The organism is Actinomadura rubteroloni, assembly GCF_002911665.1.
Lineage (GTDB): Bacteria > Actinomycetota > Actinomycetes > Streptosporangiales > Streptosporangiaceae > Spirillospora > Spirillospora rubteroloni.
The window spans coordinates 1087431-1145101 of record NZ_MTBP01000001.1 but is presented as its reverse complement, the minus strand read 5'-3'; the positions used below and the strand labels follow the sequence as shown (position 1 = coordinate 1145101).

The following is a 57671-nucleotide window of genomic DNA, read 5'->3' as shown; positions in this document are numbered from 1 at the left end:
ACGTAGTCTCGTACTTCGTCTCCCACACCAATCGGCCTGATGGCGCTATCTTCAGCGGCACGCACGGCAAGATGTCGGCGAGAAAAACGGAAGGCATCGTCTGCGTGTGTATCACCGTACAATCCGACACGTATAGCGATCGATGCCAGTTGATTCGAAGCATTTTTCTGGATAGATTCCAGCAGTTCAAGGCCGCCATCCAGAAGCACCCAAGGCTGCTGGCCGAAGTACCGCGCGCGTTCCAAGTCATCCACCGAGATCCATTCATTTACGAACCCGGGATCGTCCACATGACGACGGATAGAACTCCAGACTCGGCCCTCACTCGGCTCTTTTGGCGTCGTGGGCTCGGCCTGCACACTTCGCACAGTGCGAACAGTTCCGGACCTAGCCGCGCCTGCCCGGGTCCGCCCGATCAAAATTACTGTCGGCGTTCCGTGTCCGGGTACATACGCACCAGACATATCAATGACCTCGACTAGCTCTACTTTCGCTGCGAAGAATTCCTCAACAAGCTTCTTTCCAAACTCTCGCTTCATAAACGAGTTGGCGGTGATCTGGCCGACCATTCCATATCCGGTATCGTCGGGTTCGCCACGTTTCGCTAGTTCGAAAAACCTTTGGGCGAAGGGGACCGATAGTGCATAAGTCCCAGCACATGCGTTGTAAGCTTGTCGATAGTATTCATTCAACTTGCGGTCCTTCACGGTGGGGTACGGCGGGTTCCCTACCACCACGTGATAGCGACCTTCCTTCAGAAGTTCGGGAAAGTCCTGAATATCCTCTGTCGAATAAGAGTGTTCTGCAATCAGGTCACCAGTCTCGGCGCTGATCAACGTTAGCTCCAACTGCCTTCGTTTGATCAGCGAGTCGCCTACCGCGAGCTGAATCGGCCACTCATACTGCGCTGCTTCGGCCAACGACCGAAATTTTGCTGCCGCCATCGCTGCTACGAAGAGGCGAAAGCGCGCGATGGCTACCGCGAACGGGTTGATGTCCACACCGTGCACCGATTCAAGCGCTGCGCGTACCTGGGCGTATGGGTCCTTGCCGCGCGGATTTTCGGCCCACAACTTTACTAGACGGCTAAATGTACCCAGTACGAAATGACCCGATCCGCACGTCGGGTCGATAATTTTGATGTTTTCGTAGCCGAACTCTTCCAGTGCCGGGTTCAGCGTACGGTCGAGAATGAACTCTTCCACGAACTCGGGAGTCTGAAGGAGAGCAAAAGTCTCGCGCGCTGATTCCGAAAGATCCTGATAAAGATCACCCAAAAACCGAGTATCCCAACCGGATTTTTTATCTGTGCTCAGTTGGTCGATGAAGTCGTGAATTAGCGTGCCGTCGTCGCGACGGCGACGCCAGAACTCCACGAGTTTCCGGGCCGCGTCATGAGAAAGCGGTATCTGGTAGAGAGGGTTGTGTTCGCGGTCGAACAATAGCCGGCCGGGTTGGCCTTGGCCCAGCTCGGCGAACGCCAGTTTCAACCAACCCCGATAAGTGGGGTTCTCGGCCGTCTCAACATAACTTTCGTATCGCGCTTGGGCGATGTCGTGGCGGGCCTGGTCAGGTGCCGTCAGGTATGGCTCGGGAATCAGCTCGTTATCTTCGCAGAACCGGACAAATACCGTGCCGAGGACCCATGCCACCGCGACTTGCGTGATCCGTTCGCCCAGCCAGGAAGAGAAGGTCGCGGCGGTTCGGCCTAGCCGGAACGCTTCCGTGTGCTCGGTTTTCAGTCGCTCTTTTGTCTCCGACAGCGCATCCACTTGACCGTGTAGGTCGCCCTCTGCTGCCCTAACCTGCTTTTTTAGATCGCCGAGAAGCGATTTGCGGTCGATCACGCAGACCTCTCCTCTTCCGGGGCTACTTCCTCTGATCTGTGACGATTTCGAGCCCAGTGGTCATTGAGTTCAACCCACTCGGAGAGCGCTGGCTGGTAGGGGACTGCGCGGCGGCCTAGGCGGGGTTCGCGGGCCGGGTCGCTTTGCGGGCAAACGAGCCATAGGCCGCGTTTTCCTGATCGTGCCGCGTCTGCTATACGGGACAGCGTGTCCATTGCGTTGTAATGGGCGAAGACTGTGGCGTCGGTCAGGATGATCGGACCATTTCCTGATGCCAGGAGGTTGCAGAGGTGCGGCTCTACTCTGCCCAGAGCGGTTGTCGCGTACTCGGCGAACTTGTGTGCGGACTTCTCGTTCGGCTCGGCGTTGTCGGCCCGCAAAATCGTTTCCCAGGTCGGTCTTTTTCCTGGGGCGGTGAGGCTGTGCAGGGCGTCCAAGAAGAGTCGCGTGGCAGATACTTCGGTACCACCGAACCGGCCGCCTGGGGTGTTGTTCTGGGCTGAGGCGTCGCCGGGGCTGCCTGTTAGTTCTTCGAGTGCTTCTGAGAACAGCATCATCCGGACGGTCAGGACGCGGAATCCATCGCGTGAGGCTGCGGCGACGAGCTGGTCTTCGGCTCGTGCTGCCGCAGCCAGTGCGGGATCGCTGTGGTAGCGCGTTATCCGTGTGGCGGACGTGGGACCGCGTCGGACACCGCTCGCCCAACTGGTCGAGCGTTCACCGAAGTCCGCTGGGACGTAGCGCGTCTGTCCCGTCTCCGCGTGCGTCCCTAGCTTGAGGTTGAAGCCCGCTTCGTGCAGTTCCTTCGTCAGGGACGTACCTGTCGGCAGGGAGCGGCCGCCGGCTATTTCAGGGAAGCGTGCCAGGACTCTTTCGTGGATCTGTTCGACCGTAAGGCCCGGCTGCTGATCAATGAGCCTTCCCGGTACCACCGGGACCAGGCCGGCCTGGGTGAGGCGTAGTGCTCGTACCAGGGGCAGGTCGCGCGGGTAGATCTCCAGGCGGGGGCTTGCGGCGGCGTTTGATGACGCGGCGGCTGCTATTTGCACCAGCCGCGCGTCCTCCCAGGCGATGGTGCCCGCAGGACGCGTGATGGCGTTGAGTTCGGCGAGGACCGTTGTCGCTGTCGGGATGCTTTCTTGTTTCGCCAGGCGGTCGGCGACCTTGCCCAGGCGCTGCGCGTAGTCGAGCAGGCCGGGTGCTGATGGGGTGTCCGGGTCGTCGCCGTCGCGTACTTCGAGGGCCAGCAGGCCCGCCGCCACGGCCGGGTCGGTCGCGCGGCGGTTGGCGACGTGGCGGAACTCCGCTGCGTCCGGGTTGACTTGTTCTACTTCGATCACTGCGCGGACGGCGGCCAGAGCCATCGCGCGCCGGTTCGTTCCGACCTGCCAGGTGCCTCGGACGCGGACCAGGACGTCGGCGATCTCGGCTACCGATGCGATCCGGTCGTGCTCTTCGAGCAGTTCGATGATCTGGGCGCGCAGGTCTCGTACCTCGGATGCCTTTTTCCATCGGGCGCGCTGGGCCTTGAGCATCTGCGGGACGCGGCCGGTGCTCAGACCGATCTGTTCGGCCACCTCCCGCTGGTTCGGCCATGCCGGGATGTCGGCCGGCTCGCCGTGCTCGTCGGGGATGCGCAGCAGGAGCCGCACCATCTCGCGTTCCTTGCGGTTCACGCCGTTCGTTCGCAGTTCCGGGACGAAAAGTGCGACGAGCGGATCCAGGCTCAGCGAGCGCAGCGCGGCGTCCGCGGTGTCGGTTCCGGCTACGCGCTTGTCGGCCGAGCCGGTTTCGGCGCGTTCGCGGCGGGCGTCGGCCCGGCCTTCGCTGGAGATCGGGGACGGGACGCTCCGGCCCAGGCGATCGCCCCATTCCCGTTGGCGTCGCTGAATCTCGGTCCGGGTCTTCGGACCCATTCCGCGTGCGTTGACGAGAGTGCGCTGGGAGTAGTCCAGCAGGTCGCCGACGGTCGTCAGCCCGAGGCCGAACAGGATGGACTGGGCGACCTCCGACAGGCCCGACGAGGCCAAGTTGGTGTCGCGGGTCGCCACCTCGGCGAGCCGGTCGCGCAACTGCTCGACCGTCTCGGTGCCCTCCTCGTCCGTGCCCGCCGGGGTGGACGGTGTGGTCGTCCGGGCGTCCAGGAACACGCGGCGCCACATGTCCCGCATCGGCTTGAGGTCGCTGAAGCGTTCGCCGAGATCCCGGTGCAGCGCCTTCTGGAAGAACGCCGTCAGGCCGTCCCGGATCGCCGGGTCGAACGCCTCGGTCGCGATGGTCGGGAACGGCCACTCGACCGGGTCCGTCTGCGGCGCGGTGACCCGGCCACCGCCCCATTCCGGCATTTCTCGTGACGCCATGTAATGCAAGGTCACAGCCAGTGAATAACGCTCGGCATGTCCGTCGTAGGACGAGCGGGTAATGGAGCCGAGGAACGGGTCAAGGAACCCCTCGGTGCCTGATTCGATGTGGTTGGCGGGCAGGCCGGCGTGGGAGAAGTCGATGAGCAGGAGTTCTTTTGAGCGGTTCCGCCGCACTCGGATGGCGATGTTGTCCGGCTTGAGGTCGCGGTGCCAGATGCCTTCGCTCTCCAGGGAGTCCACGGCGGCGAAGAGATAGTCGCCATAGGATTCGAGTTGGTCGACCGGCAGCCGGCCGTGCGCCTGGATCTGGCGGCCCACTGTTTCGTAGCGGAACCGGGACGGTTTGCTGCCGGTCCCGGAGTCGTCGTCGAGGCCGCGCTCGTCGCCGACGTACTCGATCACCAGGACCGTCCGGCCCCCGACCACCAGCGGCTCGGGCTCGATCAGGCGGATGATCCCGGTGGCGGAGTCCAGCCGTCCCATCACCTCGGCTTCGCGGCGCAGCGTGTCGGCGGCCTGCTCCGTCACCGCCGCCTTGAGCACCACGTACGGTCGCGAGCCGCGCCGCGCGGGGTCGTGCGCGAGGTCCCGGACGAGCAGCGCGAGCCCCGTGGCACCGCGGCCCAGCTTGCGGCGGACCTCCCAGCGGCCGGCGAGGACGTCGCCCGTCACCGCGTCCAGCGGGTCCTTGTCCGGCTCGTCGTTGCGCACCGGGTCGTCGGACGGACGTGTCAGCGCCTCCTCGACCACGTCGAGCAGGCCCAGGAACTCATCGACCGTCGACGGTCGTTCGTCGGGGTTCTTGTGTGTGGCCTGGTGGATGAAGTCGTCCAGATCGGTGCCCAGGTCGTCCAGCACGGCGCTCGGCCGCAGCCCGCCCGACGCCTCCAGCCGCCCGATCACGTCGGACTGGCTCGCGCCGGGCGCCTGCCCGGTCACCAGCAGGTAGGCGAGCGCGCCGAGCCCGTAGACGTCGATCATCACCGGGTCGGGGCGCAGGGCCGTCAGCTCGGGCGCCAGGTACGGCTCGGCGTCGTCCGCGACGGGGAACGACGACAGGGACGACGGGACGAGCCGCGAGATCCTGCCGCCCCGGGCCAGCGCGATCTGCCACTCGGAGATCTGCAGCCGTGGCCGGAGCCACGCCGCGTCGCCCGTCGGGTCGGTGCCGTCGCCGACACGTGGAACGACGTGGACGGATCCGGCCGCGAGCGCTCGGTGCCACACGCGCTGGGAATGGGCGGACCGGACGGTCTCGGCGAGCTGCCGCACCAGGGTCAGCCGGTCCAGCAGGTCGAGCCGGTCGCCGTACCGGGCGAGGTAGGCGTCCAATCGGAGCGTTCCCGGCGTGTAGTCGAACGCGAGCGCAGGCCCGGCCCGGTGTCCGGACACGTAGAGGTCGCGGAACTGGACGACGCCCGGGTGCCGGAACCGGCGCAGGACGGCCGCCTCCCGGCGCGCGACCGCCTCGACGGACTCGACCGGCTCGTCCGAGCGCAGGTAGATGCGGATGCGCGCCGGGTCTTCCAGATCGCCGTGCCGGGCGGAATAGTCGACCCAGCCCGGTCCGGTGTCCAGCGGTTTACCGTGCATGCGATAGGGGCCGACGTTGAAACTGGCGAGGCTTTTCTTGATCCCGACACGGCCCAGCGCTTCTTTGATCTTTTTGGCGTCCGGCCCGTTGATCTGACGCCGCGCGTCGCGACGCCGTTCGTTCAGCGCCTCGACCAGCGCCTCCGCGCCGAGGTGGACCCCGTTGCGGTCGTTCTCCGGAAGCTCGATCCGCAGCGACTTCTCGGTGAAGCACACCGCGGGCGAAACCCACGCCTTCTCGCCTTTGCTGCGGATCAGCCCGGCCAGTTCTTTGGACTTCTGGTCCACCAGATGGAACGGGTTGCCGTGGTTCTGGCGCGACCCGGACGGCCTGAACTGCACCCAGGTCCCGCCGTCGAATCCCAGGCGGCCGTGCCAGTTCTTCAGCTCGACCATCACCAGCCCGGTGGGCGTGATGACCAGCAGGTCCACCTCGCGGACCCGGCCCTGGCGGGAGGTGAAGGAGAAGTTGGACCACGCGTACCAGGGGTCGGCGTCGGGCAGCAGCGCGCGGATCGCTTCGAGGCCGCGGCGTTCGTGATCGAACTCCGACTCGGTGACCGTCGTCCACCGACCCTCGCGCATACAGCCGCCCCATCTTTGTCCTATTGGACAGAAACATGACACCGTCTGCTTTGACGATCGGCAGCCTAGCAATGCACTACATAAGCGGATATGAACGGCCGGGAGCGGACAATCTTTTTTGATCAGCTTGCGCGATTGGTCAGGCTATGCCAACTCCCATCCGTGGCGAGGCGGGGATGGCCAAAAGGCACGAGAGTGTGACTGGCGGTCGGCGAGACGGGTGGGGTGAGATGGTTCTCATGGGATCAGTGGAGCGTTATCCGTTCTGGGCCGGGGCGGGCGAAATCGCGCCGGAATTCGTCCGGCGGCTGAGGGCGGCGCCGCTGGACGCCGTCGAGTTGCCGAGCGGTGATCGGGCGTGGCTCGCCGTGCGGTACGACGACGTCGCCGAGGTGCTCGCGAGCCGGGCCTTCACGCGGAACCTCACCTATCCGGGGGCGCCGCGCGTCGCGGCGGACTTCGACGTCTCCGATCTGCCCGGCGCCATCCTCAATCTGGATCCGCCGGAGCACACGCGGGTGCGCAGGCTCGTTGCCGGCGCGTTCACGCCCCGGCTGGTCGAACGGCAGCGGCCCCGAATCCGGGCTGTCTGCGGGGAGCTGCTGGACGGGCTGGCGAATCCCGCCGACCTCATCGACGCCTTCGCCTTTCCCATGCCGATGGTGGTCATCTGCGAGATGCTCGGCGTCCCCCGCACCGATCTGGACCGGTTCCGCGACTGGTCCAGCGCGTACGTGTCGCTTTCGGCGCACCCGCTGGAGGAGCGCGTCGCGGCGCTCGAACAGCTCCAGGAGTACGCGCGCGAGATGATCCGGCGGCGGCGGGCCGCGCCCGGCGACGGGCTGCTCGACGCGCTGATCCGCGCCCGCGACGAGGAGGACCGGCTCAGCGAGGACGAACTCGTCCTGATGACGTTCAGCCTCATCGTCGCCGGGCACGAGGCGACCACGGCGGCGCTGTCCAGGGGCGTGTTCCGGCTGCTCGTGACCGGCCGGTACGCGGACCTCGCCGACGATCCGGGCCGCGTCCCGGCCGCCGTCGAGGAGATCCTGCGCCACGATCCGCCCGCCGACGCCGCGTTCCTGCGCGTCGCGACCGAGGACGTGCGCCTGCCGTCCGGACGGGTCCGCGCCGGGGAAGCCGTCCTCGCCGTCACGTCCGCCGCGAATCGGGACCCGGCGAAGTTCGACCGGCCGGACGTGTTCGACATCGCCCGGCCCACCGCCGACCACCTCGCCTTCGGGCGCGGCCCGCACTACTGCCTCGGCGCGAGCCTGGCGCGCGCCGAACTCCAGATCGCGCTGGCCGAACTGGTGACGCGGTTCCCCCGGCTGCGGCTCGCCGTCCCGCCCGGCTCGATCGAGTGGCGCACCGGGTCGCTCATGCTCGGTCCGACGACGCTCCCGGTGGAGCACTGAGCGTGATCCCCCGGCCCGGGGATCACCAGACCGGGAACGTTCCAAATCGCGACCGCGCCCCATTTCGTGGAACGACGGCACGTGTTCGCACGTCACATTCCTTGTCCCGGCCGCCGTGCCCGGGACCCGTTTCATCCGGACGGACGGGCTCCCAAGCCGCGGTCGATGGGAGGCTCGCCCTGACCAGCACAGATGCGTGCCCCGCCCAGGGCATTTTAAGAATTCTTTCTATTAGCATGGGCGGAGTAGGCACTCAGTGGGGGCTGGGACGCCAGGACGGGGAAGAACGCTGTGGGACACGCCAGGGGAGCAGTCGGTTTCTGGCACCCCGCGCTGTTCTACCGCGGTGACGCACAGTTCCTCGACGGTTGCCTTCCGTTCGTCCGCGACGGCGTCCTCGCGGGCGACCCGGTGGCCGTCGCGGTCCCGGCGGCGCGGCTGGCGCTGCTGGAGAAGGCGCTGCGCGCGGACGTCGGCCCCGACGCCGACCACGTCCGCTTCCTCGACATGGGCCGCGCCGGGCGCAACCCCGCGTGGATCATCCCCGGCGTCCTGCGCGACTTCGCCGACCGCCACCCGCACGAGCGCGTCCGGATCATCGGCGAGCCGATCTGGCAGGGCCGCTCCGAGCTGGAGTACCCGGCCTGCGCCCAGCACGAAGCACTGATCAACATGGCGTTCACCGGCCGGAACGTCGCGATCCTCTGCCCCTACGACGCCGACGATCTGGACGACCGGGCGCTCGCCGACGCGGCCCGCACCCACCCCGTCCTCCTCGACCGCGACGCCGAGTGGGACAGCGACGAGTACGCGCCCGAGGCCGTGGTGGACGGCTACAACCGTCCGCTCCCGCCCGCCCCCGCCGACGCGGCGACGCTCCCGTTCGACTGGGACGTGTTCGAGCGCTGCCGCGCCTTCGCCCTGGAGCGGTCGGCGGCGGCCGGGCTGAGCGACGAGCGCGGACGCGACGCCGAGCTGGCCGTGAGCGAGCTGGTCGCGAACTCGATCGTCCACGGCGGCGGCACCGGCGTCCTCGCGGCGTGGCGGGAGGGGGACCTCGCGGCGTTCGAGGTCCGTGACAGCGGGCACATCGCCGATCCGCTGGCCGGACGGCGCCCGGCGGACCCGCTGACGCCGGGCGGACGCGGGATCCTGCTGGTCAACCGCATGGCGGACCTGGTGCGCGTCCACACGACCGCCGCCGGGACGACCGTCCGGATCTTCTTCGCGCGCTGACCGTCAGAGCAGGTCGGGCCAGCGCGCGGCGACCTCCCCGACGAGCCGCCGCAGGTCCTGGTCGCGGGCGCGGTCGGCGACGAGCACGACGTCCCCGGCGTCCACGACGAGCAGGTCGCGCACGCCGAGCAGCGCGTAGCGGCGGTCGCCGGACAGGACGCGGCAGCCGTCGGCGTCGACCGCCACGACGCCGCCGGACGCGCCGGGGAAGTCCGTCCACGAGCCGATGTCGTTCCAGCGGAGGCGCGCCGGGACGAGCAGCACCCGCCCGTCGGCGGCGGCGGGCTCCACGACCGCGGGTTCGACGGCGACGCGCGGCAGGTCGTCCCAGGTCGTGGCGCCGGACAGCACCGGGACGAGGGACGGCGCGTGGTCGCGGACGAGCCCGGCGAACGTCGCCGCCCGGAACGCCATGATCGCCGTGTTCCAGTAGAAGCCGCCCGCCGCGAGGTAGGACGCGGCCGTCGCGGCGTCCGGTTTCTCATGGAACGCCGCGACCGGGCGTGCGCCGTCGCCCGTGCCGGCCGGGGCGTGCGCGTAGCCGTAGGCGGTCGCCGGACGGTCCGGGACGACCCCGACGCAGACCAGCGCGCCCCCGGCCGCCGCGCGGACGGCCTCCCCGAGCACGTCCCGCCACGTCTGCGCGCCGGACGCGACGAGCTGGTCGGCGGGCATGGACACGACGATCGCGCCGGGATCGTCCACCGACGCGACGCCGAACGCGACGGCCGCCGCCGTGTCCCGCGCGAGCGGTTCCACGAGCACGCGCGTCACGCCGAACGGCGCGGCGACCGCGCGGACGTCGGCGGCGTGCGCGCGTCCCGTCACGATCCGGACGTGCTCGGGATCGGCGAGCTGCACCGCCCTGGCCAGCGCGTTCGCCAGCGGCGGCTGCCCGGTGCCGGGGTCGAGGAGGAACTTCGGGCGGTGCGCGCGGCTGAGCGGCCACAGCCGGGTCCCGGCGCCGCCCGCGAGGACGACGACGTGGACGGTCACGCCGCGTCCCGGACCAGCGCCAGCGCGGGCAGCGGCCCGGCGAGCAGCCCGGCCAGCCGCCGCCGGGTCGCGGCGACGTCGAGCGCGGCGTGCTCCCACTCGTCCACGACGCCGATCGACAGCGCCCCGGCGAGCCGCCGCAGGTCGACGGGCGGGACCGGCTGGCCGCCGGTCTGCGCCTGCGTCCCGTTGGCGAGGACGGTCACGAGCACCGGCAGGCGCCGCAGGGCCGTGTCCAGCAGCGATTCCATGCCGCTGTGCAGCAGGGCGTAGTCGCCGATGACGCCGATGGCGGGGCGTCCGGTGCGGGCCGCGCCGCCCGCGACCGCGACGGCGGACCCGAGGCCGAGCGCGACCTCGGCGGCGGAGTAGGGCGGGTAACAGAGGCGGATGGACGAGCCGACGTCGGCGGCGACGAAGACGTCCAGCCCGGCGAGCGCCGCGTAGAGGGTGGCGTAGCGGCGCGGCGGCGGCTGGTCGTCCGGTTTGTGCGCGATGTCGGTCCAGGTGCCGGGCGGGTCGGCCCAGGCGCGGCGGAGCAGGTCCGGTGACAGCGAGCCCTCGGGCGGGAGGTGGCCGGTGAGCCTGCCGCGCACCCGCGTCCGGTCGGCGGCGGCCTCGCGGATCAGGTGCTCGGCGAACGGCAGCGGCTCCTCCACGACGAGCACGCGGGCGTGCCGGTCGGCGAACGCGACGGCCGGGACGGGCAGCGGCCAGCCCGCGCGGACGCGGAGCAGGCATCCGGCGCCGGTGACGTGCCGCTGGGCCGCGCCGACGGCGATCACCGCGTCGTCGCAGGTCTCCGCGCAGGTGGCGGTCGTGTGGCCGTCCAGTTCGGCCTGGACGGCGGGCTGGACGACCAGGCGCCGGTGCTGGTGGCGGCCCAGTTTCGTCAGCCGGTGGGCGACCGTCCGGTCCACCCGGCCGCCCGCGTCCGCCGGACCCGGCCGCGCCCGCAGACGGCCGTCGCCGCAGTCGGCGTGCAGCGCGGACGTCACCCGGACGATGACCGGCACGCCCGTCCGCTCCGAAAGCAAAAACGCGTCGCGCACCGCCGCGCGCGCGTCGCCGGCCCCCGCCGGGTCGAGGACGGGTAGCCCGGCAAGACGGCCGAGCGCGCGCGAGTCGTTGAGCGTGGTGGACGCGGCGGCGTCGAGATCGTCCCCGGACACCACGACCAGTCCGGCCCCGATGCCGTGGACGGCGGCGTTGGCGAGCGGGTCCAGGGCCGCCGCGAGCCCGTTGTGCTTCATCACCGCGCAGGACCGGACGCCCGCCGCCGACAGCCCGACCGCCGACTCGACGGCGCTCTTCTCCCCGACCGCCCACTCGAAGTCCGGCAGGTCGCTCAGCGTCTCGGCGAGGTGGGTGACCGGCCGCCCCGCGACCGCGAGGACGCGTCCGGTCGCGCCGGCGACGGCCGCCGCGACGTCGAGGCAGGTGGCGGGGGTCGTCGGGGGTTCCATCGCGCCTCCGCGTCACGCGCCGGGACGAGCGTTGTCCCGAATAAAACATTTCCTGACGCGAAAGGGAACCCCTCCTGACTGGTTTCATCAAGACCGGAGGCGGCCCCGCACAGGACGTGCGGGGCCGCGCTCGCGTTCAGTCGCGGTCGCCCGCGCAGGCGCCGGCGTTCTGGTTGCCGACGAGGTTGATCGGGATCGCCAGCAGGGCGGCGTCGCTGCAGTCGCCGCCGTGCCCGTGCCCGGCGACCTCGGCCCGCGCCGGAACCGCCGCGAGCACCGCGCTCATCGCGAGGGCCGTCACGCCCGCCGCCAGCGCGGACGTCCACCGATTCACCATGGGGAACTCCTCTCCTTCGGACTGACGTTCGCGAGATGCCCGGACACACGGACGGCAATCGCGTCGTCACGCGGAGTTCCACACCGGGCAAGTGACCGGTGGCCGGCCCGCGACGCGCCTTTCCGTCAGGCGGCAATCCGGCGGGACGACAGATTCGGCTTTCCCCCCAGGGGTACGTTCCGGCCGGGGAGGATCTTGGATGAACGCACCGCCGCGCACGGTCGCGCTCGTGACCGGCGCCGACCGCGGCAGGGGACGGGAGATCGCCCGGCGGCTCGCCGAGCGGGGCCAGCACGTCCTGCTCGGCTCGTCCGGCGCGGAACCGGCCACGGCCGCGGCGCTGGAGCTGAGCGCCGAGGGGCTGGACGTCCGTCCGCTGCTGCTGGACACCGCCGATCCGGCCGACGTCGCCGCCGCAGCCGACGCGGTGGCGTCCGGGTACGGGCGGCTGGACGTGCTCGTCAACAGCGCGGGCGTCACCGGCGACCGGGCGTTCGACGAGCTGGACGAGGACGAGCTGCGCCGGGCGCTGGAGGTCAACGTGCTCGGAACGTTCCGGGTGACGCGGGCGCTGCTCCCGCTGCTGCTGCGGTCCCCGGCGGGCCGGGTCGTCAACGCGTCCGCCGGGCCGGGCGCGGCCCGCACGCCCGCCGGTGACGTGTCGCGGGCCGCGCTGGACGTCCTGACGCTGGAGTACGCCAAGGCGCTGCGCGGCACGCACGTCAAGGTGAACGCGGTCGCGCCGGACCTGCCGGACGTCGCGGCGGTCGCCGTCCGGCTCGCCACGCTGGACGCCGACGGCCCGACCGGGGAGATCCACGGATGAGCGGGCCGCTCGCCGATTTCCTGTTCGAGATCGGCCTGCTCAAGCGCTACAAGCGGACGGGCTGGCTGGTCGCGGGCGTCGCCGGTCCCGAGAGCATCGCCGACCATTCCATGCGGACGGCCGTCATCGCCGCCGTCCTCGCCGTCCTGGAGGGCGCGAATCCGGACCGCGCCGCGCTGCTCGCCCTTTTCCACGACACGCAGGAGACACGGCTCACGGATCTGCCGTATCTGTCGCGTCCGTACGTGACGAAGGCGGACAACGAGGAGGTCACCGCGGACCAGGCGCGCGCCCTCCCCGAAGTTCTGGCCGCCTTTCTCGGCGGGGTCGTCGGCGAGTACGAGGGAAAGGCGAGCCCGGAGGCCGTGTGCGCCCGGGACGCCGACAAACTCGAATGCCTGCTCCAGGCCGTCGAATACCGGAGCCAGGGCAATCAGAACGTGCAGCCGTGGATCGACACCTCGCTCGCGCAGCTCACCACCGACACGGCGAAGCGCATCGCGGAAAGCGCGCTGGACACCGGCTGCCTGGACTGGCTGGCCCGTGCGCTCGGCCGGGAACCCTGATCAGAACGCGCCGATGCCCCCGTCCACGGCGATGTAGGCGCCGTGCACGTAATCGGCGTCGTCCGAGACCAGGAACGCGACCGCCGCGGCGATGTCGCCCGGCGTGCCGATGCGCCGGGACGGGACGGTCTTCGCGAAGTCCTCTCCGGTGACGGCGAGCATGTCGCGGGTGCCCTCGGTGGCGATCGCACCGGGGCTGACGGTGTTCACGCGGATTCCCGAGGGCGCGTACTCGGCCGTCCAGGATTGCGTGAGGTTGTTCAGCGCGGCCTTGCTGGACGCGTAGGCGACGACGTCCTTCGCCGCCTGGCGCGAGACGACCGTGCTGATGTTGACGATCGCGCCGCCGCCGCGCTCGGCCATTTTCGGCGCGAGTTCGGCGACCAGGAAGAACGGCGCCTTCACGTTGACGGCGTAGATGGAGTCGAAGACCTCCTCGGTGGTGTCGGCGACCGGCAGGAACGGGAAGATGCCCGCGTTGTTGACCAGGATGTCGACCTGCCCGGTGATCGCGAGCGCGGCCCGGGCGAGGGAGCCCGGGCCGCCGGGGGCGGCGAGGTCGGCGGGCGCGAAGTCGGCCGCGCCGCCGGCGGCGCGCAGCGCCTCGACCGTCCGCGCGCCGCGGTCGGCGTCGCGGCCGGAGACGATGACGTGCGCGCCGCGCTCGGCGAGGACCTCGGCGACGGCACGGCCGATACCGCTCGTGGAACCGGTCACGAGGGCGGTCTTGCCGGTGAGAGAGGACACGGAACTCCCCGGGGGAAAGTGGGATGGACTGTGTCGGAAATATCAGTGCGAAGCGTGAAAGGCCACGGCTGGTCCCGACACAGTCCTGTTCCGGTCAGGCCGCGGTGAAGCCGCCGTCCGCGGTGAGGTTGGCGCCGTGGACGAACCCGGCCTCGTCCGCGGCGAGGAACGCGACGGCCGCGGCGACCTCGCGCGGCTCGCCGAGCCTGCCCGCCGGGACGCGCGCCTCGAACGCGTCCCGGTTGGCGGTGAGGAGGTCGCGCGCGCCCTCGGTGACGATCGGGCCGGGGCTCACGGTGTTGACGCGGACGCCCGACGCCGCGAACTCGGCCGTCCACGACCGCGAGAGGTTGTCGAGCGCGGCCTTGCTGAGGGCGTAGACGACGGCGTCCTTGGAGCCCCGGGTCGCGACGACGGAGCTGATGTTGACGATCGCGCCGCCGCCCCGCGCGGCCATCGCGGGCGCGAGTTCGGCGACGAGCAGGAACGGCGCCTTCACGTTGACGGCGTAGACGGTGTCGAGGATCTCCTCGGTGGTGTCGGCGGTCGGCGCGAACGGGAAGATGCCCGCGTTGTTGACCAGGACGTCGATCCGGCCGGTGATCGCCGACGCCTCCCGGGCGAGCGCGCGGGCGCCGTCGGCCGAGGTCAGGTCGGCCTGGACGAAGTCGGCCTTGCCGCCCGCCGCGCGGATGGCCTCGACCGCCTGCGCGCCGCGTCCGGCGTCCCGGCCGGAGACGATGACGTGCGCGCCGCGCTCGGCGAGGAGGTCGGCGACGGCGCGGCCGATGCCGCTGGTGGAGCCGGTCACGAGAGCGGTCTTGCCGGTGAGCGAAGAGGACACGAGTGACTCCCCAGTAGTTGGAATGACCTTTCCAGGAGTACCAGGGGCAAGATTGGAATGTCAATTCCAATCCGGGTAGGATGAGCGCATGAGCGCCGCCGAGCCACGCCTGACCGCACCCGGGCGCCGCACGCGCGAGCGCATCGTCGAGACGGCCGCCGAGCTGATGTTCCGCAAGGGCGTCGCGGGGACGAGCATCCCCGACATCCAGCAGGCCGCCGGGGTCAGCGCGTCGCAGATCTACCACTACTTCAAGGACAAGCAGGGGCTCGTCCGCGCGGTGATCGAGTACCGGACCGAGCAGGCGCTCGTCCACCAGCGCCCGCTGCTGGAGGCGCTGGACAGCTTCGAGGGGCTGCGCGCGTGGTCCGACTCCGTCGTCGCGATCCAGGACGGGCGCGGCTGCGCCGGCGGCTGCGAGGTCGGGTCGCTCGCCAGCGAGCTGGCCGAGTCCTGCCCGGAGACGCGCACCGCGCTGGCCGCCTCGTTCGAGCGCTGGGAGGAGCCGATCCGCGTCGGCCTGGTCCGGTTGCGGGGACGCGGCAAGCTGCGGGCCGACGCCGACCCGCACGATCTCGCGACCGTCCTGCTCGCGGCGCTCCAGGGCGGGCTGCTGCTCACGCAGGTGCGGCGCACGTCCCACCCGCTGCGGACCGCGCTGGACGGCGCGCTCGCCTACATCGCGACGTTCGCGACGTAGGTCAGCGTTCGGCGGGCGTCCCGGCGGCCATCTCGATGCGGCGCGTCGTCCGCACGGCGTCGAGCATCCGGCGGTCGTGCGTCACCAGCAGCAGCGTGCCGGTGTAGGAGTCGAGCGCGGACTCCAACTGCTCGATCGCGGGCAGGTCGAGGTGGTTGGTCGGCTCGTCCAGGACGAGCAGGTTCACGCCGCGTCCCTGGAGCAGCGCGAGGGCCGCGCGCGTCCGCTCGCCGGGCGACAGGCTCGCGGCCGGACGCGTCACGTGGTCGGCGCGCAGGCCGAACTTGGCGAGCAGCGTCCGGACGTCGGCGGGCGAGGTCTCCGGGACGGCGGCGCGGAACGCGTCCAGCAGGCCCTCGCCGCCGTGGAACAGCGCGCGGGCCTGGTCGATCTCGCCGACGACGACGCCGGGGCCGAGCGCCGCCGACCCCGCGTCCAGCGGGACGCGGCCGAGCAGCGCGCCGAGCAGCGTCGACTTCCCCGACCCGTTCGCGCCGGTGATCGCCACGCGGTCCGCCCAGTCGATCTGGAGCGTCGCCGGGCCGAACGTGAACGCGCCGCGCTTCACCACGGCGTCCCGCAGCGTCGCGACGACCGCGCCCGAGCGGGGCGCGGCGGCGATCTGCATCCGCAGCTCCCACTCCTTGCGCGGTTCCTCGACCGTCTCCATCCGCTCGATCATCCGCTCGGACTGCCGGACCTTCGCGGCCTGCTTCTCCGACGCCTCGGCGCGGAACTTCTTGCCGATCTTGTCGTTGTCGGTGCTCTTGCGGCGCGCGTTGCGGACGCCCTTGTCCATCCACGCCCGCTGCGTGCGCGCCCGGTCCTCCAGCGCGGCGCGGCGGTCGGCGTACTCCTCGTAGTTCTCGCGGGCGTGCCGCCGCGCGACCGCGCGTTCCTCCAGGTAGGACGCGTAACCGCCGCCGAACAGCGTGATCTGCTGCTGCGCCAGGTCCAGTTCGAGGATCTTGGTGGCCGTTCGGGTGAGGAACTCGCGGTCGTGGCTGACGACGACCACGCCCGCGCGCAGGCTCTGGACGAACTCCTCCAGCCGCGCGAGGCCGTCGAGGTCGAGGTCGTTGGTGGGCTCGTCCAGCAGGAACACGTCGTGCCGCGACAGCAGCAGCGACGCCAGCCCCGCCCGCGCCGCCTGCCCGCCCGACAGCGCGGTCATCGGGGTGGCGAGGTCGACGGCCAGCCCGAGCGAGGCGGCGACGCTCTCGGCGCGCTCGTCCAGGTCCGCGCCGCCGAGGTCGAGCCAGCGCTCCAGGCTCTCGGCGTAGGCGTCACCGGCGCCGGGCGCGTCGTCCACCAGGCCCTGGGTGGCGGCGTCCATCGCCTCCTGAGCCGCGGCGACGCCCGTCCGGCGGGCCAGGAACGCCCGGACGGTCTCGCCGTCGCGCCGCTGCGCCTCCTGCGGCAGGTGCCCCACGACGGCCGACGGCGGCGACAGGCGCACCTCGCCGTCCTCCGGCGGCGTGAGCCCCGCGAGGATCCGCAGCAACGTGGACTTGCCGGCGCCGTTGGCCCCGACGAGCCCGATCACGTCCCCCGGCGCCACCACCAGGTCGAGACCGCTGAACAGTGCGCGGTCGCCATGACCCGCGGCGAGATTCTTGACTACGAGCGTCCCGGACATCAGCCCGATCGTAGGCGGTCGCGGGCGTGCGGCGCGGTCAGAGCCACCCGTTGCGGCGGAAACCCCGGTAGAGCGTCAGGCAGATGGTCGCGATGACGCCGACGATCATCGGATAGCCGTACCGCCAGTGCAGCTCCGGCATGTGGTCGAAGTTCATGCCGTACATCCCGGCGATGGCCGTCGGGACCATGAAGATCGCGCCCCACGCCGAGATCTTCCGCATGTCCTGGTTGTCGGCGACCGTCACCTGCGTCATGTGCGCCTGGAGGATCGGGTTCAGCAGCTCGTCGTAGGACTCCACCAGCTCCCGGACGCGGGTCAGGTGGTCCTCGACGTCGCGCAGGTACTCCTTGATGTCGTCGGGGACGAACCGCCGCCCGGTCAGGTTGCGCAGCGGCCCCGCGAGCGGCCCGACGGCGCGCTTGAGCTGGATGACCTCGCGCTTCAGCCGGTAGATGCGGCGGGCCTCGTCGGTGCGCTCGGGCGAGAACACCGTCTCCTCGACCTCGTCGATGTCCTCCTGGAGGGCCTCGGCGACGTTCACGTACCCGTCCACCACGCGGTCGGCGACGGCGTGCAGCACGGCGGCGGGGCCGAGCGCGAGGCGCTCCGGCCGCTCCTCCAGCCGCGCCCGGACGGTCGCCAGCTCCCCGTGCGCGCCGTGCCGGACGGTCACCACGAAGTCCGCGCCGCAGAACACCATCAGCTCGCCGGTCTCCACGACCTCCGCCTCCTCGGGCGGACGCCGGACGTAACCGACGGTCTTCATCACGAAGAAGTGCGTGTCGTCGTAGCGTTCCAGTTTCGGCCGCTGGTGGGCGTTGATGGCGTCCTCGACGGCGAGCGGGTGCAGGCCGAACACCTCGGCCAGCTCGGTCAGCTCGGCGGCGGACGGCTCGTGCAGCCCGACCCAGACGAACCCGGCGCTCTCCTCGTCACCGGCGTCGAGGCGGCCGTCGCGGATGAGCCGGACGGCGTCGGCGACCGAGTCCGTGCAGACGCGGTGCCCGTCGATGTAGGCGGCCCAGTCGATCACCGCGGTGTCGCGGACGGCGGCGCGGGTCAGCCGCTCGGGCCTGCTGCGCGGCTTGAACAGCGCCATCGTCGGACGCCCGGGACGTACACGCGTCATGGCCATGAGGTGCTCCTAACCGCCCGGTCGCACGCGCCTGCGCGCGCCCGGCCCGGTCAGTGCGGGGAGCGCGCGTGAGGGAGTGCGTCCGGACGCCGTGGGACGGCGGTCGGTCGGACAGTCCCGCTCGGACTGTGAGGGTTCTCCGGCGAACTGCACGTATCACCAGGACTCATCCCGACCACCTCCTTCACCACCGTCGAGCGTCTCAAGACTTTTGAAGACTACCAGCCGACATATGAGACGCAGTTGACAACGCGGAAGTTGCCTCCGACCTCATCCGGGCGTCCCGTGTCGTACACCGGCCCGTCCGGGACGGCGACCGCGCGCACGCGTGAAACCCGGCGGCGTGGGGCCGCGCGGGCAGTCGGTAAGCTCCCCGATCGTGCGAGTACTCGTCCTTGGACCGGGTGGCCGCGAGCACGCGCTCGCCCGCGCCCTGCGCCGCGACCCCGCCGTCACCGACCTGCACTGCGGGCCCGGCAACCCGGGGACGGCCGCCGTCGCGACCAACCACCAGATCGACCCGACCGACCCGGCCGCCGTGGTCGAGCTGGCCGGACGGCTCGGCGTCGACCTCGTCGTCGTCGGCCCCGAGGCGGTGCTCGTCGCGGGCGTCGGGGACGCGCTGCGCGCCGCCGGGATCGCCTGCTTCGGCCCGGACGCCGAGGCCGCGCGGATCGAGGGCTCCAAGGCGTTCGCCAAGGACGTGATGCGCGCCGCCGGGGTGCCGACCGCCGACGCGCAGGTCTGCGACTCGATGGTCGACGTCGAGGCCGCGCTCGACGCCTACGGCCCGCCCTACGTGGTGAAGGACGACGGGCTCGCGGCGGGCAAGGGCGTCGTCGTGACGTCCGACCGCGCCGCCGCGCTCGCGCACGCCGCCGCCTGCGACCGCGTCGTCGTCGAGGCGTATCTGGACGGGCCCGAGGTGTCGCTGTTCGCGCTGTGCGACGGCGTCAGCGCCGTCCCGCTGCTGCCCGCGCAGGACTTCAAGCGAGCGCTGGACGGCGACGAAGGGCCGAACACCGGCGGCATGGGCGCCTACACGCCGCTGCCGTGGGCGCCCGCGGGCCTGGTGGACGAGGTGATGGCGACGGTCGTCCGGCCCACGCTGGACGAGTTGCGCTCCCGGGGCACGCCGTACGTCGGGGTGCTCTACGCGGGGCTCGCGCTGACGTCGGCCGGGGTGCGGGTCGTGGAGTTCAACGCGCGGTTCGGGGACCCGGAGACGCAGGTCGTCCTGGACCGGCTCGCGACCCCGCTCGGCGGGCTGCTCCAGGCGTGCGCGCTCGGCGTCCTCGACCCGTCGGCGGCGCTGGAGTGGACGCCGGGCGCCGCCGTGACGGTCGTCGTCGCGGCGGAGGACTACCCGGCCGCGCCGGTGAAGGGCGACGTCATCGCGGGCGTCGCCGAGGCGGACGCCGTGGCGGGCGCGTACGTGCTGCACGCGGGCACCGCGCTGGACGGCGAAGGCCTGCTGGTCGCCAACGGCGGACGCGTCCTCAACGTGGTCGGCACGGGCGCGGACGTGGCGGAAGCTCGGGCGGCGGCCTACGCGGCGCTCGCAAAGCTGAAGATGCGCGGCGGCCACTACCGCACCGACATCGCCGCCCAGGCCGACGGCGCCGCGCTCGCCTGACGGCCCACGCGCCGACGGCGGGACCGCCGCGCTCGGTTGCCGCCGCGCAGGGCTTGCGCACCGGGATTTCCGTCGCGCTCGATTGCCGCGGCGCGGGGTTTGCGCCGCGCGGGGTTCGCGGCGGGCTCGTTGGCGGGGTTCGCGGAATTGGGCGTTCCGATGGGAGCGCTTGCGGACGGCTTGGCCGGGTGCCTGCCCGCCCCTTGTTACCGTCGGTCGAGGCGGTGCGGGAGGAGGTAATGCATGGCGGTCGATCTCGGGCGTGAGCTGGCCCTTCCTTTCGAGCAGCTCATCGGCGCACCACTGCAGAGCGTGGTCAAGGCCGGGGCGATGGCGGGCAGTTCGACCGCCGACTTCATCCAGAGCGTGGGCCTGCAATCCGGCGAGGACGGCCGGAGCACCGCTCGTACGGTCGACTTCTCTTTCAAGAGGCCGTCGAGTGACGGCGCGGGGGCCGTCGGCCAGGACGTGGAACTCAGCGTTCCGCTCCTCACGATGGTGCCCATTCCGTATCTCCAGTTGAAGCGGACGCAGCTCGACTTCGAGGTGAAGATCGAGTCCACGACCGTCGAGCAGCAGGACACCGACGCGGCGGCGGATGCGGGGGCGAGCGGCGGTTTCTGGGGCGTCTCGGCGTCGTTCAAGGCGACGTACGAGTCCAAGAGCGCCCAGGACGACACGACGAACCGGTCGGCGACGCTCGGGGTCCACGTCGAGGCCGTCCAGGACGACATGCCCGCCGGTCTTCAGCGGGTGCTCAACCTGCTCGAATCGGCCATCACCGACTCGCCGCAGCCGCAGAAGTAGGAAGCGCCATGGCCGACCTGACACTGGACGACCTCATCGTCGGGTTGGCCCGCTCCGCCGAACGGGCGGAACGCCGTCTCCACGACGCGTGGCGGCCGGGAGAGGGTTCCCGGCTCCACGTTCACCACGTGGAATTCGAGGTCGTGTATTCGCGGGCGGAGTCGGGCGCCGTCTCGGTCGGCGCCCGACCCGCGCGCGGAGCACGACGGCTGCGTTTCCTGCTCGGCGACGAGCCGGCCCCAGGGAGAGGCACCGCATGAGCGAATCCGGGGACGCCGGCGCGCTGGCGTCCTTGCGCGTCGAACAGTTGCTCGCCGCCGCCTACCAGGGCGTCGTCCGCGCGCAGGCGGGCGCTTTCCAGGAGGCGGCCCGCGTCATCGACGGCCTCGGATTCTCCACCGACGAGCACGGACGCAAAGTCGCCCGGACGCTCGAATTCGACGTCCGCCGTCTCGAATTCGATCCGGAACTCCAGGAGACGGCGGTGAAGAACGTCCACGTCTCCGTTCCCGTGCTCTCGATGCTCACCCTGCCCAACCTGGTCGTGGACGAGGCCGACATCGAGATGGCGCTCCAGATCACCGGCCACGACGGCGACGCCGTCCTCCGCGCCCGGGTCGCCCCGCACCAGCAGGACGCGAACCTGAGGATCCGGACGCGCCTGAAGCAGCAGCCGTCCACCGGCGCCGCCCGGATCGGCCAGATCCTCGACACGGCCGTCGCGGACGCCCGCGAAGGATGACCCGCGTTGCTCCACCTGCCCGAATCGGGCAAGATCTCCGGATTACATGATTACCCCGCTGGTCGGAGCACCGCATGGCCCCCGCGCACACCCCCGCCCCTCCCCTCGACGATGAAGGCGAGGTCTACCGGGTCACCACCCTGGAACTGTTCTTCGACCTCGTCTTCGTCTTCGCGCTCACCCAGCTCACCGGCGTCTTCACCCACCATCTGAACCCGGCCGGCCTGGCGCAGGTCGTGATCATGTTCGGCGTCCTGTGGTGGATGTACGCCGGGTACGCGTGGCTGACCAACACGCTCGCCCCCACGACGCCCGGACGGCGGCTGCTCGTGCTCGTCGGCATGGGCGGGTTCTTCATGGTCGCGCTCGCCACCCCCACCGGTTTCGGACGCGGCGGGATCTTCTGGGGCATCGGCTATCTCGTCCTGGTCGGCGCACACGCCGCGCTCTACAGCCGTGAGAACCCGCAGATCTTCCGGGTGCTGCCCGCGAACGTCCTGGCCGGCGCGCTGATCGTCGCGGCGGGCGTGCTGGCGGACGGCCCGGCGGTGTGGGTGCTGTGGACGCTCGCGCTGGTCGTCCCGATCGTGCAGCCCTACCTCGTCCCGGCGGGCGGACGGTTCCGGCTCCGGCCCGCGCACATCGTGGAGCGCCACGGCCTGCTCGTCATGATCACGCTCGGCGAGTCGATCGCGGCGATGGGCGCGGGCGCGGCGGCGCTGGAGCTGGACGCGGGGCTCGTCCTCGCGGTCCTGCTCGGCCTCGCGCTCGCCGCCGCCCTCTGGTGGACGTACTTCGACGGCGACGACGAGCGCGCCGAGGAGAAGCTGACCGAGGCGGGCGAGGTCCGCCGCGTCCAGCTCACCATGTTCGGCTACTTCTACGCCCACATCCCGCTGCTTGTGGGCGTCCTGGTGCTGGCGGCCGGGCTGAAGAAGGCCGTCGGGCACGCGGCCGACCACCTGCACACCGGCCCCGCGCTGGCCCTCGGCGGCGGCCTCGCGCTCTACCTCGCGGGCGACGCGCTGTTCCGGCGGATCATCGGCATCGGGCCGTCCAAGATCAGGATCGGCGCGGCGGTCGCGAGCCTCGCCGCCGTCCCGGCCGGGCTCTGGGCGGCGGGCGCGGAGCTGGCCCTGCTCACGGCGGTGCTCGTCGTCGCGCTGCTCGCCGAACACCGCGCCGGACGCGAGCACGCGGAACCACCTGCGACAATCGAGCCGTGATCGAACGGTACACACTTCCGGAGATGGGCCGCGTCTGGAGCGACGCGCACAAGTACGAGCTGTGGTGCCGGGTGGAGACCCTGGTGGTCGAGGCCCACGCCGCCGCGGGGACGATCCCCGCCGACGTCGTGGAGCCGGTCCGCAACGCGCCGCCGCCCACCCCGGAGGCGGTGCACGCGATCGAGGCCGTCACCCAGCACGACGTGATCGCGTTCCTGTCGGCGTGGGCGGACAACACCGAGCCGCGCGAGGCCGCCCGGTTCGTCCACTTCGGCATGACGTCGTCGGACCTGCTGGACACCGCGCTGGCCCTCCAGCTCGTCGAGGCGACCGACATCCTGCTGGACAAGGCCGACCGGCTCGTCGTGACGCTGCGCGACCACGCGCTGGAGCACCGCGCGACGTTCCGCGTGGGCCGGACGCACGGCATCCACGGCGAACCGGACGTCTGGGGCCACCGCGTCGCCGACTTCGCCTTCGCGATGGCGAGGTCCCGCGACCGGCTGCGGCGGGCGCGCGAGGCCGTCGGCGTGATGGCGATCTCCGGCGCCGTCGGGACGTACTCCAACATCGACCCGGCCATCGAGCGGCACGTCGCCGACCGGCTGGACCTGACGCCCGCCGACGTGTCCACACAGGTCGTGCTGCGCGACGGCATCGCCGAGTGGACGTCCGCGCTGGCGATCATGGCGACGGTCTGCGAGGCCATCGCGCTGGAGGTCCGGCACGGGCAGCGCACCGAGGTCCGCGAGCTGTGGGAGCCGTTCGGCAAGGGCCAGAAGGGCTCGTCGGCGATGCCGCACAAGAAGAACCCGATCATCTCCGAGCGGCTGGCGGGGATGGCGCGGATCGTGCGGGCGCAGATCGTCCCGGTCATGGAGGGCATCCCGCTGTGGCATGAGCGCGACATTTCGCACTCGTCCACGGAGCGGATCGCGCTGCCGGACGCCTCCATCGCGCTCGACTACATGCTGAACCTGACGAACCGCCTCATGTCCGGCCTGGTGGTAGACAAGGCGCGGATGCAGGAGAACCTGGAGTCGACCGGCGGGCTGATCTACACGTCCACCGTCCTGCTGGAGCTGGTCGAGGCCGGGATGTCCCGCGACGACGAGGCGTACCCGCTCGTCCAGCGCGCCGCGATGCGCACCTGGGAGACGGGCGTCCCGTTCCGCGCGACGCTGCGCGAGGAGGCCGCCGCGGCGGGTCTCGCGCTGGACGAGGCGCGCCTGGACGAGGTGTCGCGTCCCGAGCGGTTCGTGGCGCGCCTGGCCCCGATGTTCGACCGTTTGGCAGCCTTGACGTAATCCCGCCGGAACAGGAGACGGCCGTGACCGCGACCCTCACCGGGCTCACCGTGTACCCGCTGAAGAGCGGCGGGGGCACGCCGCTGACGACCGCCGGGCTGGTGTCCCGGGGGCTCCGGCACGACCGCGAGTTCATGCTGGTCGACGCCGACGGCCGTTTCCTGTCCCAGCGCACGAGCCCGGAGATGGCGCTGCTGCGGCCCGCCTTCGACGGCGAGGCGCTGACGGTCGCCGCGCCGGGCGCCGCCGAGCCGCTCGTCCACAAGGCGACGGTGGACGGCCCGGTGCGCGACGTGACCGTCCACGGCAAGGACTGCGCGGGCGTCGACCAGGGCGACGAGGCCGCGTTGTGGTTCGGGTCCGTGCTCGGGCTGGACTGCCGGCTCGTCCGGTTCACCGGGCACCGCCCGACGTCGCGGGGCGGCGGCGAGCTGATGTTCGCCGACGGCTACCCGCTGCTGGTGATCTCCGAGGAGTCCCTGGACGACCTGAACGCGCGGCTGGACGCGCCGCTGCCGATGGACCGGTTCCGCCCGAATCTCGTGCTGCGCGGCCTCGGCGCGTACGGCGAGGACCGGGTGCGGCGGCTGCGGGTGGGCGGGGCGGTGATCGAGATGGTCAAGCCGTCCGCCCGCTGCGTGATCACCACGATCGACCAGCGCACGGCCGAGCGGGGGCGCGAGCCGCTGCGCACGCTCGCGACCTACCGGATGCTGGACCGGGGCCTGCTGTTCGGGCACAACGCCGTTCCCCGGTCGTTCGGGACGCTGACGGTCGGCGACCCGGTCGAGGTGCTGGACGCGTGACCCCGGGTGCGGGTCCGTTTTCATGATCAACTTAGACTGCGGGAAGCGCGTTCGCGTTCCGTTCCGTCCGGATCGGGACAGAACGGAACGATTGAGGTACACGGACCATCTGAAAACACCAGAGAGTGGGTAAACCGGGCGCGCTCGGGGCGCTTCGCCACCGATCCGGTGGTTTACTGGGGCTGCGTTCACACCGCAGGGGGCGTCCCTGGCACGCCCGCGATCCCGAGCCCGCGATTTCCGCGCCGGGCGGGCGGATCCGATTTCCCGCTCCGGCATGCATCCGTTTCCCGCAGCTAAGGAGTCACATGCGCATCAGTGGACTGGAGACCCGCGCCGCACGCCGGGCCGGGAGGCCCGCCACGGGGGAGGCGCGACGTCGTCGCGAGCGCGCGGGGAGCGCCGCGTGAACGCCGGGCAGGAGGTCCGCTACCGGGTCCGCGGCGGACGGCGGCTGGACGGGACCGTCTTCATCCAGGGCGCGAAGAACGCCGTGCTGCCGATGATCGGCGCGTCGCTGATGGCGTCCGAGGGGCGCACCGTGCTGCGCAACGTCCCGATCATCGAGGACGTGCGCCGCGCCGTCGAGCTGGCACAGGCCCTCGGCGCGAAGGCCGAGCTGCACGAGGCCGAGCGGACGCTGGTCATCGACGCCTCGACGCTGTCGAGCCCGGTGCTGCCCGCCGAGATCGCCGCGCGGTTCCGCGGCTCGTTCCTGTTCGTCCCGGCGCTGCTGCACCGGCTGGGCGAGGCCGTCATCGAGGGCGTCGGCGGATGCAACCTCGGCAGCCGTAACCTGGACTTCCACTACAACGGCTTCAAGCGCATGGGCGCGACCGTCACCGAGCAGATGGCGGGCGACGACGGCGTCATCCACATCAAGGCCGGCGACCTGCGCGGCGGCACCCTCTACTGCGACACTCCCTCGCACACCGGCACCGAGAACCTGATCATGGCGGCGGCCCTCGCGCATGGCACCACGCTGATCAAGAACGCGGCGCTGGAGCCCGAGGTCCTGGACAACATCGCCTTCCTCCAGGCGATGGGCGCGAAGATCAGCGGCGGCGGGACGGGCTTCATCACCGTCGAGGGCGTCGACGGCCTGCGCGCGGTCGAGCACACCGTCATGCCGGACCGGATCGACGCCGGCGTCTTCGTGATGGCCGCCGCGATCACCGGGGGCGAGCTGAACCTCGTCGGCGCGGCGCTGGAGCACCTCGGCGTCGCCGGCGACAAGCTGGAGCAGATGGGCGTCGAGTTCCACCAGCAGGGCGCGGTGCTGCACGTCCGGCGCGACCGTCCGCTGCGCCCGATCAACGTGATCACCGACGAGTACCCGGGATTCGCGACGGATCTCCAGTCGCCGATCATGGCCGTGTCCTGCTTCGCGGACGGCCCGTCCTACATTTACGAGCGCATTTTCGACGGCCGCTTCAAACTCGCGGACGAACTTCGCAAGATGGGCGCCGACATCGAGGTCAACGGCAACCGCGCGAAGGTCCTCGGGGCGACCCCGCTGCGCGGCGCCGAGGTCGAGGCGCACGACCTGCGGTGCGGCAGCGCGCTCGTCCTCGCCGGGCTCGCGGCCGAGGGCGAGACGACGATCACCTCCGCGTACTACCTGGACCGCGGCCACGCCCACACGGCCGAGCGGCTTTCGCAGGTCGGAGCCGACATCGAACGCGAAGTCGGCTAACAAAACCGGTCAAGGCACTGCTAACCGCCCGGCGAGGTCGATACCATCCCTCGCCGGGCGGATCCGTCGTTCTTCCCACTGAGCGGGACCGGGATGGACGGTCGCCCGCCGCCGTCCCGAACGAATCGGCCTTCCCCCCGCCGCGTGCGCACACTATGACGGCCCGGTCAGGCGCCTCGCACGTTTTCGGGTCTTGTCTTTTAACTTCGGACACCCGAAGATGCAGGATCAAGGCTGGCCGAATGGTGACAAATTACTTCCCAGGGGGTCGCGTAGGTTACTTTTTCGCCGCACTCTTGATTCGATTTCGCGTCCGGGCGCCACGAGATGGCACCCTGACCCGATCCGTCCACTGAGGAACGAATCGCACGGGAACTGCGGTGCTGGGTCACAAGGCAGGGGCGAAAAGCCATGAGTCAACCGTTGGGCGGAGCGTGCGCGAACGCAGGGCCGGAGCCGGACCGGGACCCCCCGGCCGGCCGGGAAGCGAGCGGTCACCGATGACCACGGCGCGAGCGGGCGGGATCACCCCCGACCTCACGATCGGCGTCGTCGGCCCGCATGACCTGGTCGAACGCGTCATGCTCATGGGGCACGGCCCGACCCCGGTGCCGTCGCGGCTGGTCGCCGCCGCCTACCGGGACGAGCAGGAGGCCGCCGACAAGGTCGTCCGGCTCGGCACCGGCGTGGACGTCTGCCTGTTCGCCAGCCCCGTCCCCTACGACTTCGCGCGCAAGGCCGGGGTGCTGACCATGCCCGCGACCTACGTCCCGCTCAACGGCGCCGCGCTCCAGGGCGCCCTGCTGCGCGCCTCGCTGGACGAGCGCTTCGACCCCACCCGGGTCAGCATCGACGTCCTCGGCCGCGCCGAGGTCGAGGAGGCGTACTCGGAGATCAGCCTCGGCACCGACCAGGTCCACCTGCGCGAGGAGGCCGCCGGCCCGGGGACGCTCGCCGCGTTCCACGAGCGGCTGTGGCGGCGCGGGGCCACGACGGTCGCGATGACGTGCGTCCACGCGACGGCCGAGCGCATGGAGCTGGCCGGGGTGCCGACGATCCGCGTCCGCCCGACCGGCGCCGCGATCCGCAGCTCGCTCCAGACGGCCGCGCTGCTCGGCGCGCACCACCGGCTGGAGGAGTCGCAGCTCGTGACCGTCCTCGTGGACGTCCCGACGCTGCGCGAGACGCCCCGCCGCGTCACCCCGCGCTACTGGCGGGACGAGCTGAAGCTCGCGCTGCACCGCGTCCTGCTCCAGGAGGCGCACCGGATGAACGCCTCGGTGTGGCCGCTGGACGACCACAGCTACCTCGTCATCGCGACGCGCGGGTCGGTGACCGCCGGGACCGAGGGGTTCCGGACGCCGCCGTTCGTGGAACGCGTCCGCGAGGAGCTGGGCCTCGCCATCGAGGTCGGCATCGGCATGGGCCGGACGGCGCACGAGGCCGAGTCGCACGCCCGCGCGGCGCTGGCCCGGTCGCAGAGTTCGCAGCGGGCGCAGGGCTTCACGCTGGACCGCGACGGGCGCGCGCTCGTCCCGGCGCCCCGCACGCCGCCCCGCACGCCGCCGCAGGCCAAGCCGAAGGGGCTGGAGATCCTCGCCCGGCTCGCCGACAAGCTCGGCGACCAGGAGCAGCCGCTGATCGTGGACGCCGAGAACGCGGGCCGGATGCTCGGCGTGACGCCGCGCACCGCCCGCCGCCTGCTGCGCACGCTCGTGGAGGAGGGCCTGGCCTGGCCGCTGCCGCCGAACCGGACGCCGCAGCCGGGCCGTCCGCGCCAGCTCTACCGGCTCATCGTGGAGAAGCTCGGGCCGCGCGCGTGAACCGTCGCCCGCGTCAGACCCGGTGCGGGTAGGCGCGGGCGACGGCGAGGAACGCGTCGTTCTCCTCGGGCGAGCCGATCGAGACCCGGACACCGTCCGGGGGGAACGGGCGGACGCTCACGCCGTGCTCGTCGCACGCGTCGGAGAACTCCTGCGCGCGGTCGCCGAGGGCGAGCCAGAGGAAGTTGGCCTGGGTGGGCGGGATCGTCCAGCCGTCCTTGCGCAGCTCGTCCACGACGCGGGTGCGCTCGGCGACCGTGCCCTCGACGCGGTCCAGCAGCTCGCCCGTCGCGCCGAGCGAGGCGATGGCGGCGGCCTGCGCGATCGAGTTGACGCTGAACGGCAGGTAGGTCTTGCGGATCGCGGTGGCCACCTCGGGGTGCGCGACGAGGAACCCGATGCGCAGGCCCGCCAGCCCGTAGGCCTTGGAGAACGTCCGGAGCACCACGACGTTCGGCCTGCCCTCGGCGAGGTCCAGGGCGTCGGCGACGCTCTCGTCGCGGATGTACTCGCGGTAGGCCTCGTCCAGGACGACGAGGCAGTCGGCCGGCACCCGGTCCAGGAAGGCGTTCAGCTCGTCGCGCCCGACGACCGTGCCGGTGGGGTTGTTCGGACTGCAAACGAAAATCAGGCGCGTGCGCGGCGTGATCGCCTCGGCCATCGCTTCAAGATCATGGACCTCGTCCTTCAACGGGACCTGCACGCTGGTCGCCCCCGAAAGCGCCACCAGCAGCGGATAAGCCTCAAAGCTCCGCCACGCGTACAAGATCTCCGCGCCCGGCTCGGCGACCGCCTCCAGCAGCATCTGCGCGACGCCCACCGACCCGCACCCGACCGCGACGCGCTCCGCCGCGACGCCGTACCGCTCCGCGATGGCGTCGATCAGCGCGGTGGCGCTGTTGTCGGGGTACCGGTTGACGTCCCGCGCCGCCTCCATGATCGCCTTCTGGACGGACGGCAGCGGCTCGTGCGGCGACTCGTTGGACGAGAGCTTGAACGACCGTCCGTCCGGCGACAGCGCGACCCGGCCCGGCTTGTAGGCCGCGAACCGGTCGAGGACGGAACGGAAACGGGGCGTGATGGCCTCGGACACCGTGGGCTCCCGTGGGGTGGTCGATGGATGGGCGCGCCGACCAGCTTAAGACCGCCCCTTACCGCGCACCACGCCTATACCGGGCGGGTCACGCGGCGTGTTCGTCCCGGCTGAGCAGCCAGCACACGGCGACGATCCGTACGAACTCGAAGTCCCGCGTGCTCTCCGGCCACCACCCGCGATTGAACGCGTCCTCGGCGAACCGGCAGAGATACGCCATCAACTCGTCGTGCCCGGCCACCCCGAGCGTGGCCCGGATCTCGGCCACATGCTGGTCCACGGCGGCGGCGAGCCCCGGCACGGTGGACATCTCCGCGACACCGGCGTCACCGATGTCCCGGACGAGCACCGCCAGCTCACCAGACATATCCCCATCCATGACCCCCAAAGCTAGCAACGCCCGTCCACTGCCAGCACCCGTCACCGATCCACCCCTAGCCGGGGAAACCGCAGGTCAGCGCTTTTTTCCGCCAGACTTCACCCAAAAAAGATCTTCCAAACGTCCGCGCCCGCACCCCACCGCCGACCTCCCCCGTCCGGCCACTGTGGCGACCGCCGCCGCATCACCGACCCTGATCACACCGGTGATGCCGAGAGGCCCCGGAGCGAAGACAAGAGGAAACGCTCCCTGGGTCGCGACCGTCAGCGTCGCGTTACCGATACGACAGGGAAGAACGTACGGCCCGAGGGATCAGAGCCACCCGACCTGAACAGCGGCGATCTGTAGGTAATCCGGCGACTGCAATGCGCATCGACACGGGGAGCGCCATCCAGCGCAGGCGGCAAAGAACTCGCGGCCCGCGCAGCATCACCGCTGGCCGAGCGTGAGGCAGCACGAGTCGACCCGGGGTGTGAGGGGGTCAACGACCGAGCGGTGGGACGCGTATCTCTCGCCCGGTCTTCGGGTACGGAGGGGCGACAGAAGGCGAAATCACGTGACTCTAGATCGTCTGCTTCCGTCAATCGCGTTCAATCTGGACCGTCTGACGACCCATCATCAGAATCGATCCTGCGCCCCAGGAAGTATCTCTCGGTACGGAAGCCTCCGCGAGCCGGTCTGGTCAAACCGGCGACCACCCAAGCGGTAGCCAGGGCGCCTCCACCAAGTCCCAGCGAGAGCAGGACGAGAGGTCGGCTGGAAGCCCGTGCGCCGTCACAGTCAGGGGCGGCTTGAAAGGGCGTGATGTCGTACGAGCTCGCGTCTGAGTTCCCGAAGAAGACCGTGCCGCACGAGTAACCGTCGCGGTGAATCGGCCTGCACCCGAGGAACACTCCGATTACAAGCAGCGCACCTCCGACGATGCTCAGTCTCGCCACGACCGTCCGCGTTCTCTCCATGGCCCGCACCTTGGCATGCGCAGAGCGGGCGCGTCACGGGTTTGCCCTAACCGGACGGACGAGCAGGCATTCCGCACGGTGGCAACGGAGTTCCCGGCGGCCCGCACGTCCGGCGGCCACCGCGCGACCACATCGCCGCTTCGGATCGCCGCCCCACGGCGTGCCCCGTCGGCACGCCGCGCCGCATCAGCGGAACTCGTGGACCACCTGGATCTCGCCGACGATGTGGGCGTTGAAGTCGTCCAGCTCTTCGGCCGGAACCCACAGCTCGAGGATCGTCTTTCCGCCGGCCTGCCGGACGGGATACCGACTCAAGAACTCCGACTCGACCTCGAAACGAGTGACGAACCCGGCGCCGTCGTGCTTCACGTTCCAGTCCCGCGCGATCCTGACCGCGTAGTCCTCATTGAGAACCGGGTAGAGAATCGGCTGCTCAGGCAGCCGCGGCGGCCAAGCACGCCAGTTCAGCTCTCGAACCAGCTCCAGCTCCCTCGGCCCGGTAGGGCGCCACAAGGTCGTCGTCGCTCGCCGACTGGTCATCTAGCATCGCTTTCTAAACGTGGTCCGCCGATACGGCAGGCCGGGAACCGGACGATACCGGCGCGCGAACTCGTCGGCCACGCAGTTTCCGCACCCTGGCCGACAGCTGCGAGACAGCCCATGATTGCGTAACAGATGAAGGCGCCCGAAACTAATCAAGGCCCAACACACGTGACCGCCTCCGGCCCGCATCACAAGACAGGCCACCCGAGGATGAGGCGTGCTCTTTCCCCGCTGTGAGGTGCAGGTTGTCGTACAGGCCGAACGCCGCGTCCCTTCAAGTCGCCGCGATGGTGGTCAGCTCTGCCGTGGCGGTCATCGTGCTCTCCGGGGGCAGTCGGTCCGCTGCCCTGGAGGGGATCGCCTTCTACCTGGGCGGCGGAGGAATGATGGTGATGTTCTACCGGTGGCGGCGACAAGGTGATCGGTGTGCGACAGCATTGACCGTAACCGCCTTCGGCACGTGGGCACTCGCGGTCGCCGTCGCCTCTGCCACCGGCTTCGAGTCCGGAACTCTCGCCTTCTGGATCGCCGGCGCGGCTCTTCTCATCGGTGCCGGCGGCGGAGCGGTGACGCTGGTGCGCATGTACCGGGAGCGGCGCAGGGACAGTGAGGCTCCATCTGCCGAGCAGGGATAACCGCTACCTCGGAATGCTGCGCACCTGTTCAGCCACGCGTTCGCCGTCGGGGCGACCGACGGCCCGGTGTTGCGGGACCGGACGGAAAGACCACATGGTTGGCGCATCGGGTGCACGCGCCCTTGAAGACCGGGCGCCACCTGAACCCCGGCAACCGCAAGGCTCCCCGCTGGGCTACCCGGAGCCGGAGTGCCCGCGCCGGAGGCACTTGCTAGCCTGACAGCGCGCTTACTTCTCACGCCCCAGGAAAGAGCGTCAGTCTTCCCGATGTGAAGGATGCTAGCGCCATCCGACTTAATCTCGGGCTGACTACGCCTCACGCGAAGAGGTGTAGTTGTCATGCCCGTAGGCGTACTGATTTCCCTGCTCAAAACAGCGTCGGCGATGGCTGTGGCCATCGTTGCCTTCTGCGTCGTCTGGCTGGTGCTCGGTGTCGTGGCCCTGATGAAGGCGCGGTCCGAGGACATCCCTGCGACCGTCCGCGCACTGGCACGCTGGGGCCGCAGGTGAGCGCGGATCTTTGGCGGCGGCGCGTGACCTCACACGGCGGTGGGCCGAGCGTCGGCGGCGCGCACTAGCGTCAGCGCCCGCTCGGCCGAGCCGGGCGGGTGCAGGCCTTTGAGATCACGCGACCTGCTGTCATGGTCGCCCGACCACATGATGTGGGGCCCTCAGGTGCGGTGAGTCGGCAGGCTACGCTCGATCTCGGCGCGCAGTACGTCGAATTCGCCGCGCTGTCCGCGTGTGAAGAACAGGCCGTTGCGGTCGAACCCGGCGTCCGCGTCCCCTTGCAGGATCAGCCGGAAGAACCCGTTCGTGAACAGGCCGGGTGGTCTGATCGCCACGCCAATGATCTTGGAGATGTGGACGCGCGTAGCAGCCTTACGTGTCGCTTCTTGATTGGGATCGCCGTGAAGGATTTCGACCCACTCACCGTCGAGAATGACGCTGCCGCGACGACCGCTCACTTGCACGTTGCCGCCCTCCGGAATACTTGCCATGCACATGGCCGGGGACCGGATGACCATGGTCGCAGAAGGTTGCGCGAGCCGGAAGAAGACGAACGAGAGCAAGCCAGGCGACGAATCCGTCGAGCACGCAACGGGCACGGCGGCCTCTGACGAGCCTGTGAAACACGAAGCCCCAGCGTCCGGGATCTAGTCCCTGACCTGGGGCTTTGACGTTGTGGAGCGGGCGACGGGAATCGAACCCGCGTCGTCAGCTTGGGAAGCTGAAGTTCTACCATTGAACCACACCCGCGTGCGAGGGCTCTGCCTCGGCTGCTCGGTCAGCTTACCGGAAAGTCGGGGGTTGCGCAGACGGGTTGGCGGCGTCGTGTGGGGGGTCGGGGTGCCGTCGTGTGCGGGAGGTGGTGGCGGAGACGGTAGTTTTTGCACGTGCTGCTCTCCGATCGCGACATCAGGGCCGAGATCGACGCTGGACGGGTCAAGATCGATCCGTTCGCGCCCGAGATGGTCCAGCCGTCCAGTGTGGACGTCCGGCTCGACCGGTACTTCCGTGTGTTCGAGAACCACCGGTATCCGCATATCGATCCGGCGATCGAGCAGGCTGATCTCACCCGGCTGGTGGATGTGGAGTCGGATGAGGCGTTCGTGCTGCATCCGGGTGAGTTCGTTCTCGCGTCCACGTACGAGGTGTTCGCGTTGCCGGACGATCTCGCCGCGCGGCTGGAGGGGAAGAGTTCGCTCGGACGGCTCGGGCTGCTCACGCACTCGACGGCCGGGTGGATCGATCCAGGGTTCAACGGGCATGTCACGTTGGAGCTGTCGAACGTCGCCACGCTGCCGATCAAGCTCTGGCCGGGCATGAAGATCGGGCAGATGTGCCTGTTCCGGACGAGCTCCCCCGCCGAGTACCCGTACGGGTCGCCCAAGTACGGGTCGCGGTATCAGAACCAGCGTGGGCCGACGCCGTCGCGGTCGTATCTGAACTTCCACCGCACGGAGGTTTGACGGCCGCTTCTCCGGGGCGAGTAGTTTCGAGCGATGCGTTGTTCAGCCCCCCGCCTTACTACCGTTTTGAGCCGGGACGTTCCTCGCGTTCCGGTCGGCCGGTGGTTCGCTGAAGGCGCGTCCTGGTCCGTCGCTCATGGCGGCGTGTTCTTCGACGGGTTCGCGACCGTCGTGACCGACCTGGTGGACGGGCTCGGCGGCGTTCTCGCGTTCTTTCCTCCGCTCGTCCTGACCGCGCTGCTCGCCGCGCTGGCGTACGCGGCGCGCGGCTGGCGGCTCGCTCTGTTCACGTTCGCCGGGTTCGCGCTGATCGACGGCATGCGGCTGTGGCGGCCCGCGATGGACTCGTTGTCGCTGGTCGCCGTCTCGGCGGTCGTCGCGCTGGCGGTCGCGGTGCCGATCGGGCTCGTCGTCGCGCGGTACGCGGCGGCGAAGCGGGTCGTGCGGCCCGTCCTGGACGGTGTGCCCTCGGTGCCGGTGTTCGTCTACCTCGTTCCGGCCGCGTTCCTGTTCAGCATCGGGACGACGCCCGGCGTCGTCGCCACGGCCGTGTTCGCGCTTCCGGCCGCCGTGCGGCTCGTCGAGTCCGGGCTGCGCGACCGGCCGGACCCCGAGGAAGCGAACCGGATCGTTGTTCCGGCTCTGGGGATGGTCGTCACGGCCGGGCTGGTCGGCGCGGGCGGGCTCGGCGGCGTCGTCCTGACGGGCCTGGACCGCGTCAGCGCCGCCACCGGGTTCGAGGGCGCCGTCGCCATCGTCGTTCTCGCCGTCTTCCTCGACCGCGTCACGCGCGTCCCCGCGCGGCCGGTGGAGGCGCGGCCGGTGGGGAATGATGACCTGCATGGCGAACGAGCAGCCTGACCTGCGCACGGAGACCGCGCAGAACGCCCGGGTCTGGAACTACTGGCTCGGCGGCAAGGACAACTTCACCGCGGACCGGCTGGTCGGCGACCGCGTCTACCGCATGTATCCGAGCATCGTCCAGGTCGCCCGCGCCGACCGGGCGTTCCTCGGCCGCGCGGTGCGGTTCCTCGCCGGCGAGCGCGGCGTCCGGCAGTTCCTCGACCTCGGGACGGGCCTGCCGACCGCCGACAACACCCACGAGGTCGCGCAGCGCGTCGCGCCCGCCGCCCGCGTCCTGTACGTGGACAACGACCCGCTCGTCCTGCGGCAGGCGCGGACGCTCCTGACCAGCACGCCCGAGGGCGCGACCGACTACATGGAGGCCGACGTCCGCGACACCGAGGCCGTCCTCGCCCGGGCCCGCCGCACGCTGGAGCTGAACGAGCCCGTGGCGATCATGATGCTCGGCATCCTCAACTTCGTCCTGGACGACGGCGAGGCGCAGGCCGTGGTGGACGATCTCGTCGCGGCCGTCCCGTCCGGTTCCTACGTCGCGATCACGCACCCGACGCTGGAACTCGGCGGCGACGCCAACACCGAGGCGATGGAGTTCTTCAACAGCAACGCCGAACCGCCGCTCCGCGCCCGGACGGGCGTGCAGGTCGCCGCCTTCCTGCACGGCCTGGAGCTGGAGGAACCCGGTCTGGTGTCCTGCTCGCGCTGGCGCGCCCCGAAGCGCCGGGACGGCGTCGAGCCCCCGCTCGTCGCCCAGTACGGCGTCGTCGCCCGCAAGCCCTGATCAGCGGCCCGTCGCGGTCTTCGCGAGGAGGCGCAGCGCGGTCTCGGACGGCGAGCCCGGTTCGACGGTGTGCGCGATGAACGCCTGGTCCGGGTCGTCGGGCAGGCGCAGCGTCTCGAAGCCCAGTTCCAGTTCGCCCACGACGGGATGCCGGTAGACGTACCGTCCGTGCGTTTTGTCCTTGAGGCGGTGCTCGGCCCAGAGCGTCCGGAAGTCGGGGCTGAGCGCGGACAGTTCCTCGACCAGCGCGGTCGTCGCCGGGTCCCCCGGACGGCGGGACGCGTCCAGCCGCAGGAACGCCACCACGTCCCCGGCCTTGCCGCGCCAGTCGACGTAGAGGTCGCGCAGCCGCGGGTCCAGGAAGATCAGCCGGGCGAGGTTGCGCTCGCGGGGCGGCAGCGCGCCGAAGTCGGCGAGCAGCGCGCAGGCCAGCGGATTCCACGCGAGGACGTCGAGGTCGCGCCCGAGGACGTAGCCGGGCACGTCCCCCGCCTGGTCCAGCAGGCGCCGCAGCCCCGGCCGCACCTCCTGCGGCGACGGGGCCGTGCCGGACGACGGCCGCGCGAGCCGGTGCAGGTGGTCGCGCTCGGCCGGGTCCAGGCGCAGCGCGCGGGCCACGGCGTCGAGGACGGCGTCGGAGAAGTGCAGCGTCCGGCCCTGCTCCAGCCGGACGTAGTGGTCCACGCTCACCCCGGCCAGCATCGCGAGTTCCTCGCGCCGCAGGCCCGGGACGCGGCGGCGCCCGCCGTGCCCGGGGAGACCGAGGTCGTCCGGACGGAGCCGCGCGCGGCGGGACCGGAGGAACGCGCCGAGTTCCGTCCGTCTGTCCAGTGCCATGCGGCCAGTATCGCCGAGGTGGTCGCGCGGTGCCCAGGCACGGGCCGCCACTGGGCCGGGTGGTCCCGCGCGGAGCACGCTGAGGGGGTCCGTTCCGGCAAGGGAGATTCCGTGGTCAGCACTGCACAACTGGGAACGACCGGCATGACCGTCAGCCGTCTCGGCTTCGGCTCGTGGGCGGTCGCGGGGACGGGCTGGGGGTTCGGGTGGGGCGCCACCGACGACGCCGAGTCCGTCGCGACGATCCGGCACGCGGTCGAGTCGGGGGTGAACTGGATCGACACGGCCGCCGTCTACGGGCTCGGCCACTCCGAGGAGATCGTCGGGAAGGCCGTCGCGGGCCTGCCCGAGGCCGACCGGCCGCTCCTGTTCACGAAGGTCGGGCTCGTCTGGGACGCCGCCGACCCGCTGGCCCCGCCGCTTCGCTGCATGAAGCCGGCGAGCGTCCGCCGGGAGCTGGAGGACTCGCTGCGGCGGCTCGGCGTGGAGCGCATCGACCTCTACCAGGTCCACTGGCCGGACACCGGGACGCCGCTCGGGACGGTCGGCTCCGCGTCCGGCGACATCGGCCCGGACGCGACGCCGCTGGAGGAGTACTGGCAAGTCATGGCCGATCTGAAGGCCGAGGGCAAGGTCCGCGCGATCGGCCTGTCGAACCACTCCGTCGAGCAGTTGGACGCGGCGGAGCGCATCGCGCACGTGGACGCGATCCAGCCGCCGTTCTCGGCCGTCCGCCGGTCCGCCGCCGACGAGGTCGCGTGGGCGCGGGCGCACGGCACCGGGGTGATCGCCTACTCGCCGCTGGTGTCCGGGCTGCTCACCGGGACGTTCTCCGCGGACCGGGTCGCCGCGCTGCCCGCCGACGACTGGCGCGCGACACACCCGGACTTCACGTCCGGCCTGGCCGCGAACCTGCGGGTGGCGGACGCGCTGCGTCCCGTCGCGGCCCGGCACGGCGCGTCCGTCACGGAGGTCGCCCTCGCGTGGGTGCTGGCGTGGCCCGGGATCACCGGCGCGATCGTCGGCGCACGCCGTCCCGCGCAGGTGGACGGCTGGATCGGCGCGTCCGCGCTGACCCTGGCCCCCGCCGACCTGGACGAGATCGCCGCAGTCGCCGCCCACGCCGGCTCCGGCCCCGTGCGCCCCTGAAATAAAGACGGCCCCGGTTCCGCGTGCGGAACCGGGGCCGTCAGGCAGGTCACTCGGCCGCGGCCGGCTCCTTCTCGCCCTTGATCGAGCGGATGAGGAGCTGGGACACGTCCACGACCTCCAGCGACTCCTTCGCCAGACCCTCGTTCTTCTTCTCGTTGATGGCGTCGCCGAGCATCACGAGGCAGAACGGGCAGGCGGTCGAGACGGTGTCGGGGTTGGTCTCCAGCGCCTCGTCCACGCGCTCGGTGTTGATGCGCTTGCCGATGCGCTCTTCCATCCACATCCGCGCGCCGCCCGCGCCGCAGCAGAAGCCGCGGTCCTTGTGGCGGTGCATCTCCTGCGTCTTGACGCCCGGGACGGTCGCCATGATGTCGCGCGGCTGCTTGTAGACCTTGTTGTGCCGGCCGAGGAAGCAGGGGTCGTGGTAGGTGATGTTCTCCTCGATCGGCGTGACCGGGGTGAGCTTGCCCTCCTCGACCAGGTGCGCGAGCAACTGGGTGTGGTGGACGACCTCGTAGTTCCCGCCGATCTGCGGGTACTCGTTGGCGAGCGTGTTGAAGCAGTGCGGGCAGGTCGCGACGATCTTCTTGGCGCCCGCCTCGTTCAGCGTCTCGACGTTCTGCTGGCCGAGCATCTGGAAGACGAACTCCATGCCGAGGCGGCGGGCCGGGTCACCGGTGCACGCCTCCATCGGGCCGAGCACGGCGAACTTGACGCCCGCGATGTGCAGCAGCTCCGCGACGGCCTTGGTGGTCTTCTTCGCGCGGTCCTCCAGGGCGCCGGCGCAGCCGACCCAGAAGAGGTACTCGGTGTCCTCGGGGAGCTTCTCGTCGACGACCTCGACCTCGAAGTCCAGCTCCTCGATCCATTCGAGGCGCTTCATCTCGGACATGCCCCACGGGTTGCCCTTGTTCTCCAGGTTCTTCAGCATGACGCCGGCCTCGCTGGGGAACGAGGACTCGATCATCACCTGGAAGCGGCGCATGTCGAGGATGTGGTCGATGTGTTCGATGTCGACCGGGCACTGCTCGACGCAGGCGCCGCAGTTGGTGCAGGACCACAGGACGTCCGGGTGGATGACGCCGTCCTCGCCGACGAGCTCTTTGTCCACCTGCATGGCGGTCTTCTGCTCGTCGGTGAACTTCTCGCGCTCCTCCTCGGAGGCGAGCAGGTACGGGGCCTTGGCGAAGGCGTGGTCGCGGAGTTCGAGGATGACCATCTTCGGCGACAGCGGCTTGCCGGTGTTCCACGCGGGGCACTGGGACTGGCAGCGACCGCACTCGGTGCAGGTCGCCATGTCGAGGTAGCCCTTCCAGGTGAAGTCCTCGATCTTGCCGCGGCCGAAGGTGTCCTCGTCGGGGTCGGCCTCCTCGAAGTCGAGGGGCTTGCCCTTGCTCATCATCGGCTGCGCCGGGCCGAGGCCGTCGGGACGGCGCTTGAACATGACGTTCAGCGGCGCGATGAAGATGTGCAGGTGCTTGGAGTTGACGACGATGACGAGGAAGACCAGCGCGACGCCGATGTGCAGGAGCAGGCCGATCGACTCCAGGACTTCCAGCGTGTCGTGGCTCGTGCCCTTGAAGGGCTGCCCGACGAGCCAGGAGAAGTACGCGCCCTTGCCGTAGTCGAGGTTGCCGTTGGCCCACTCGACGCCGCGGAAGAAGAACATCGTCCAGACGACGTTGAAGATCATGAAGAGGATGACCCACGCGCCGCCGGTGTGCGAGCCCTTGAACCGGGACTTGCGGTCCAGCTTCTTCGGCGAGTTCTTGATCCGGATGATCGCGAAGACGACCAGGCCGAGGGTGCAGGCGAGCGCGATCGTGTCCTGGACGAACCCGATCGGCGCCCAGGTCTGCAGCCCGGGGATCTTGGCGTCCAGCCCGAACAGCAGCGCGACGGCCGCTTCGAGGTAGACGGTCGCCAGCAGGATGAACGCCCACATGACCGCGAAGTGCGCCATTCCGGCGATGGTCCACTTGAGCAGCTTGCGCTGGCCCATGACCTCGACGACCTGGCCCTCGATGTCGGCCTTCGGGTCGCGCTTGACCTGGAGGACGCGCTCGGGGTCGGGCTGACCGCTCTTGAACAGCTTCCAGAGGAACAGGACCCGGCGCCCGGCGAGCGCCAGCGTGACCGCCGCACCGACGATCCCGATTATCAATGTGACCCAGAACACTGTTCCGTCCTCCTGCGGTACGGGCGTTGGCTGTCAGCGTAGGGCTCGCGGACAGACTGGACTTCATCCGGGTCCCTGGATACTACTCGCCAGTAGCTTATGTGTCGCCCCAGGCTCCGGCCCGACACGGAACGCGACCTACGTGAGCCCGCTTTATATAGCGACGCGTTCCATGCCCGCAATCACCCCCTCACCTGCGGATACGAACCGGAACCGGCCCTTGTCAGACAGTGACAACACGGGGCCGCCACCTGCATGACTTCACGTTCTGCTTCCATGTCGTCACTCTCGCAGACGCCACCGACATTTTCGGGGATGATCTTCCGCACGCGGGTAGACCGGTCTCGTCCGTCCATCCGTCCGGAGGGAGCCCCCATGACCCTCGACACCGCCGCCGCCCGCGCCGCGACGCTGCTCGCCGAAGTGCCCGACGCCCTGCTCACCGCCCCGACGCCCTGCGCGGGCCTGTCCGTCGCCGGGCTCATCGAGCACTTCGACACGCTGGCGTTGCGGCTGACGGCGACGGCCGGGAAACGACCGCGCCCCGACCCGTCCGGGACGGGCCTGCGGTCCGACTGGCGCGGCGGCGTCCCCGCCCGGCTGAAGATCCTCGCCGAGGCGTGGGCGGACCCGGCGGCGTGGGAGGGCGTCACGTCCCTCGCCGGACGCGAGGTCCCCGCCGCGTTCGCCGGGACGCACACGCTGAACGAGCTGGTCCTGCACGGCTGGGACCTCGCGCGGGCCGTCCGGCTCCCCTACACCGCCGACGCCGCCGACGTCACCGCCTGCATCGGCCTGCTGGAGTCCCTGCCGGACGAGTTCCGCGCGCTCGGCGTGTTCGGCGCTCCCGTGCCCGTCCCGCCGGACGCCCCCGGTTTGGACCGGCTCGTCGCGCTGTCGGGCCGCGACCCGTCCTGGACGCCGCCCGCCTAGGGATGCGCGGCTCCGCCTCGGGTACCGTCCGCCGAAGGGACGGCGAGGGAGGCGGCCATGACCGACTGGGCGGAGCGGGTGCGGGTGGTCCGCGTGATCGGTACCGGCGCGATGGGACGCGGCATCGCGCAGTGGGCGGCGGCGGGCGGCGTGACGGTCGAACTGGCCGACGCGCGTCCCGAGGCGGTCGCGACGGCCGTCGAGCAGGTGGGCGCGATGTTCGCGCGCCTCGCCGCGAAGGGCCGGATGACCGCCGACGAAGCGGACGCCGCGCGTGCCCGGCTGCGTCCCGTGGGCGATCCGCTGACGCCGCTGGCGGGCTGCGACCTCGTGGTGGAGGCCGTCCGGGAGGACCTGGCCGTCAAGCGCGAGCTGTTCGCCGAGTTGGAGAAGTACGCGCCCGAAGAGACGGTCTTCGCCACGAACACCAGTTCCCTGTCCGTGACGGCGATCGGTGCAGCGCTGGTGGATCCGTCCCGGCTGGCCGGCCTCCACTTCTTCAACCCGGTGCCGCTGATGAAGGTCGTCGAGGTGGTTCCGGGGGCGCGCACCGCCGGCTGGATCCCGGACGGGTTCGCCGCGCTCGTCCGGCGCCTCGGCCACACGCCGGTGATCGCGCCCGACACCCCGGGCTTCCTCGTCAACCACGCGGGCCGGGGGCTCGCCACCGAGGCGCTCCAGATCCTCGCCGAGGCCGTGGCGGAACCGGTGGACGTCGACCGGATCGCCCGGGACGTCCTCGGCCTCAGGATGGGGCCGTTCGAGCTGATTGACCTGACCGGGCTGGACGTGTCGCACCCCGTCCTGGAGACGATCTGGACGGGCTTCCACGGTGAGCCGAGGCTGCGTCCGTCCCGGATCACACGGCAGCGCTACGAAGCGGGCCTGCTCGGACGCAAGACCGGCGAAGGCTTCTACCGCTACCCGGGCGGCACGAAGGAAGAACCGCCCGAAACCACCCCGGACGCCGCGCCGCGCCCGGTCTGGATCCACGACACGACGCCCGGAACGCGCGAAAAGCTCGCAGCCCTGCTCGGCACGGCGAACGTCACCGTCGAGACAGGCGAAACGCCGTCCGCCGAGGCCGTCGTGCTCGTCGCCCCCGAGGACCGCGCCGCGCTGGACGTCGCGCTGGAAGCCGACCTTCCCGCCGAACGCACCCTGGGCGTGGACCCGTTCGGCGGCTTCTTCACCCGGCTCACCCTGGCCGTCCACCCCGGCGTGGACCCGGCGGCGGGCCGCGCGGCCTGGGCGGCACTGGCCGCGACCGGACGGCCCGTCACCGTCGTCCGCGACGCCCCCGCCCCCATAGCGGCAAGGCTGCTCGCGTCCATCGTCAACGTGGCGGCCGAGATCGCCGGCCAGCGCCTGGCGACCCCGGCCGACATCGACGCTGCCGTCCGCCTCGGACTCGGCTACCCGCGCGGCCCCCTGGAGTGGGGCGACACGGAGGGCGCGGCGCGGATCCACGCCGTCCTCACCGGCCTGCTGACCCGCACCGGCGACCCGCGCTACCGCCCGAGCCGCTGGCTGACCGAACGCGCCGCCCTGAACCTGCCCCTCACCGACCCCGGCACCACCCCGTCCGACCTGGCCTGACCGTTCTCCCGAAGCACGCCGATCCACGGGTCGGCGTGCTTCGTCATGTCCGGGTCGTCCGGGAGGCGGAGGGGCGCTCGTTCGGAGGGCGGAAGTTCGGGCAGAGGGGAACCGGAATAGACGGCTCAAGCGTCCTGTTAATGAAGACGTCAGCAAAGTTGAGTCGCTCAGGCTCAACTCATTTGACAGCAGAGCGCCCGGCGCGGCATTCTGGACAGCAGCAGACGAAGGCGGGCCGCCGCAGCGCGGGGGACGCGAGCGGGGCGGCAAGGCCCGCGACTCAGTGACACGGAGGACGAAGACATGGCACGTGCGGTCGGCATCGACCTCGGGACGACCAACTCGGTCGTCGCGGTCCTGGAGGGCGGCGAGCCCACCGTCATCGCCAACTCCGAGGGCGACCGGACGACCCCGTCCGTCGTCGCCTTCGGCAAGAAGGAGGGCGAGGCCATCGTCGGCGCCCCGGCCAAGCGCCAGGCGGTGACGAACGTGGACCGGACCATCCGGTCGGTCAAGCGCGAGATCGGCACGGACTGGAAGCAGTCCATCGACGGCAAGGACTTCACGCCGCAGCAGATCAGCGCGTTCGTGCTGCAGAAGCTCAAGCGCGACGCCGAGTCCTACCTGGGCGAGCCGGTGACCGACGCGGTCATCACGGTGCCCGCGTACTTCTCCGACCACCAGCGCCAGGCCACCAAGGAGGCCGGGACGATCGCGGGGCTGAACGTCCTGCGCATCATCAACGAGCCGACCTCGGCGGCGCTGGCGTACCACCTGGAGAAGGAGAACGAGGCGACGATCCTCGTCTTCGACCTCGGCGGCGGCACGTTCGACGTGTCCCTGCTGGAGGTCGGCGACGGCGTGGTCGAGGTGAAGGCCACCAGCGGCGACAACCACCTCGGCGGCGACGACTGGGACGACAAGGTCGTCGAGTGGCTCGCGGGCCGGTTCAAGAAAGAGACCGGCGTCGACCTCGCCAAGGACAAGATGGCGCTCCAGCGGCTGCGCGACGCGGCCGAGCGGGCGAAGATCGAGCTGTCCAGCTCCTCGGAGACCCAGGTCAACCTGCCCTACATCACGGCGTCCGCCGAGGGCCCGCTGCACCTGGACGAGAAGCTGACGCGCGCCGAGTTCCAGCGCCTCACCGCGGACCTGCTGGAGCGGACGAAGGCTCCGCTGAACCAGGTCCTCAAGGACGGCGGCGTCACGATGTCGCAGATCGACCAGGTCGTCCTGGTCGGCGGTTCGACCCGTATGCCCGCCGTGTCCGAGCTGGTGAAGGAGCTGACCGGCAAGGAGCCCAACAAGGGCGTCAACCCCGACGAGGTCGTCGCCATCGGCGCGGCGCTCCAGGCGGGCGTCCTGAAGGGCGAGGTGAAGGACGTCCTGCTCCTGGACGTCACCCCGCTCAGCCTCGGCATCGAGACCAAGGGCGGCGTCTTCACCAAGATCATCGAGCGGAACACCACGATCCCGACCAAGCGGTCGGAGGTGTTCAGCACCGCCGACGACAACCAGCCGTCCGTGGAGATCCAGGTCTACCAGGGCGAGCGTCCGATGGCGGCGCAGAACAAGAAGCTCGGCACGTTCCAGCTCACCGGCCTGCCGCCGGCGCCGCGCGGCGTCCCGCAGATCGAGGTCACCTTCGACATCGACGCCAACGGCATCGTGAACGTCAGCGCGAAGGACCAGGGCACCGGCCGGGAGCAGTCGATGACGATCACCGGCGGCTCGGCGCTGCCGAAGGACGACATCGACAAGATGGTCCGCGAGGCCGAGCAGTACGCCGAGGAGGACCGCCGCCGCAAGGAGGAGGCCGAGGCCCGCAACCAGGCCGACACCCTCGCCTACTCGACGGAGAAGTTCCTCAAGGACAACGAGGACAAGGTCGCGGGCGACCTCAAGACCGAGGTCGAGGCCGCGGTCGCCGAGGTCCGCCAGGCCCTGGACGGCACCGACGTCGACGCCATCAAGGCCGCGACCGACAAGCTCGGCCAGGTCAGCCAGAAGATGGGCGCGGCGCTGTACGCGCAGAACCCCGAGGGCGCTGCGGCGGCGGACGAGGGCCCGACGGCCGAGGCGCAGGACGACGAGGTCGTCGACGCCGAGATCGTGGACGACGACAAGCCCAAGGGCGGTGCGTCGTGACCGCTCCCGACACGGGTGAGGAGCACGACGGCCCGGTGATCCGCGACCGGCGGCGCATCGACCCCGAGACCGGCAAGGTCCGCGCGGCCGCCCCGGCTCCGGAGCCGGCGGAGAAGGAGCCGGAGAACACCGAGGCCGCCGAGCTGAAGGCCCAGCTCGACGAGCGGACCGCCGACCTCCAGCGGCTCCAGGCGGAGTACGCGAACTACCGCAAGCGGGTCGAGCGCGACAAGACCGCGCTCCGCCAGGTCGCGGTGGGGAACGTCCTCGCCGAGCTGCTCCCGATCCTGGACGACGTGGGCCGCGCCCGGCAGCACAACGAGCTGACCGGCGGGTTCAAGTCGGTGGGCGAGGGCCTGGAGGCCACGGTCGCCAAGCTCGGCCTGGAGAAGTTCGGGGAGGTCGGCGAGCCGTTCGACCCGAACGTCCACGAGGCGCTGCTGCACTCGTACTCGGCGGACGCGACCGAGACGAGCGTGCAGACCGTCCTCGAACCCGGATACCGCATCGGCGACCGGATCCTGCGCCCCGCGCGGGTCGCGGTCGTCGAGCCGGAGGCCGAGCCCGCCGGGGCGGCCTCCGAGGACGACGACGAGTGATCCGGCTCCGGACGGTCCCGGCGACGGGACCGTCCGGCCCGGCGGGCGTGCAGTGGCGAGAGCAGAGAGCGGGGCGGCGTGAGCACCAGGGACTATTTGGAGAAGGACTACTACAAGGTCCTCGGTGTCGCGAAGACGGCCTCCCAGGAAGAGATCAAGAAGTCGTACCGCAAGCTGGCCCGGCAGTTCCACCCGGACGCCAACCGCGGTGACGCCGACGCCGAGGAGCGCTTCAAGGAGGTCTCCGAGGCCTACGACGTCCTGTCGGACGAGAAGCGCCGTAAGGAGTACGACGCGGTGCGCGCGATGCCGCGCGGCGGCCAGCAGGGCGGCTTCGGGTTCGACTTCGGGGACCTCTTCGGCCAGCAGGGCGGCGGCGGGGCCGGCGGCGCGGGCGCCGGGGACCGGTTCGGCGACCTGTTCGGCGGGCTGTTCAACCGGGGCGGCGGCGGCACGCGGGCGGGCGCCCGCCGGGCGCGGCGCGGCGCGGACGTGGAGACCGACGTTGCGCTGACGTTCGACCGGGCGATCAACGGCGTGACCGTCCCGATCAAGCTGACGAGCGAGAAGGCGTGCCCGACGTGCCGGGGCACGGGCGCCAAGGCGGGGACCGTCCCGCGCGTGTGCCCGAACTGCGAGGGCACCGGGCAGGAGACCCGCAACCTCGGCAGCTTCGGCGTGCAGGAGCCGTGCCACCTGTGCCACGGGCGCGGGCTCGTCGTGGACGACCCGTGCGTCACCTGCCACGGCAGCGGCCGGGCGACCGGCACGCGGACGATCCAGGCGCGGATCCCGGCGGGCGTCGCCGACGGCCAGCGGATCCGGTTGAAGGGCAAGGGCGCCCCGGGCGAGAACGGCGGCCCGGCGGGCGATCTGTACGTGAACGTGAAGGTGGCGCCGCACGCGGTGTTCGGCCGCGCGGGCGACAACCTGACGCTGACCGTCCCGGTGACGTACCCGGAGGCGGCGCTCGGCGCGGAGATCCGCGTCCCGACGTTCCAGGGGCAGCCGGTGACGCTGCGGCTGCCGGAGGGCACGCCGAACGGCCGGACGCTCCGGGTGAAGGGGCGCGGCGCCCCCCGCCGCGACGGCACCAAGGGCGATCTGCTGGTCACGGTGGACGTCCACGTGCCGCAGAAGGTGGACGAGACGACGCGCGAGGCGCTGGAGCGGCTGCGCGCGGCGGGCGAGGGCGAGGAGCTGCGCGGCGAGCTGGCCGCGCGGGCCAAGGAGTGAGGTGACGCGGTGACCAGGGACCCGTTCGGAGACGACACGCCGGTCTACGTGATCTCCGTGGCGGCGGAGCTGTCCGGGCTGCATCCGCAGACGCTCCGCACCTACGACCGGATGGGCCTGGTCTCGCCCGGCCGGACGACCGGGCGGGGCCGCCGGTACTCGATGCGCGACATCGTGATGTTGCGCGAGATCCAGCGGCTGTCCCAGGAGGAGGGCATCAACCTCGCCGGGATCAAGCACATCCTCGAATTGCAGCGGGAGAACGTCCGGCTCCGGGACGAGCTGGAGCGGGCGCACGCGTCGCTGAACCAGCTCGCGGGCGAGCTGGAGTCGACGCGGGCGGTGGCGGCGCGGCTGGCGCAGCAGGCGCGGCAGGGCGGGGCCGGGACGTCGTCGGGCGGCGGCGATCTGGTGCCGATCCACCGGACGCGGGTCGTCCTGTGGCATGAGCGCGGGCGCGAGTAGGACGGGGAAGGGACATGGACAACAAGCTGACGTTGAAGAGCCGTGAGGCGATGTCGGTGGCGATCCGGCGCGCGGCCGCCGAGGGGCACCCCGAGATCCTGCCCGCGCATCTGCTGGCGGGGCTGCTGGTCCAGCCGGAGGGGACGACCGTCCCGCTGCTGGAGGCGGTCGGGGCGGACCCGGCGGCCGTGCGGCGGCGGGCCGAGGAACTGCTGGCGCGGCAGCCGAAGGCCAGCGGGTCGACGGTGCCCGAGCCGCGCGTCTCGGGCCAGCTCCAGCGGGTGCTGGCCACCGCGCAGCACCGCGCGGAGGAGTTGCAGGACGAGTACGTCTCGACCGAGCACCTGCTGGTCGGGCTCGCCGCCGACGGCGGGCCCGTCGCGGACCTGCTGAAGGACGCCGGGGCGACGCCGCAGGCGCTGCTGGAGGCGTTCGGCAAGGTGCGCGGTCACCAGCGGGTGACGAGTGAGAACCCCGAGGACACCTATCAGTCACTGGAGAAGTACGGCGTCGACCTGACGGCGCAGGCCCGCGAGGGCGGCCTGGACCCGGTCATCGGACGGGACTCGGAGATCCGCCGGGTCGTCCAGGTGCTGTCGCGGCGGACGAAGAACAACCCGGTGCTCATCGGCGAGCCCGGCGTCGGGAAGACCGCCGTGGTCGAGGGGCTGGCGCAGCGGATCATCGCCGGGGACGTCCCGGAGTCCCTGCGTAACAAGCGCTTGGTCTCCCTGGACCTCGGCGCGATGGTCGCCGGGGCGAAGTACCGGGGCGAGTTCGAGGAGCGGCTGAAGGCCGTCCTCAACGAGATCAAGCAGAGCGATGGGCAGATCGTCACGTTCATCGACGAGCTGCACACAGTCGTCGGTGCGGGCGCGGCCGAGGGCTCGATGGACGCCGGCAACATGCTCAAGCCGATGCTGGCGCGCGGCGAGCTGCGGCTGATCGGCGCGACGACGCTGGACGAGTACCGCGAGCGCATCGAGAAGGACCCGGCGCTGGAGCGGCGCTTCCAGCAGGTGTTCGTCGGCGAGCCGACCGTCGAGGACACGATCGCGATCCTGCGCGGGCTGAAGGGCCGGTACGAGGCGCACCACAAGGTGCAGATCAACGACTCGGCGCTGGTGGCGGCGGCGACGCTGTCCGACCGCTACATCACCGCGCGGTTCCTGCCGGACAAGGCGATCGACCTGGTGGACGAGGCCGCGTCCCGGCTCCGGATGGAGATCGACTCGCGGCCCGTCGAGATCGACGAGCTGCAACGGCAGGTGGACCGGCTCCGGATGGAGGAGCTGGCGCTCGCCAAGGAGACCGACGAGGCGTCCAAGCAGCGGCTGGAGCGGCTGCGCCGCGACCTCGCCGACCGGCAGGAGTCGCTGAACGCGCTCGTCGCCCGGTGGGACCGGGAGAAGGCCGGGCTGAACCGCGTCGGCGAGATCAAGGAGCGCATCGACCAGTTGCGCGGCGAGGCCGAGCGGGCGCAGCGCGACGGGGACCTGGAGACCTCGGCGCGGCTGACCTACGGCGAGATCCCGGCGCTGGAGAAGCAGCTCTCGGAGGCGGCGGCGCAGGCCGACGACCGGGACGCGATGGTCAAGGAGGAGGTCGGCCCGGACGACGTCGCCGACGTCGTCGGCTCGTGGACCGGCATCCCCGCCGGCCGGCTGCTGGAGGGCGAGACCGCCAAGCTGCTGCGCATGGAGGACGAGCTGGGCCGCCGGCTGATCGGGCAGTCCGCCGCCGTCCAGGCCGTGTCGGACGCGGTGCGCCGGGCCCGCGCCGGGATCGCCGACCCCGACCGTCCGACCGGGTCGTTCCTGTTCCTCGGGCCGACGGGCGTCGGGAAGACCGAGCTGGCCAAGGCGCTCGCGGAGTTCCTGTTCGACGACGAGCGGGCGACGACGCGGATCGACATGTCCGAGTACTCCGAGAAGCACTCGGTGGCGCGGCTCGTCGGGGCGCCGCCCGGCTACGTCGGGTACGAGGAGGGCGGGCAGCTCACCGAGGCGGTGCGGCGGCGTCCGTACTCGGTGGTGCTGCTGGACGAGGTGGAGAAGGCGCACCCCGAGGTCTTCGACATCCTGCTCCAGGTGCTGGACGACGGGCGCCTCACCGACGGGCAGGGCCGCACGGTCGACTTCCGGAACACGATCCTGATCCTGACGTCCAACCTGGGGTCGCAGTTCCTGGTGGATCCCTCCCTGGACGCGGGGGCGCGCCGCGAGGCGGTGCTGACGGCCGTGCGGGCGTCGTTCAAGCCGGAGTTCCTGAACCGGCTGGACGACGTGATCCTGTTCGACGCGCTGTCCACGGACGAGCTGACCCGCATCGTGGACCTCCAGGTGGACCGGCTCGCCGCCCGGCTGGCCGACCGTCAGCTCACCCTGACCGTCACGCCCGCCGCGCGCGAGTGGCTGGCGCTGACCGGCTACGACCCGCTGTACGGGGCGCGTCCGCTGCGCCGCCTGGTGCAGACGGCGATCGGCGACCAGCTCGCGCGCGAGCTGCTGTCGGGGTCCGTCCGCGACGGCGACGAGGTGGTCGTGGACCTGGACGAGGCCGCCGACAAGCTGACGGTCTCCGCGTCCAGGCCGTCCCTGGTGAAGTAATCGTTTTGTGAAGGCCCCCGGTACCCGCCGGGGGCCTTTGCGCGCTCGGCGTCCGCTTCACGCAGGAGCCGATGGGAGATGGGGCCGCGTCTTCGACGACACCTGCGGCAACCTGCCTGATCTCAGGGGCGGGCGGCGGCGTGGGGGCCGCCGAGCGTGTGGGCGGGCGGGTGGGCCGCCGTGGTCAGCAGGGCCGCCGCCGCGACCAGCGCGGCGATGAACGTCTTGCGCCATTTCCGGTGCATGGTTCCCACGCTAGGAAGCGCACGCCCCGGTCACCATCGGCCCAGCCACCCGATCGGGGGTGGGGCCAGCCCCCCGGCGTCCCCGATTGAGCGGATGCTCAACAGCGCGCTAGGCTGCGCGTTGAGCAGTCGCTCAAGAGAGGGGTTCCGATGGCGGACACGCGGGCGAAGTTGCTGGTCGGAGCACTGGAGACGCTGCGGACGCGCGGGATCGCGGGCACGTCCGCCCGGGCCGTCGCGGGCGCGGCCGGGGTCAACCAGGCGCTCGTCTTCTACCACTTCGGCAGCATGGACGAGCTGCTCGTCGCCGCCCTGGAGCACGGCGCCGAAGAGCAGGTCGCGCGGTACCGCGGCCGGTTCGACCGCGTGACCTCGATCGGCGGGCTGGTCGAGCTGAGCCGCGCGCTGCGCGAGGACGACGAGGCCGAGCGGAACATGACCGTCATCGCGCAGCTCCTCGCGGGCGGCCGGGCCAACCCCCGGCTCGCGGAGGCGACCGCGCGCGGCCTGGAGCTGTGGGTGGCCGAGCTGCGGAACGTCCTGCGCCGCGTCCTCACCGGAACGCCGCTCGCCGAGTTCGTGGACACCGACGGCCTCGCCCGCGCGCTCGCCGCGTCGTTCCTCGGCCTGGACCTGTACGGCGGCGTGGACGAGGCGTCCGCCCGCCGCGCGACGGCCGCGCTGGAGCAGTTCGCCGTGCTGATGTCGGCACTGGACGACCTCGGCCCGGTCGTCCGCCGCGCCGTCCGCACCCGCCTGCGCCGCGCCGGCCGATGAACCCGGCCACCGCCCGGCGCCTGCTCGCGTCCGGCGCGCTGGCCGCCGGGACGGGCCTGTTCCTGACGCCCGCGCTCGGCTACTGCCTGGTGTTGATGCCGTTCGGCGGGTGGCTCGTCCTGCCGGGCGTCGTGACCTGCGCGGCGCTGATCGGGATGAGCGCGGCGATGCTCGGCCTCGTCGCCGAGGAGCTGCCGCGCGTCGTGGCGCCGCCGTTCCGGTGGGCGCTGCTCGTGCAGTTCGTCGCGGCGCTCGCATGGCTGCCGGTCGCGGCGCGGACGCCCACGACCGGCGGCCTGCTCGTCGCCGGCGCGATCGTCACGGCTCTCACCACCGGGGCGCTGAGCCGCGTCCCGCGCGTCGCCGGAGCCGCCAGGATCGGGCTCGTGCTCGCCGCGCTGCTGGTCTGAGCGGACGCTCAAGTCGTCCGGACGGGCCGCCGTCGCGCTTTGAGCGAGTGCCGGGAATTAAACTCCGTAAGGCGTACGCTATTGTCCCCGAAAACTCCGTAGGAAGTACAGAGTTGGAGGGCGCATGGCATACGCGATCGTCGCCGAGGGGCTGCGCAAGCGGTACGGCGACGCCGACGCGCTCGCCGGGATCGACCTGGCGGTGCCCGCCGGGGCCGTCCACGGCCTGCTCGGGCCGAACGGCGCGGGGAAGACGACGGCGGTGCGGATCCTGGCGACCCTGCTGCGGCCCGACGGCGGCCGGGCCGAGGTGGCCGGGCTCGACGTCGTGCGGGACGCGGCGCGCGTCCGCGCCCGGATCGGGCTCGTCGGCCAGCACCCGGCGGTGGACGAGCCGCTGAGCGGACGGCAGAACCTCGTGATGTTCGGACGGCTCCACCACCTCGGCGCCCGCGCCGCCCGCCGCCGCGCCGACGAACTGCTCGCGGCGTTCGGGCTCGACGGCACCGGCGACCTGCCCGCCGGGCGCTACTCGGGCGGGATGCGGCGGCGGCTCGACCTGGCCGCGAGCATGATCGTCGCCCCGGCGGTGCTGTTCCTGGACGAGCCGACCACCGGCCTGGACCCGCGGTCCCGGGCCGAGGTCTGGGACGCCGTCCGCGACCTCGCGGACCGGGGCACGGCCGTCCTGCTCACCACGCAGTACCTGGAGGAGGCCGACCGGCTCGCCGGCACGATCTCGGTCCTGGCGCGGGGCCGGGTCGTCGCGGACGGCACGCCCGAACGGCTCAAGTCCGACCTCGGCGGGGACCGGCTCGACGTCGTCGTCCACGACGCGGCCGACCTCGCGGCGGCGGCGGAGATCGTCGGCCGGATCGCGGGCGCGGCGCCCGTCGTGGACGAGGCCGCGCTGCGGATCGGCGCGCCCGTCACCGACCGCGTAGCCGCCCTCACCGAGACGGTCCGTGCGCTGGACGCGGCCGGTGTCGGGGTGGCCGACGTCGGGCTGCGCCGCCCGACCCTCGACGAAGTGTTCCTGCGTCTCACCGACACCGCGAAGGAGGCCGCATGACGCCGCGCACGGCCGCCGCCGACACGTGGACGATCACGCTCCGGTCGCTGGCGCACTGGGCCCGTCAGCCGGGGCCGGTCGCCGTGGCCCTGCTGTTCCCCGTCATGGTCGCGCTGATGATGGGCTACCTGTTCGGCGGGCAGATGGACGTCCCCGGCGGGGGCGGCTACCGGGAGTTCATCATGCCCGGCATGTTCGCGATGACGATGCTGTTCGGCGTCGAGACGACGTTCGCGGCCGTCGCGTCCGACCGGGCGCGCGGTGTCACCGACCGGTTCCGGGCCATGCCGGTGGCGCCGTCGGCCCCGGTCGCCGGACGGGCCGTGGCGGACATGCTCCACGGGGCCGTCGCGCTCGCCGTCATGATCGGCTGCGGGCTGCTCGTCGGCTGGCGCTGGCACGACGGGGCCGGCCGCGCCCTCGCCGGGCTCGGGCTGCTGCTGCTCCTGCGGTTCGCGCTCGTGTGGACGGGCGTGTACCTCGGCCTGGTCGCGTCCGGCCCGGAGGCGGTGGTCGTCGCGCAGGTGCTCGTGTGGCCGGTCGGGTTCCTGTCCAGCGCGCTGATCGCTCCGGAGACGATGCCGGGGTGGCTCGGGGCGATCGCCGAGTGGAACCCGCTGTCGGCCACGGTCACCGCGTGCCGCGACCTGTTCGGCGACACCGCGCCGTCCGGCGGATGGGCGGCGGACCACGCCCTTGCCCTGGCCGTCGTCTGGCCGCTGCTCATCTCGGGGGTGTTCGCCGTGCTGTCGGTGCGGCGCTACGGCCGCCGGTAGTTCACCGGGCTCCGGACCAGGCCGTCCAGAGCGCCGCATAACGCCCGCCGGACGCGGCGAGGGCGTCGTGGGTGCCGGACTCCACGATCCGTCCCGCGTCCAGGACGACGATCCGGTCGGCGGCGGCCTGGTTGAGGCGGTGCGCGACGATCAGCGCCGTCCGTCCGGACAGGACGCGCTCGGCGGCCCGGTCGAGGAGCCGCGCCCCGGCGCTGCCCGCGTCGGCGGTGGCCTCGTCCAGGACGACCACGGCCGGGTCCGCGAGCAGCACCCGGGCCAGCGCGAGCTGCTGCGCCTCGGTCGTGGTGAGCCGGTGGCCGCCCTCGCCGACGACGGTCGCGAGCCCGCGTGGCAGGGCGTCCGCCCAGGTCAGCGCGCCGACGTCGGCGAGCGCGGCGCGCAGGTCGGCGTCGGACGCGGCCGGGGCGGCCAGGCGCAGGTCGTCCGCGAGGGGCCCGGCGAAGACGTGGACCTCCTGCGTCACCAGTGCGATGTGGCGGCGCGGCTCGGCCAGCGCGTCCACCGGCGCCCCGCCGAGCAGCACGGTCCCGGCGCGCGGCGGATGGACGCCCGCGACGACCTTGGCGAGCGTCGTCTTCCCGGCCCCGCTCGTCCCGACGAGCGCCACGTGCTCGCCGGGAGCGGCGGAGAACGCGACGTCGTGCAGCACGGGATGCGACGGCGTGTAGGCGAACGTGATGCCCGTGGCCGTCACGCCGCCGTCGCGCGGGACGGCGTCGCCGGAAGCGGGCGGCAGGGGCGCGTCCGCGACGCCGACGAGACGGGCGAGCCCCGCCGCCGCCTCCTGCGCCGTCCCGAACTCGCCGAGCAGCGTGTTGACCGGGTCGAAGACGCGGTGGAAGTAGAGCGCGGCGGCGGCCGTCGCCCCGACCGTCGCGCTCCCCGCGCCGACGAGCAGGTACCCGGTGCCGAGGATCGCGCCGAGCCCGACGAACTCGGCGAGGTTGAGCCGGCCGAAGAACCGCGTCGCCAGGCGGCTGGCGGTGAGCGCCTGGTCGAGCGCGGCGGACGACCGGCCCGCGACGGCGGCGCGGTGCGCGGCCCCGAGCCCGTAGGCGCGCAGGGCGTCGGCGCCGCCGATCGAGTCGAGGATCTGGCGCGTCCGGTCGCCCGCCGCCGCGCGCTCGGCCGCGAACACCGGCGTCGAGCGGCGCAGGTACCAGCGCAGCGCGGCGAACTGGAGCGGCGCGGCGAGCAGTCCGGCGAGCGCGAACCGCCAGTCCAGCGCGGCGAGGCCCGCGACGGTGAGCAGGACGGTCAGCCCGGAGCCGGCGAGGGCGGGCAGCGCGGTCCGGACGGCCCCGGCGATCACCGCGACGTCCCCGCTCACCCGGGCCACCAGTTCGCCGCGTCCGGCGCGTTCGACCTGGTCGGACGGCAGCCGCAGCGCCCGGTCCACGACGTTCTCCCGCAGCCCGGCCAGCAGCGTCTCGCCGAACCGGGCGACGAGCGCGTTCCCGACGCCGGTCAGGACGGCCTGCCCGACGGCGGCGGCGAGGAGCAGCAGGACGGGCGCGGTGACGGCTCCGGCGCCCCGTCCGTCCAGCACGACGTCCACGAGATGCCCGAGGACGGGCGGGACGACGAGCCCGCACGCGGTCGCGGCGACGAGCGTCAGCACGGCCCCGGCCGCCGCGCCCCGGTGCGGCCGGGCGAGTTCGCGCAGCGCGCGGCGGGTCGCGGCGGGACTTGCGGTGGGGAGCGTCATGCGAGCACCAGGTCACGGTAGGCGGGGTCGGCGGCCAGGTCGGCGTGGGTGCCCTCGGCGCGGACGGCGCCGTCCCGGACGAGCAGGACCCTGTCGCACGCGGCGAGCAGCGCCGGGCTCGTCGCGATGATCACGGTGGTGCGGTCGGCGCGGACGTCCCGCAGCCCGGCCGCCATGCGCGCCTCGGTGGCCGCGTCCACGGCGGTGGTCGGGTCGTGCAGGACGAGCACCGCCGGGTCCGCCGCGAGCGCGCGGGCCAGCGCGACCCGCTGCCGCTGCCCGCCCGACAGCGACGCGCCGCGCTCGGTGAGGACGGTCGCGAGCCCGTCCGGGAGCGTCGCGGCGACCTGGGCCGCGTCGGCGGCGGCCAGCGCGGGCGCGACGCGGTCGGGGGCGGCGGCCGACGCGGCGACGTTGTCCTGGACGCTCGCGGCGAACAGCGGCGCGTCGTGCCGGGCGACCAGCAGCGTCCGCCGGGCCGCGTCCGGGGTGAGATCGGCGACCTCGGCGCCGTCCACGACGACGCCGCCGTCGTAGGGCGCGGACGCGAGCAGGTCCGCGAGCGCGAGCGCCGACGCGCCGTCGGCGGCGATCCCGAGCGTCTCGCCCGGCGCGACGGCGAACCCGGCCACCTCCGGCTCGCCCCGGGACGGAGGCGCGGCGGCGAACGCACCGGGCACCTCCAGCTCGCCCCCGGACGCAGGCGCGGCGGCGAACGCACCGGGCACCTCCAGCTCGCCCGGGGACGGAGGCGCGGCGGCGAACGCACCGGGCACCTCCAGCGCGCCCCGGGACGCGGGCGCGGCGGCCGAACCCGCGTGCCGGGGCGCGTCCAGGACGGCCGCGACGCGCGCCGCCGACGCCCGTCCCTGCGCCAGCCGTGCCCCCGCCATCGTGAACGCCGACAGCGGCCCGAGCAGGAACTGCGCCAGCCCGACCGCCGCGACGAGGTCGCCGACGCTGATGCGGTGCTGCGCGGCGAACCGTCCGCCGACGAGCGCGACCAGCGCGACGAAGCACAGCGTGAGCAGCAGCGTCGCGCCGGAGTAGACGGCCTCGGCGCGGGCCGCGCGCAGGGTGGCGCGCAGCGACCGGCGGCTCGCGGCGCGGTACCGGTCGGCGGCGGCGCGCTCCCCGCCGAAGCCCTTCAGCACGCGCAGCCCGGTGACGAGGTCGGTCGCGAGGTCGGCGGCCTCGGCGGCGCGGGCCTGCTCGACGCCGGACCGGCGCTCCAGCGGGCCGCCGAGCCGCTGGACGGCGAACAGCAGCGGCGGCGCCCCGAGCAGGACGAGCAGCCCGAGCGGAACCGAGATCCGCAGCAGCGCGACCGCCACGACCAGCACCGCCGCGAGCGCCGAGCACGTGCGCGGGACGACGCTCAGGAACTCGCCCACCCGGTCGGCGTCGCCGGACGCGATGGAGACGAGCGTCCCGGTCCGCCGCTCGGGGTCGGGCCGAGTGCGGGGGTCCAGGGCCGCCCCGGCGACCGCGAGGCGGGTCCGGTTCGCGGCGCGCTCGGCCGCGGCCTTCGCCGTCCGCGCGCCGAACCGGAACGACAGCGACAGGACGAGGAACAGGACGCCGAGCACGCCGAGCCAGAGCAGGATCGCGCGTCCGTCGTGCGGGGCGACGGCCCGGTCGATCGCCGCGCCGACGACGACCGGGACCAGCGCCTCGCACACCTGCCAGGCCATGAGCAGGACGGCGGCGGCCAGCACCGACCACCGGTCGGCCGCCACCGCGCGCCGCAACACGTCCCCGGCCGTCACACGAACCTCCCCGTCGAGTTTGGGAAGGCTAACCTAACTCACGGCTTCGTGGCGAAAGCGGCCAGGTTGGTGGAAATGGGCTCGGGCCTGCCGCCGTTCTGGCGCGGCGCGGCCGTCAGGACGTCCAGATGCTGGTAGCCGGGCGCGATGACGTCGCCGGGCTCGGGGTGGCGCGTGCCGAGCCCGTCCCCGGCCTCCAGGTTGATGACCGGATTGGCCGTGATGCCGTTCTTGTGGACGGCGCCGTCAGCGACGCCCGGCGCCCCCGCGAGCGCGATGTCGGTGACGATCCGCGTCGGGAAATAGTGCTCGGTGAAATCGAGCGGGTGCTCCGACAGGCTGCGGGCGAGTTCCGCGATGTCGGTGACCTCTTTGGCGGGCGTGGTGAACGGCTGCCCGTCCTTGGCCTTCGGGACGTTCTTGACGGCGTCGTAGTTCTGCCAGCCGTATTGGGGCCCGTCCGGCGTCGCGGGGATCGCCTTCCGCTCGGTGCCGAGCAGGCTCTTCCACGCGCCGTTCCCGGACAGGATCATCTCGTTCGGGACGGGGAAGTCCTTGTCCACGACCGGCCCGCCGGAGAAGAACCCGACGCTCGCCTGGAGGAAGGCGAGCGGCTGGGAGTCGTCGTCCAGCAGCGCGCCGAGCGCGGCGGCGTTGGTGAACCGGAAGTCGGCGATGGTCGGCGTGCCCGCGATGAACGTCGCGAAATCCTTGGAGAACAGGAGCCGGTACGTCGTGTCGGTGTTGAAGCTGGACGGAATGTAGGTCGCGAGGTCGGACCGTCCGGACGGCGCCACGCGCGCCGCGAGACCCGCGATGGCCAGCAGGTTCATCGTCTCGGCGTTGATGAGCGCGGGGCCCGAGACCGTCCGGGGCACGACGCCCGATTCCAGTCCGGCCTTCACCGCGCCCGCGCCGAACTGGAGCAGCGGCACCATTTCTTTGGGGAAGTCGCCCATGCCCATGAGCGACGTCGCGACGCGGGTGTCGAGCGCGAAATACCCCGCGCACTGGTTGTATCCGGCGTCGGCGGTCGTGGCCGGGTTCCCGTCGAAGTCCCATTCGGCGAAGAAGCCGGTGAGCGTACCGCCGAGCGAGTGCCCGCCGCACAGCACCTTCCGCTTGCGCAGCTTCTGGTCGGGGAGTTCGGCGCGCAGCAGGTCGTACTCGTCCCGGACGGTCTGCTCCAGCCCGACGTTCTGGAGCCATTTCACCTGGTCGTTGGACTGGTACCCGGCGAACACCCGTCCGTCGACGCGCTTCTTCCGGTAGTAGTAGTCGACCGCGACATGCGGGTCTTTGGCAGCGAGTCCCGCGAGCACACCGGTGGTGTCGTCCAGGCAGTTCGAGCGCCGGTCCAGCGCCCAGAACTCCAGGTGCTTCCCCTTGGCAGCGGCGGCCGTGATCGTGTTGCGCGCCACGCTGTCGAACGCGCCCGCGCCCTCCAGGATGCCGGGCTGCGCGACGAGGATCCGGTCCGCCTTCGCCGAGGACGCCGGCCCGTGGACGTCCCGGAACCGCAGATACGACAACCAGTCGCACGCGGCGGGATGCGGCCCCACCGCCTT

At 71.6% G+C, this 57671-nt stretch carries 49 protein-coding genes and 1 tRNA gene (2 of these 50 cut by a window edge); 30 read left to right on the top strand and 20 right to left on the bottom strand.

The window, feature by feature from the left end; all coding sequences use genetic code 11:
• Positions 1-1847: the 5' portion of a BREX-2 system adenine-specific DNA-methyltransferase PglX gene (pglX, locus tag BTM25_RS05040; RefSeq protein WP_103561563.1), read on the bottom strand. 1744 nt of this gene lie to the left of the window's left edge; the window shows 1847 of its 3591 coding nt (coding positions 1-1847); it begins with the start codon at positions 1845-1847; its stop codon lies beyond the left edge, outside the window.
• On the bottom strand, positions 1844-6388 hold the full coding sequence (gene pglW / locus BTM25_RS05035; protein ID WP_103561562.1) for a BREX system serine/threonine kinase PglW: 4545 nt from the start codon (positions 6386-6388) through the stop codon (positions 1844-1846). The genes pglX and pglW overlap by 4 nt, the downstream gene beginning before the upstream one ends.
• A 239-nt stretch (positions 6389-6627) precedes the next feature.
• Between pglW and BTM25_RS05030 the strand changes: the two genes are divergently transcribed.
• Complete coding sequence (locus BTM25_RS05030) at positions 6628-7806, top strand: cytochrome P450 (RefSeq protein WP_168212007.1); 1179 nt, start codon at positions 6628-6630, stop codon at positions 7804-7806.
• A gap of 291 nt (positions 7807-8097) precedes the next feature.
• A complete protein-coding gene (locus BTM25_RS05025) occupies positions 8098-9042 on the top strand; it encodes an anti-sigma factor RsbA family regulatory protein (protein WP_103561560.1) in 945 nt (314 codons plus the stop codon).
• A 3-nt stretch (positions 9043-9045) separates the two neighbouring features.
• Here the strand turns inward: BTM25_RS05025 and BTM25_RS29485 are convergent, their stop codons facing one another.
• The 3 genes from BTM25_RS29485 to BTM25_RS05010 all read right to left on the bottom strand — a co-directional run bounded on the left by BTM25_RS29485 (position 9046) and on the right by BTM25_RS05010 (position 11841).
• Positions 9046-10038: a sugar phosphate nucleotidyltransferase gene (locus BTM25_RS29485; protein WP_168212006.1), complete on the bottom strand. Its 993-nt coding sequence runs from the start codon at positions 10036-10038 to the stop codon at positions 9046-9048.
• Positions 10035-11504, bottom strand: a complete 1470-nt coding sequence (locus tag BTM25_RS05015) for a thiamine pyrophosphate-dependent enzyme (protein ID WP_103561558.1) — start codon at positions 11502-11504, stop codon at positions 10035-10037. Before BTM25_RS05015 ends, BTM25_RS29485 begins: the two co-directional genes overlap by 4 nt.
• 136 nt (positions 11505-11640) lie before the next feature.
• Positions 11641-11841 carry a hypothetical protein gene (locus BTM25_RS05010; RefSeq protein WP_103561557.1) on the bottom strand — a complete coding sequence of 67 codons (201 nt, stop codon included), beginning with the start codon at positions 11839-11841 and terminating at the stop codon, positions 11641-11643.
• 199 nt (positions 11842-12040) lie between these two features.
• On the opposite strand from BTM25_RS05010, the gene BTM25_RS05005 reads away from it, so the two are divergent.
• Positions 12041-12667: an SDR family NAD(P)-dependent oxidoreductase gene (locus BTM25_RS05005; RefSeq protein WP_103561556.1), complete on the top strand. Its 627-nt coding sequence runs from the start codon at positions 12041-12043 to the stop codon at positions 12665-12667.
• The gene (locus tag BTM25_RS05000) at positions 12664-13233 is read left to right on the top strand and encodes an HD domain-containing protein (RefSeq protein WP_103561555.1); all 570 of its coding nucleotides are present in this window, start codon (positions 12664-12666) and stop codon (positions 13231-13233) included. Before BTM25_RS05005 ends, BTM25_RS05000 begins: the two co-directional genes overlap by 4 nt.
• On the opposite strand, the gene BTM25_RS04995 is transcribed toward BTM25_RS05000, so the two are convergent.
• On the bottom strand, positions 13234-13980 hold the full coding sequence (locus BTM25_RS04995; protein ID WP_103561554.1) for an SDR family NAD(P)-dependent oxidoreductase: 747 nt from the start codon (positions 13978-13980) through the stop codon (positions 13234-13236). It lies immediately after the preceding gene.
• 94 nt (positions 13981-14074) lie between these two features.
• Entirely contained in the window at positions 14075-14824 is a 750-nt protein-coding gene (locus BTM25_RS04990) for an SDR family NAD(P)-dependent oxidoreductase (RefSeq protein WP_103561553.1), read from the bottom strand.
• A gap of 88 nt (positions 14825-14912) precedes the next feature.
• Here BTM25_RS04990 and BTM25_RS04985 point away from each other — a divergent pair, with 88 nt between their 5' ends.
• On the top strand, positions 14913-15524 hold the full coding sequence (locus tag BTM25_RS04985; RefSeq protein ID WP_103561552.1) for a TetR/AcrR family transcriptional regulator: 612 nt from the start codon (positions 14913-14915) through the stop codon (positions 15522-15524).
• 1 nt (position 15525) lies between these two features.
• Here the strand turns inward: BTM25_RS04985 and BTM25_RS04980 are convergent, their stop codons facing one another.
• Together BTM25_RS04980 and corA are read right to left on the bottom strand one after the other, a co-directional pair.
• Positions 15526-17163 carry an ABC-F family ATP-binding cassette domain-containing protein gene (locus tag BTM25_RS04980; RefSeq protein ID WP_103561551.1) on the bottom strand — a complete coding sequence of 546 codons (1638 nt, stop codon included), beginning with the start codon at positions 17161-17163 and terminating at the stop codon, positions 15526-15528.
• A 37-nt stretch (positions 17164-17200) separates the two neighbouring features.
• On the bottom strand, positions 17201-18301 hold the full coding sequence (gene corA, locus BTM25_RS04975) for a magnesium/cobalt transporter CorA (protein ID WP_103561550.1): 1101 nt from the start codon (positions 18299-18301) through the stop codon (positions 17201-17203).
• A 379-nt stretch (positions 18302-18680) separates the two neighbouring features.
• Between corA and purD the strand changes: the two genes are divergently transcribed.
• The 8 genes from purD to BTM25_RS04930 all read left to right on the top strand — a co-directional run bounded on the left by purD (position 18681) and on the right by BTM25_RS04930 (position 28344).
• Positions 18681-19937, top strand: a complete 1257-nt coding sequence (gene purD / locus BTM25_RS04970) for a phosphoribosylamine--glycine ligase (protein WP_103561549.1) — start codon at positions 18681-18683, stop codon at positions 19935-19937.
• Positions 19938-20180: 243 nt separating this feature from the next.
• Positions 20181-20744 (top strand): DUF2589 domain-containing protein, encoded by a 564-nt coding sequence (locus BTM25_RS04965; protein ID WP_103561548.1) that lies wholly within the window; start codon positions 20181-20183, stop codon positions 20742-20744.
• 256 nt (positions 20745-21000) lie between these two features.
• Positions 21001-21486 carry a DUF2589 domain-containing protein gene (locus BTM25_RS04955; RefSeq protein WP_103561546.1) on the top strand — a complete coding sequence of 162 codons (486 nt, stop codon included), beginning with the start codon at positions 21001-21003 and terminating at the stop codon, positions 21484-21486.
• A gap of 74 nt (positions 21487-21560) precedes the next feature.
• Positions 21561-22712, top strand: coding sequence for a low temperature requirement protein A (locus tag BTM25_RS04950; RefSeq protein ID WP_103561545.1), 1152 nt, complete (start codon positions 21561-21563; stop codon positions 22710-22712).
• Positions 22709-24019: an adenylosuccinate lyase gene (gene purB, locus BTM25_RS04945; protein WP_103561544.1), complete on the top strand. Its 1311-nt coding sequence runs from the start codon at positions 22709-22711 to the stop codon at positions 24017-24019. The genes BTM25_RS04950 and purB overlap by 4 nt, the downstream gene beginning before the upstream one ends.
• A 23-nt stretch (positions 24020-24042) precedes the next feature.
• Positions 24043-24825 (top strand): MOSC domain-containing protein, encoded by a 783-nt coding sequence (locus BTM25_RS04940; RefSeq protein WP_103561543.1) that lies wholly within the window; start codon positions 24043-24045, stop codon positions 24823-24825.
• Positions 24826-25231: 406 nt separating this feature from the next.
• Positions 25232-26521, top strand: a complete 1290-nt coding sequence (murA, locus tag BTM25_RS04935) for a UDP-N-acetylglucosamine 1-carboxyvinyltransferase (RefSeq protein ID WP_103561542.1) — start codon at positions 25232-25234, stop codon at positions 26519-26521.
• A gap of 500 nt (positions 26522-27021) precedes the next feature.
• A complete protein-coding gene (locus tag BTM25_RS04930; protein WP_235828245.1) occupies positions 27022-28344 on the top strand; it encodes a transcriptional regulator in 1323 nt (440 codons plus the stop codon).
• A gap of 13 nt (positions 28345-28357) precedes the next feature.
• On the opposite strand, the gene hisC is transcribed toward BTM25_RS04930, so the two are convergent.
• From hisC to BTM25_RS04915, 3 genes are all read right to left on the bottom strand, one after another.
• A complete protein-coding gene (gene hisC, locus BTM25_RS04925; protein ID WP_103561541.1) occupies positions 28358-29437 on the bottom strand; it encodes a histidinol-phosphate transaminase in 1080 nt (359 codons plus the stop codon).
• An 88-nt stretch (positions 29438-29525) separates the two neighbouring features.
• Positions 29526-29804 carry a DUF6401 family natural product biosynthesis protein gene (locus BTM25_RS04920; protein ID WP_103561540.1) on the bottom strand — a complete coding sequence of 93 codons (279 nt, stop codon included), beginning with the start codon at positions 29802-29804 and terminating at the stop codon, positions 29526-29528.
• Positions 29805-30961: 1157 nt separating this feature from the next.
• Positions 30962-31315 carry a hypothetical protein gene (locus tag BTM25_RS04915; protein ID WP_103561539.1) on the bottom strand — a complete coding sequence of 118 codons (354 nt, stop codon included), beginning with the start codon at positions 31313-31315 and terminating at the stop codon, positions 30962-30964.
• A gap of 290 nt (positions 31316-31605) precedes the next feature.
• Here BTM25_RS04915 and BTM25_RS04910 point away from each other — a divergent pair, with 290 nt between their 5' ends.
• Positions 31606-31953: a cytochrome c-type biogenesis protein CcmH gene (locus BTM25_RS04910; RefSeq protein WP_146058961.1), complete on the top strand. Its 348-nt coding sequence runs from the start codon at positions 31606-31608 to the stop codon at positions 31951-31953.
• A gap of 339 nt (positions 31954-32292) precedes the next feature.
• On the top strand, positions 32293-32463 hold the full coding sequence (locus tag BTM25_RS29480) for a hypothetical protein (protein ID WP_168212005.1): 171 nt from the start codon (positions 32293-32295) through the stop codon (positions 32461-32463).
• A 161-nt stretch (positions 32464-32624) separates the two neighbouring features.
• Here the strand turns inward: BTM25_RS29480 and BTM25_RS04905 are convergent, their stop codons facing one another.
• A complete protein-coding gene (locus tag BTM25_RS04905; protein WP_103561537.1) occupies positions 32625-33026 on the bottom strand; it encodes a hypothetical protein in 402 nt (133 codons plus the stop codon).
• 113 nt (positions 33027-33139) lie between these two features.
• Positions 33140-33213 (bottom strand) — tRNA-Gly (locus tag BTM25_RS04900).
• Between the two features lie 137 nt (positions 33214-33350).
• Here BTM25_RS04900 and dcd point away from each other — a divergent pair.
• The 3 genes from dcd (at position 33351) to BTM25_RS04885 (ending at position 35568) form a co-directional block, all read left to right on the top strand.
• Complete coding sequence (gene dcd / locus BTM25_RS04895; protein WP_103562754.1) at positions 33351-33926, top strand: dCTP deaminase; 576 nt, start codon at positions 33351-33353, stop codon at positions 33924-33926.
• A gap of 144 nt (positions 33927-34070) precedes the next feature.
• Positions 34071-34787: a proline/glycine betaine ABC transporter permease gene (locus tag BTM25_RS04890; RefSeq protein WP_205647963.1), complete on the top strand. Its 717-nt coding sequence runs from the start codon at positions 34071-34073 to the stop codon at positions 34785-34787.
• Positions 34768-35568 carry an SAM-dependent methyltransferase gene (locus tag BTM25_RS04885; RefSeq protein WP_103561536.1) on the top strand — a complete coding sequence of 267 codons (801 nt, stop codon included), beginning with the start codon at positions 34768-34770 and terminating at the stop codon, positions 35566-35568. The genes BTM25_RS04890 and BTM25_RS04885 overlap by 20 nt, the downstream gene beginning before the upstream one ends.
• Here BTM25_RS04885 and BTM25_RS04880 read toward each other — a convergent pair whose 3' ends face one another.
• A complete protein-coding gene (locus BTM25_RS04880; RefSeq protein ID WP_103561535.1) occupies positions 35569-36405 on the bottom strand; it encodes a helix-turn-helix transcriptional regulator in 837 nt (278 codons plus the stop codon).
• 111 nt (positions 36406-36516) lie between these two features.
• On the opposite strand from BTM25_RS04880, the gene BTM25_RS04875 reads away from it, so the two are divergent.
• Positions 36517-37554, top strand: coding sequence for an aldo/keto reductase (locus BTM25_RS04875; RefSeq protein ID WP_235828244.1), 1038 nt, complete (start codon positions 36517-36519; stop codon positions 37552-37554).
• A gap of 49 nt (positions 37555-37603) precedes the next feature.
• Here the strand turns inward: BTM25_RS04875 and BTM25_RS04870 are convergent, their stop codons facing one another.
• The gene (locus tag BTM25_RS04870; RefSeq protein WP_103561533.1) at positions 37604-39736 is read right to left on the bottom strand and encodes a (Fe-S)-binding protein; all 2133 of its coding nucleotides are present in this window, start codon (positions 39734-39736) and stop codon (positions 37604-37606) included.
• 375 nt (positions 39737-40111) lie between these two features.
• Here BTM25_RS04870 and BTM25_RS04865 point away from each other — a divergent pair, with 375 nt between their 5' ends.
• From BTM25_RS04865 to clpB, 7 genes are all read left to right on the top strand, one after another.
• Positions 40112-40669 (top strand): TIGR03086 family metal-binding protein, encoded by a 558-nt coding sequence (locus BTM25_RS04865; RefSeq protein ID WP_103561532.1) that lies wholly within the window; start codon positions 40112-40114, stop codon positions 40667-40669.
• A 57-nt stretch (positions 40670-40726) separates the two neighbouring features.
• Positions 40727-42268, top strand: a complete 1542-nt coding sequence (locus BTM25_RS04860) for a 3-hydroxyacyl-CoA dehydrogenase (protein ID WP_103561531.1) — start codon at positions 40727-40729, stop codon at positions 42266-42268.
• Between the two features lie 303 nt (positions 42269-42571).
• Entirely contained in the window at positions 42572-44416 is a 1845-nt protein-coding gene (gene dnaK / locus BTM25_RS04855) for a molecular chaperone DnaK (RefSeq protein ID WP_103561530.1), read from the top strand.
• Positions 44413-45015 carry a nucleotide exchange factor GrpE gene (gene grpE / locus BTM25_RS04850; RefSeq protein WP_103561529.1) on the top strand — a complete coding sequence of 201 codons (603 nt, stop codon included), beginning with the start codon at positions 44413-44415 and terminating at the stop codon, positions 45013-45015. Before dnaK ends, grpE begins: the two co-directional genes overlap by 4 nt.
• A 78-nt stretch (positions 45016-45093) precedes the next feature.
• On the top strand, positions 45094-46251 hold the full coding sequence (dnaJ, locus tag BTM25_RS04845) for a molecular chaperone DnaJ (protein ID WP_103561528.1): 1158 nt from the start codon (positions 45094-45096) through the stop codon (positions 46249-46251).
• 9 nt (positions 46252-46260) lie between these two features.
• A complete protein-coding gene (locus BTM25_RS04840) occupies positions 46261-46716 on the top strand; it encodes a heat shock protein transcriptional repressor HspR (RefSeq protein ID WP_103561527.1) in 456 nt (151 codons plus the stop codon).
• Positions 46717-46730: 14 nt separating this feature from the next.
• Entirely contained in the window at positions 46731-49325 is a 2595-nt protein-coding gene (clpB, locus tag BTM25_RS04835; protein WP_103561526.1) for an ATP-dependent chaperone ClpB, read from the top strand.
• A gap of 122 nt (positions 49326-49447) precedes the next feature.
• On the opposite strand, the gene BTM25_RS30635 is transcribed toward clpB, so the two are convergent.
• Positions 49448-49570 carry a hypothetical protein gene (locus BTM25_RS30635; protein ID WP_268877637.1) on the bottom strand — a complete coding sequence of 41 codons (123 nt, stop codon included), beginning with the start codon at positions 49568-49570 and terminating at the stop codon, positions 49448-49450.
• 150 nt (positions 49571-49720) lie between these two features.
• Here BTM25_RS30635 and BTM25_RS04830 point away from each other — a divergent pair, with 150 nt between their 5' ends.
• The 4 genes from BTM25_RS04830 to BTM25_RS04815 all read left to right on the top strand — a co-directional run bounded on the left by BTM25_RS04830 (position 49721) and on the right by BTM25_RS04815 (position 52605).
• Positions 49721-50347 (top strand): TetR/AcrR family transcriptional regulator, encoded by a 627-nt coding sequence (locus tag BTM25_RS04830; protein WP_103561525.1) that lies wholly within the window; start codon positions 49721-49723, stop codon positions 50345-50347.
• Positions 50344-50757 (top strand): hypothetical protein, encoded by a 414-nt coding sequence (locus BTM25_RS04825; protein ID WP_103561524.1) that lies wholly within the window; start codon positions 50344-50346, stop codon positions 50755-50757. Before BTM25_RS04830 ends, BTM25_RS04825 begins: the two co-directional genes overlap by 4 nt.
• A 124-nt stretch (positions 50758-50881) precedes the next feature.
• Entirely contained in the window at positions 50882-51829 is a 948-nt protein-coding gene (locus BTM25_RS04820) for an ATP-binding cassette domain-containing protein (protein ID WP_103561523.1), read from the top strand.
• Complete coding sequence (locus BTM25_RS04815; RefSeq protein ID WP_103561522.1) at positions 51826-52605, top strand: ABC transporter permease; 780 nt, start codon at positions 51826-51828, stop codon at positions 52603-52605. The genes BTM25_RS04820 and BTM25_RS04815 overlap by 4 nt, the downstream gene beginning before the upstream one ends.
• A gap of 1 nt (position 52606) precedes the next feature.
• Here the strand turns inward: BTM25_RS04815 and BTM25_RS04810 are convergent, their stop codons facing one another.
• The 3 genes in view from BTM25_RS04810 to BTM25_RS04800 are tightly spaced (at most 38 nt apart) and all read right to left on the bottom strand, a layout consistent with a single transcriptional unit that may run on beyond the window.
• Positions 52607-54334, bottom strand: a complete 1728-nt coding sequence (locus tag BTM25_RS04810; RefSeq protein WP_103561521.1) for an ABC transporter ATP-binding protein — start codon at positions 54332-54334, stop codon at positions 52607-52609.
• Positions 54331-56103: an ABC transporter transmembrane domain-containing protein gene (locus tag BTM25_RS04805; protein ID WP_235828243.1), complete on the bottom strand. Its 1773-nt coding sequence runs from the start codon at positions 56101-56103 to the stop codon at positions 54331-54333. The genes BTM25_RS04810 and BTM25_RS04805 overlap by 4 nt, the downstream gene beginning before the upstream one ends.
• 38 nt (positions 56104-56141) lie before the next feature.
• Positions 56142-57671: the 3' portion of a hypothetical protein gene (locus BTM25_RS04800; RefSeq protein WP_103561520.1), read on the bottom strand. It continues 171 nt past the right edge of the window; 1530 of the gene's 1701 nt are visible here — the last part of the coding sequence; the start codon falls outside the window, past its right edge; it ends in the stop codon at positions 56142-56144.

Excerpts from the sequence above, each read along its gene's own strand:
- pglW (WP_103561562.1), bottom strand. The coding sequence starts at position 6,388 with ATGCGCGAGGGTCGGTGGACGACGGTCACCGAGTCGGAGTTCGATCAC.
- BTM25_RS05030 (WP_168212007.1), top strand. The coding sequence starts at position 6,628 with ATGGGATCAGTGGAGCGTTATCCGTTCTGGGCCGGGGCGGGCGAAATC.
- BTM25_RS05015 (WP_103561558.1), bottom strand. The coding sequence starts at position 11,504 with ATGGAACCCCCGACGACCCCCGCCACCTGCCTCGACGTCGCGGCGGCC.
- BTM25_RS05010 (WP_103561557.1), bottom strand. The coding sequence starts at position 11,841 with ATGGTGAATCGGTGGACGTCCGCGCTGGCGGCGGGCGTGACGGCCCTC.
- BTM25_RS05005 (WP_103561556.1), top strand. The coding sequence starts at position 12,041 with ATGAACGCACCGCCGCGCACGGTCGCGCTCGTGACCGGCGCCGACCGC.
- BTM25_RS05000 (WP_103561555.1), top strand. The coding sequence starts at position 12,664 with ATGAGCGGGCCGCTCGCCGATTTCCTGTTCGAGATCGGCCTGCTCAAG.
- BTM25_RS04985 (WP_103561552.1), top strand. The coding sequence starts at position 14,913 with ATGAGCGCCGCCGAGCCACGCCTGACCGCACCCGGGCGCCGCACGCGC.
- BTM25_RS04980 (WP_103561551.1), bottom strand. The coding sequence starts at position 17,163 with ATGTCCGGGACGCTCGTAGTCAAGAATCTCGCCGCGGGTCATGGCGAC.
- corA (WP_103561550.1), bottom strand. The coding sequence starts at position 18,301 with ATGGCCATGACGCGTGTACGTCCCGGGCGTCCGACGATGGCGCTGTTC.
- BTM25_RS04965 (WP_103561548.1), top strand. The coding sequence starts at position 20,181 with ATGGCGGTCGATCTCGGGCGTGAGCTGGCCCTTCCTTTCGAGCAGCTC.
- BTM25_RS04955 (WP_103561546.1), top strand. The coding sequence starts at position 21,001 with ATGAGCGAATCCGGGGACGCCGGCGCGCTGGCGTCCTTGCGCGTCGAA.
- BTM25_RS04950 (WP_103561545.1), top strand. The coding sequence starts at position 21,561 with ATGGCCCCCGCGCACACCCCCGCCCCTCCCCTCGACGATGAAGGCGAG.
- BTM25_RS04930 (WP_235828245.1), top strand. The coding sequence starts at position 27,022 with ATGACCACGGCGCGAGCGGGCGGGATCACCCCCGACCTCACGATCGGC.
- BTM25_RS04920 (WP_103561540.1), bottom strand. The coding sequence starts at position 29,804 with ATGTCTGGTGAGCTGGCGGTGCTCGTCCGGGACATCGGTGACGCCGGT.
- BTM25_RS04915 (WP_103561539.1), bottom strand. The coding sequence starts at position 31,315 with ATGACCAGTCGGCGAGCGACGACGACCTTGTGGCGCCCTACCGGGCCG.
- BTM25_RS04910 (WP_146058961.1), top strand. The coding sequence starts at position 31,606 with ATGGTGGTCAGCTCTGCCGTGGCGGTCATCGTGCTCTCCGGGGGCAGT.
- BTM25_RS29480 (WP_168212005.1), top strand. The coding sequence starts at position 32,293 with ATGCCCGTAGGCGTACTGATTTCCCTGCTCAAAACAGCGTCGGCGATG.
- BTM25_RS04885 (WP_103561536.1), top strand. The coding sequence starts at position 34,768 with ATGGCGAACGAGCAGCCTGACCTGCGCACGGAGACCGCGCAGAACGCC.
- BTM25_RS04880 (WP_103561535.1), bottom strand. The coding sequence starts at position 36,405 with ATGGCACTGGACAGACGGACGGAACTCGGCGCGTTCCTCCGGTCCCGC.
- BTM25_RS04865 (WP_103561532.1), top strand. The coding sequence starts at position 40,112 with ATGACCCTCGACACCGCCGCCGCCCGCGCCGCGACGCTGCTCGCCGAA.
- BTM25_RS04860 (WP_103561531.1), top strand. The coding sequence starts at position 40,727 with ATGACCGACTGGGCGGAGCGGGTGCGGGTGGTCCGCGTGATCGGTACC.
- dnaK (WP_103561530.1), top strand. The coding sequence starts at position 42,572 with ATGGCACGTGCGGTCGGCATCGACCTCGGGACGACCAACTCGGTCGTC.
- clpB (WP_103561526.1), top strand. The coding sequence starts at position 46,731 with ATGGACAACAAGCTGACGTTGAAGAGCCGTGAGGCGATGTCGGTGGCG.
- BTM25_RS30635 (WP_268877637.1), bottom strand. The coding sequence starts at position 49,570 with ATGCACCGGAAATGGCGCAAGACGTTCATCGCCGCGCTGGTCGCGGCG.
- BTM25_RS04830 (WP_103561525.1), top strand. The coding sequence starts at position 49,721 with ATGGCGGACACGCGGGCGAAGTTGCTGGTCGGAGCACTGGAGACGCTG.
- BTM25_RS04825 (WP_103561524.1), top strand. The coding sequence starts at position 50,344 with ATGAACCCGGCCACCGCCCGGCGCCTGCTCGCGTCCGGCGCGCTGGCC.
- BTM25_RS04820 (WP_103561523.1), top strand. The coding sequence starts at position 50,882 with ATGGCATACGCGATCGTCGCCGAGGGGCTGCGCAAGCGGTACGGCGAC.
- BTM25_RS04815 (WP_103561522.1), top strand. The coding sequence starts at position 51,826 with ATGACGCCGCGCACGGCCGCCGCCGACACGTGGACGATCACGCTCCGG.
- BTM25_RS04810 (WP_103561521.1), bottom strand. The coding sequence starts at position 54,334 with ATGACGCTCCCCACCGCAAGTCCCGCCGCGACCCGCCGCGCGCTGCGC.